The sequence below is a fragment of the Streptomyces sp. CRN 30 genome (assembly GCF_034105845.1).
This window is the reverse complement of record NZ_JAVRHI010000459.1, coordinates 1-57,035: the sequence shown is the minus strand read 5'-3', so window position 1 is coordinate 57,035 and position 57,035 is coordinate 1. Positions and strand designations below refer to the sequence as shown.

The following is a 57,035-nucleotide window of genomic DNA, read 5'->3' as shown; positions in this document are numbered from 1 at the left end:
CGCGGACCAGACGGCCGTGCTCGTAGGTGAGGTTGACGGCGAGGCCGTCGACCTTCAGCTCGCACAGGAAGTGGAACTTCTGCTCGCCCAGCTCCTTGTGGAGGCGGTCGGCCCAGGCGGTCAGCTCCTCCTCGTTGAAGGTGTTGTCGAGGGAGAGCATGCGGGAGCGGTGCTCTACGGCGGTGAACTCCGTCTCGTAGGAACCGGCGACCTTCTGGGTCGGGGACTCCGGCGTCCGCAGCGGCGGGTACTCCTCCTCCAGGGCCTCCAGGGAGCGCAGCAGCCGGTCGAAGTCCGCGTCGCTGACGACGGGCGCGTCCTTCACGTAGTACCGGAAGCGGTGCTCCTCGATCTGCTCAGCGAGCTGCGCGTGCTTCTCCCGTGCCTCGGCGGGCACGCTCGTCGTCTCCGCCTGCTTGTCGCCGGCCACCGTATGGTCCTCCCGTTACTCAGGGTTGTCCGCGAGGGATCTCGCCGCCCGGACGCAGTGGGCGAGGGCCCGCCGGGCGTACTCGGGGGACGCACCCGCGAGTCCGCACGCCGGAGTGACCGTGACCGCGTCCGCGAGAAGCCCCGGATGCAGCCCCAGCCTGCGCCACAGCGTCCTGACACCCGAAACGCTACCGGCAGGGTCTGACAACGGGCCGTCCGTGCCGGGCACGACACCGGCGAACAGCCGGGTGCCGCCCTCCACCGCTTCCCCGAGCGCCTCGTCGTCACGCTCGGTGAGGAGGGAGAAGTCGAAGGAGATCCCCGCCATGCCGGCCCGGCGCAGCAGGGCGAAGGGGACGTCGGGCGCGCAGGTGTGGGCCACCACGGGGCCGTCCGTGTGCACCCCGGCGACGTCGCGCAGCGCCGCTTCCACGACCTGCCGGTCGGGTGCGCGGTGGGTGCGGTAGCCGCTGGCCGTGCGGATCTGTCCACGCAGGACGGCGGTGAGCGAGGGTTCGTCGAGCTGGAGCACGATCGTCGCGCCGGGGACCCGGCGGGCGACCTCGGCGAGGTGCAGGCGCAGGCCCTCGGTGAGGGAAGCGGCGAGGTCACGGCAGGCCCCGGCGTCGGAAAGTACCGCTTCGCCGTTACGCAGCTCCAGGGCGGCGGCCAGCGTCCAGGGCCCGACGGCCTGGACCTTGAGGGGACCCTCGTGACCCTGGGTGAACTCCTCCAGGGCGTCGAGGTCCTCGCGGAGCCAGGAGCGGGCCCGCCGGGTGTCCCGGCCGGGCCGGTCGCCGAGTCGCCATCCACTGGGCTCCACGCGCGCGTACAGCTCGACGAGCAGTCCGGCGCTCCGCCCGATCATGTCCGCGCCGGGTCCGCGGGCGGGCAGTTCGGGCAGGTACGGGAAGTCCTCGAAGGTGCCGGTGACGGTCTTGACGGCCTCACGGGCGTCCTGTCCCGGCATGGACCCGACGCCGGTGGCGGCGCCGAACCTGGGCTGGCTGTTTTCGCTCACCCGTGCAGCCTACGGAAGGTTCCGCGGACCGCTCACCGTCCGGGGCGCACGGTGAGGTCGTTGACCTCGGCGTCGCGGGGCAGGTCCAGGGTCATCACGATGGTCGTCGCGACGGACTCGGGGTCGATCCACCGCGCCGCGTCGTACTCCTTGCCCTCCTGCTGGTGCACCTTGGCCTGCATGGGGCTGGCGGTGCGGCCGGGGTAGACGGAGGTGACCCGGACCCCGTTCCCGTGTTCCTCCTGCCGCAGGGAGTCGGCGAGCGCCTTGAGCCCGTGCTTGGAGGCGGCGTACGCGGACCACTCGGGGCCCGCGCTCAGCCCTGCCCCGGAGTTGACGAAGACGACATGTCCCTGGGCGGCGCGGAGCAGCGGCAGCGTGAGGCGGGTCAGCTCGGCGGGTGCGATCAGGTTGACGTTGAGCTGGTTGCGCCACGTCTTGGGGGTGAGGTCGCCGACGGGGCCCAGGTCCACGACGCCGGCGATGTGGAGCAGGGAGTCGACCCGGTCGGGCAGGGACTGGTGCGAGAGCGCCCAGGACAGCTTGTCGGGGTCGGCCAGGTCGCCCACCAGGGTGCGCGCGCCGGGGAACTCAGCGGCGAGTTCCTTGGCACGGCCCGCGTCGCGCGCGTGCAGGACGAGGTCGTCGCCGCGGGCGTGGAGACGGCGGGCGACCGCGGCGCCGATTCCGGAGCCTGCTCCGGTGATGATGTGTGTTGCCATGGGGGTCATGGTCGCAGGTCCAGTGCGGGTGGGCTGTGGCTGGCCGCGCGCACGTGGCGGAGCCACATGTCGACACAGTCCCGCGCCCCTTCGGGGGCGCGTTACTTCACGCCCTGGGCCTCCTCCAGGTAGGCCAGCGCGCCCACCGGCTCCTCCGCGAAGAAGACCAGTTCGCTCAGGGGACGCGGGAGGAAGCCCTCGTCCTCCATCCGGTGGAACTGTTCCCTGAGGCCGTCGTAGAAGCCGGCGGTGTTGAGCAGGACGACCGGCTTGTCGGTGTGGCCGTGCTTCTTCAGCTCCAGGATCTCGGTGGCCTCGTCCAGCGTGCCGGTGCCGCCCACCATGATCACCACGGCGTCGGCCTTCTCCAGCAGCAGCCGCTTGCGTTCGGCGAGGTCGGAGGCGACCACCATCTCCTCGACGCCAGGGCGCACCTTGGCCGCGAGGAACGTCACGGAGACGCCGCACAGCCGCCCGCCGGCCTCCTGCACGCCGTCGGCGACCACCTTCATCAGACCGACGTCCGAGCCGCCCCAGACGAGCGTGTGCCCGCCCTTGCCGAGCAGACGGGCGAACTCCTTGGCGGGGCGCGTGTAGCGCTCGTCGAGGTCGGCGGCGGAGAGGAAGACGCAGATGTTCATGGGGCAACGGTACGGTCCGGGCCCGCCGGGGAAGAAGTCGGTGTCGCGGCGCGCTGTCGCCGGGGAGACCAACACCGACCGAGGAGACGAGCATGACCACCGGACACCGCATCACCGTGGAGCCCAGTGACCGGCACGTGCGCGTGGAGCGCGAGGGGCGGGTGCTGGCGGAGAGCGACGAGGCGCTGGTCCTCAAGGAGACCGGCTGTCCCGACCGCTACTACTTCCCTCCGGTGGACGTACGGGTGGACCTGCTGACGCCGTCCCGTACGACCACCCACTGCCCGTTCAAGGGCGACGCGGTCTACTGGTCGATGCCGGACGCGGAGAACGCCGTATGGGCGTATCCGGAGCCGAAGCCCGAGGTGGCGCAGATCAAGGATCACCTGTGCTTCTACGAGGTGGAGGTGGTCTGACGACCGGTCTGACGACCGTCAGGCGGCCAGCGTGGCCGGGCCGGGTGACACCGGTCCGGCACCGCCCAGCACCAGTTCGAACCAGACGCTCTTGCCGCCGGCCCCGAACACGGATCCGTCGAGCCTGAGCCCGCCCCAGTCGTCGGCCAGCAGATCGAGGATGAGCAGCCCTCTGCCCCGCTCCGCGTCCGGTACGGACGGTGCCGGTGGCACGGGGACCAGGGGGCAGGTGTCCGTGACGCTGACCCGCAGCACGGGCATGGTCCAGCGCAGCCGCACGGTGGCGGGACCGAGGGAGTACCGCACCGCGTTGGTGGCCAGTTCGGAGGTCAGCAACTGGGCCCGGTCGGTGAACTCCCCCAGCCCGTGTGCGCGGAGTACCGCCTTGAGGGTCGTGCGGGCGACGGCCGGACCACGGGCGTCGCGGGGGAAGTGGAGTTCGTACTCCCAGGGGTCGGTGAAGGGGATGAGGATCGCGTCGAGAGCGCTCATGTGGCACCTCCGGGGTAACGGATTTCCGTCATTTGCGGCACAAGTCACAAGCTAGCGCCTCGATTTAACGCGTGCCATCCTCCTCACCTTAACGAGTTAATGCGTCTTCGGATTGGAGCGGACTGCCGGGAAACCGGCACACTGTCCGCCAGCAAGGAGGACGCATGGCATCGAGCAACACCCCCACGATCCGCCAGCGGCGGTTCGGCTTGGAGCTGCGGCGACTGCGCGAGGCAGCCGGGATGTCAGCTCCCGCCGCGGCTGCCGCGCTGGGTACAGACAGGACGAACATCTCCAACATCGAGGCCGGCCGTTACGGCATCGGCGAGGAGCGTCTCCGTCGCCTCGCGAGCATCTACGAGTGCAGCGACCAGGCTCTTGTCGACACCCTCGCCTCCATGACGGGAGGCCGGAGAACGGGATGGTGGGACGAGTACCGGGGCAAGGTCCCTCCGGGGTTGCTCGACGTCTCGGAACTCGAGCACTACGGAACCCGCCTGCGGACCGTGCAGACGTCTCACCTGCCAGGTCTGTTCCAGACCGAGGATCATGCCCGAGCCCTGTTCGAATTGACTGTGCCCAAGCTGCCGAGGCTGGAAGTGGAGCTCCGTGTCGCGCACCGCCTCGGCAGGCAACGGGTCATCTCCGGGAGCACACCGACTCCCTACGTGGGAATCATTCACGAGGCGGCGCTGCGCATGCGGTTCGGCGGTCGGGGTGTCGCGGACGCCCAGCTACGACACCTGCTGGACGAGGGCGAACGCGACAACGTCACGCTCCTGGCCATTCCGTTCGCGCACGGCGGATTCCCCATGGCCGGTGAGTCACTTCTGTACGTCGAGGCCACCAACCCTCATCTGGACACCGTCCACATGGACTCACCGGCTGGGCCACTCTTCTTCGATCTCCCCACCCAGCTCGAGAACTTCCGGTCGCGGCTGGACTTGGCCGAGCAGGCAGCGTTGACTGCCAAGCAGTCTGCGGAGTTCATCCACTCGATCCTGAAGGAGACATAAAAGGGTGTCCGTTTTGCCCAGGCAAAGGTGGCGCAAGTCTTCCTACTCGGGAGAGGGCGGGAACAACTGCGTCGAGGTCGCTGCTGCCCCGGACCGCATATCCGTACGGGACAGCAAGAATCCCGCCCGCATACTCTCCTTCAGCCGCCCGGCGTTCACCGCGCTCGTGCGCGGGGTCGCTTCTCGGTGAGGTCGGGCAGGCCCCGTGTATCGCCGGATCGGATTCCGTAGGCGGTATCGACCGGCGTGGCCGCCCGGCCCCGGACGTACTCGGCAAGGACCCGGGCCGGGCGACTGGACCGTCTACCCGCGCATCGGCTGGGTCGGCGCCGATCCTCGGCGACATCGACGCCGTCATGGGCCAGCCCTGATCAGCGGCGGCCGGTCCATGTGCTCAGCTGAGCATCGGAGTGACAGTTCGCTCGCGAGTGTTGGCGCTTCGTGGGTTCAGACCACCGCGGAGGCGCTCGCCGTGCGGGTGGTGTCGGCGATGGTGGCGGAGCCGACGACGCGCGTGCCGTCGTACAGGACGATCGCCTGGCCGGGGGCGACTCCCCGGACGGGCGCGTCGAAGACGACCTCCAGTTCGCCGGCGTCGGTCACCTCCGCGCGGACCGGCGTCTCGTCGCCGTGCGCGCGGAGCTGGGCCGTGTACGTGCCGGGGCCCGCCGGAGCCGTACCGCACCAGCGGGGCCTGATCGCGCGCAGGGCGGTGACGTCCAGAGCGGCCGCCGGGCCGACGGTCACCGTGTTGTCGACCGGGGAGATGTCGAGGACGTAGCGCGGCTTGCCGTCGGGGGCCGGGGTGCCGATGCGCAGGCCCTTGCGCTGGCCGATGGTGAAGCCGTAGGCGCCCTCGTGGGTGCCGACCCGGTTGCCCGCCTCGTCGACGATGTCGCCCTCCGCGCGGCCGAGCCGGTCCGCGAGGAACCCCTGGGTGTCGCCGTCTGCGATGAAGCAGATGTCGTGCGAGTCGGGCTTCTTGGCGACCGCCAGGCCCCGGCGCTCGGCCTCCGCGCGGATCTCGTCCTTGGTGGTGACCGTGTCGCCGAGCGGGAACATCGCGTGGGCGAGCTGGCGGTCGTCCAGGACGCCCAGCACGTACGACTGGTCCTTGGCCATGTCGGACGCGCGGTGCAGTTCGCGATTGCCGTCCGCGTCGACCAGGACCTTCGCGTAGTGGCCCGTGCAGACCGCGTCGAAGCCGAGGGCGAGGGCCTTGTCCAGGAGCGCGGCGAACTTGATCTTCTCGTTGCAGCGCAGGCAGGGATTCGGCGTGCGGCCGGCCTCGTACTCGGCGACGAAGTCCTCCACCACGTCCTCGCGGAAACGGTCGGCGAGGTCCCAGACGTAGAACGGGATGCCGATGACGTCGGCCGCGCGGCGGGCGTCGCGGGAGTCCTCGATGGTGCAGCAGCCCCGCGCGCCCGTGCGGAAGGATTGAGGGTTGGCGGAGAGCGCGAGGTGGACGCCGGTCACGTCGTGCCCGGCCTCGGCGGCGCGGGCGGCGGCGACGGCGGAGTCGACTCCGCCGGACATGGCGGCGAGGACACGGAGAGGGCGGCGGGTGCGCTGCGGGGTGTCGTCAGTCATAACCCCTCCAGGGTACGGGTGGGCCGGGAACCAGATCGCACGGATATGCGTTCTCGATCACATGGAGGAGAACGGCCGGCCCCCCGGCGCGTCCCAGGACGGCGACCGGCGTATCGGGCGGCGCGCACTGATCGTCGGTGGCGTGGTGACCGCCGCCGGCACGGCCGTGCTCGCCCGTGACGAGCTGAGCCGCCTGTGGTGGCGGGTGCCCGGGGTGGAGACACCGCGCGAGGACGGCGAGGTCGACTTCCGGGGCGCGCGGTGGGTCGCGGCGTCGGACGCGAACTGGCGGCGCGCGGACCGGCCCGACGACTACGACATCGACATGGTGATCGTCCACGTCACGCAGGGCAGCTTCGAGGGCGCGGTGCGGGCGTTCCAGGACCCGGGGCACCAGGCCGCCGCGCACTACATCGTCGGCCAGGACGGGCGGATCACGCAGATGATCCGCGAGCTGGACGTGGCCTACCACGCGGGCAACCGCGACTACAACGAACGCAGTGTCGGCATCGAGCACGAGGGTTTCGTCGACCGGCCGCAGGACTTCACGGACGCGATGTACAAGGCGTCGGCCGAGCTGACCGCGGGTATCTGCGCGCGGTACGACATACCCCTCGACCGCAAGCACATCATCGGGCACGTGGAGGTGCCGGGCACCGACCACACCGACCCGGGACCGCACTGGGACTGGGACCGGTACATGAAGCTGGTGAAGCGCGCGGCCACGGCGCTACCGACCGGGTTGCCGTCACCTTCACCCTCGGGCTCCGGCGACCCCTCCGTCTGACACCGGAGACTCCTTCAGGACAGCCCAGCCGCCCGCGCCCGCTCCACCGCCGGACCGATCGCCTTGGCGACCGCCTCCACGTCGGCCTCGGTGGAGGTGTGACCGAGGGAGAAACGCAGGGTGCCGCGGGCCAGGTCCGGGTCGGTACCGGTGGCGAGCAGCACGTGGCTGGGCTGGGCGACGCCCGCGGTGCAGGCGGAGCCGGTGGAGCACTCGATGCCCTGGGCGTCGAGCAGCAGGAGGAGGGAGTCTCCCTCGCAGCCGGGGAAGGTGAAGTGGGCGTTGGCGGGGAGCCGCCCCGCCGGGTCCGGGTCGCCGCCGAGGATCGCGTCCGGGACGGCCGAACGGACGGCGGTGACCAGGTCGTCGCGGAGCGCGCCGATCTCGCGGACGAACCACTCCCGCTGCTCGGCGGCGAGCCGGCCGGCGACGGCGAAGGAGGCGATCGCGGGGACGTCGAGGGTGCCGGAGCGGACGTGCCGCTCCTGGCCGCCGCCGTGCAGGACCGGTACGGGGGTGTACTCGCGGCCGAGGAGCAGCGCGCCGATGCCGTAGGGGCCGCCGATCTTGTGGCCGGAGACGGTCATCGCGGCGAGTCCGGAGGCGGCGAAGTCGACCGGGAGCTGGCCGACGGCCTGGACCGCGTCGGCGTGCAGCGGCACCCCGTACTCGGCGGCGACGTCGGCGAGTCCCCGGACCGGCATGACGGTGCCGATCTCGTTGTTCGCCCACATCACGGTGGCCAGGGCCACGTCGTCGGGGTTGCGGGCGATCGCCTCGCGCAGCGCCTCGGGGCGGACCCGTCCGTCGGAGTCGACCGGGAGGTACTCGACCGTCGCGCCCTCGTGCTCGCCGAGCCAGTGCACGGCGTCGAGGACCGCGTGGTGCTCGACGGGGCTGGCCAGGACCCGGGTGCGGGCGGGGTCGGCGTCGCGGCGGGACCAGTACAGGCCCTTGACGGCGAGGTTGTCGGCCTCGGTGCCGCCGGAGGTGAACACGACCTCGCTGGGCCGGGCGCCCAGCGCCTCGGCGAGGGTCTCGCGGGCCTCCTCGACGGTGCGCCGGGCGCGGCGGCCGGACGCGTGGAGGGAGGAGGCGTTGCCCGTGGCGCCGAGGTGCGCGGTGAGTGCCTCGACTGCCTCGGGAAGCATCGGGGTGGTCGCGGCGTGGTCGAGGTATGCCATGGTGACGCCGATTCTACGGTGCGTGTCCGTACGGCCTCGGAGCACGGTCCGGTCCCCGCGGCGGTTCGGGGCTCACAGGCTCCAGGACACCGTCTGGTCGGCCTGCACGAACGCCAGCAGGACGAGCAGGTCGGCGACGCCCAGGCCGAGACCGAGCAGGGCCCGGCCGCGGCGGGCGGTGCCGCGCCACAGAGCCACGGCGGCCAGCACGATGGCGACCGGTCCCAGGATCACGTTGAGCACGAGCAGGCCCAGCAGGCCGAGGACGAAGGACGCGACGGCCATGCCGTCGGTGTCGCGGACACCGGTACGGCGGGACTCGGACGCGGATTCGGGCGCGGATGCGGATGCGGCTTCGGATGCGGATGCGGTGAGCTGCATGGCGTTCCCTTTCAGTGGCGGCTGCGTCGCTCGCGGAGCGCGAAGACGCCGAGCCAGCCGGCGATGACGACCGCGGCCACGACGGAGAAGCCGAGCGGCGCGTGGGCGACGGTGCCCAGTACGAGGCCGAGCAGCAGCAGCGCGGCGACGAGGAACAGCATCGAGTCACTCCCCCCTGACGGTTTCAGTAACAGTTGTTCACTGACTGACGAGTCTAACGCGCGTCGCGGGTTTCCCATTCCGGAGAACAGTTGTTAACTGCATGGCATGAGTCACACCCTCGGCATCCGGCAGGCACAGAAGCAGCGGACCCGGCAGGCGCTGCTGGACGCGGCGCTCGTGCTGCTGGAGGAGCAGAGCCTGAGCAGTCTGGGGCTGCGCGAGGTCACCCGTGCCGTCGGCGTCGCCCCCACCGCCTTCTACCGGCACTTCGGCTCGACGGCCGACCTCGGCGTGGCGCTGGTCGAGGAGGCGCTCGGCAGCCTGCACCCGATGATCCGGACGACGGTGGCGCCGACGCGGGACAGCGACGAGCGGATCGCGGGCGCCGTCGACCTGATCGCCGGGCACGTCGCGGCGCACCCCGCGCACGTCCGCTTCGTGGCCCGGGAGCGGCACGGCGGGGTGCGGGCGGTGCGGGAGGCCATCCGGGAGCAACTGGCCCGGTTCGCCGAGGAGGTGCGGGACGAACTGGCCGGGGGCCCGGAGTCGGCGGGCTGGGACGGCGCCGACCTGCTGATGCTGGCGGGTCTCTACGTCGACCAGATCGTGAGTACGGCCTCGCTGTTCCTGGAGGCACTGGAAGCCCCGGCCGAGGAGCGCGAGCGGGTCCGGCGGCTCGCGTGCCGCCGGATGCGGCTGATCAGCATCGGCCGGGACCACTGGACGGACTGACCCCGGCCGCACTCGGCCGCACTCGGCCCTACTCAGCCCTACTCAGCCTTGCTGACCCTGCTGGCCCTGCTGCTGGGGGCCGCAGCCACCGCCCTGTCCCCCGCCGGGCCCGCCGGACGGCATCCCGGACGGCATCCCGGACGGCATTCCCGACGGCATCCCCGACGGCATGCCGGACGGTGTACCCGAGGGCGCCCCCGACGGCGCCCCGCTCGGCATCCCCGACGGACCGCCGGAAGGGACGCCGCTCGGCATGCCGCTCGGCATGCCGGACGGCGGCTGACAGCTCTGCTGCCCCGAGGAGCCGTCGCCCGAGGACGACGACTCGTCCCCCGAGCCACAGGCGGTCAGTACCGGCGCGGACAGGGCCAGCAGGGCCACCAGGGGGACGAGACGACGCGCACGCTGCATGAGAAACCGCTCCACAGTGGATGAGGAAGTCCTGAGAGCGGCACTCAACCAACCGTGCTGTGGAACGGCGTGGGCCCCGCCTGTCACCCGCCTGTGCGGATGACCAAGCGCACGCAAAGATCAGCCGAGCTGCACCCGGGCCAGTTGCCGGGACTGGGCCACCAGCCGGCCGGCGCTGTCCCAGACCTCGGCGTCCTCCTCCAGGAAGCCGCCGGCGAGGTTGCGGGTGGTGACCGAGACCCGCAGCGGGCCCGGCGCCGGGCGGCACCGCACGTGCGCGGTCAGCTCGATGGTGGGCACCCAGCCCTTCATACCCAGTTCGAAGGCGGTCGGCGGCAGCGCGTCGACCGCGAGGAGCAGGGCGAGGGGGTCCGCGTCACGGCCGTCGGCCAGCCCGAACCAGGCCCGCATCTCTCCCTTGCCCGAGGGCTGTCCGAGCGCCCAGCCCAGGGTGGCCGGGTCCAGCTTGAGCAGCAGCCGCTCGGCGATGGCCGATCCGCCGGAGACCGGCGACGGGCCGTCCTCGGCGCCGAAGCACTGCTCGACCGGCGGCATCGCGGGCGGTTCGGCGGAGGTGCGGACGTCGTCCGGGAGGGCGTCGAGGTCGCCGTAGGAGGCGAGGACGCGGATGCGTTCGACCTCGTTGCCCTCCTCGTCGTACTGGAAGAGCGACGCCTGACCGGTGGAGAGGGTGCGGCCGGTGCGCACCGCCTCGGTGCGGACCACGGCAGGGCCGGGGCGGGACGCCGTCAGGTAGTGCGCGGAGACGGTGAACGGGTCGGAGTGCGGCAGGGCGTCGGCAAGCGCGCGGCCGAGGACCGCCAGCAGGAAGCCGCCGTTGACGGCGCCGAAGATGGTCCAGCCGGCGGAGAGGTCGATGGCGTAGACGCCGGGTTCGCGTCGGGTGACCGCGGTGTCGCGATCGAACTCGCTGTCGCCGATGGTGGCCCGCGTGGCCGCTGCGGAGGCTGCTTCTGGCATGGCTGCACGCTACAACAGGCGACTACTAAGCGGTAGCTTTCGCTGGGGCGGGCGTACTCGTGGGACGGCTCACTCCGCCTCCAGCACCGTCGACCGCCGGTTCCACGCGCGCGGCGCCCGCCAGTGGTAGCGCATCGCGCACAGTCGCAGCACGAACGCGGTGACCACCGCGAGGGCGCTGGTCAGCGGGGACAGCGCGTCGAAGCGGATGCACAGGGCGACCATCGCCGCCCCGACGATCGCGGGTACGGCGTACAGGTCGCGGTCCCAGCGCAGCAGCGAGGGCACCTCGTTGGCGAGCACGTCCCGCAGCACGCCGCCGCCGACGGCCGTGGCGAGGCCGAGGCAGGCGGAGGAGGTCAGGCCCAGCCCGTAGTCGTACGCCTTGGTCGTGCCGGCGACGCAGAAGAGGCCGAGGCCCGCCGCGTCGAAGACGTTGACGCCCGCCTGGAGGCGTTCGACGTGCGGGTGGAGGAAGAAGACCAGCAGCGTGGCGAGGAGCGGGGTGAGGAAGTAGCCGAGGTCGGTGAAGGCGGCCGGCGGTACGGCGCCGATGACCAGGTCCCTGAAGAGTCCGCCGCCGAGCGCGGTGACCTCGGCGAGGACGGCGATGCCGAACACGTCGAAGTTCTTGCGCACGGCCAGCAGCGCGCCGGAGATCGCGAAGACGAAGATGCCGATCAGATCGAGCGTGTGCTGGACGGACGGACTGAACAATTCCTGGTACACACGATCATTCTCGCTCGCACACACGAGCCCCCGCCTCGTGAGCGAGGCGGGGGCTCGGGCGTACGGGCCGTCTACTTCTCGTCGGACGCGCCCTTGGGGGTGTCCGAACCGGCGTCCGAACCGGTGTCCGAACCCGTCTCGGCGGTTTCCGACGTCTCCGCCACCTCCGCCGCCACCGCCGCCGACGTCTCCGCCGAAGCCGCGAGCGCGTCCTCGGAGACCAGCTCCGCGGCCTCGCGCGCGTCGGTCAGCAGGACGACGTCCTGCGGGGCCTGGTCCGCGAAGTTCTCCGGGTGGTGGCAGGCGACCTGCTGACCGGGCCGCAGCTCCTTCAGCGGCGGCTCCTGCGTCTTGCAGATCTCCGTCGCCTTCCAGCACCGGGTGTGGAACCGGCAGCCGCTCGGCGGCGAGATCGGCGAGGGCACGTCGCCCTTGAGCAGGATGCGCTCGCTCTTGGCACCGCGGCGCGCGGGGTCGGGGATCGGCACCGCCGACATCAGCGCCTTGGTGTACGGGTGCATCGGCGTCTTGTAGAGCAGGTCGCGGTCGGCCAGCTCCACGATCTTGCCGAGGTACATCACCGCGATCCGGTCCGAGACGTGCCGGACCACGGAGAGGTCGTGCGCGATGATCACGTACGTCAGGCCCAGCTCCTGCTGGAGGTCGTCGAGCAGGTTGACGACCTGGGCCTGGATGGAGACGTCCAGCGCGGAGACCGGCTCGTCGGCCACGACCAGCTTCGGGTTGAGCGCGAGCGCGCGGGCGATACCGATGCGCTGGCGCTGGCCGCCGGAGAACTCGTGCGGGTAGCGGTTGTAGTGCTCGGGGTTGAGCCCGACCACCGACAGCAGCCGCTGGACCTCTTTCCTGACCCCGCCCTCGGGCTCGACGCCCTGGAGCTTGAAGGGGGCGCTGATGATCGTGCCGATGGTGTGGCGCGGGTTCAGCGAGGAGTACGGGTCCTGGAAGATCATCTGCACGTCGCGGCGGAGCGGGCGCATCCCGCCGACGCCGAGGTGCGTGATGTCCTTGCCCTCGAACTCGACCGTTCCGTCGGTCGGTTCCAGCAGCCGGGTGATCAGCCGGCCCATGGTCGACTTGCCGCAGCCGGACTCGCCGACGACGCCGAGGGTCTCGCCGGCCTTGACCTCGAAGTCGAGGCCGTCGACCGCGCGGACCGCGCCGACCTGGCGCTGGAGCAGGCCCTTCTTGATCGGGAAGTGCTTCTTGAGCCCGGACACCTTCAGCAGGCTCTCGCCGGGGGCGGCGTCACCCTTGGTGATCACGGTGCCTTCGCTCTGCGCGGGAATGCTCACTGCAGTGCCCTCGGCGTTCTCGGATTTGTCACTCACAGCTTCGGCGCAATCTCTTCGGTCCAGATCCGCTCCCGCTGCTCCTGCGTCATGTGGCAGGCGGCCCAGTGCCGGCCCCCGACCTCGGTCAGCTCCGGGCGGACCGTGCGGGTGACGTTGTCCTTGGGCACGTCGGCGTACGGGCAGCGCGGGTTGAAGGCGCAGCCGGACGGCAGGTTGATGAGGGAGGGCGGGGAGCCCTTGACCGGGATCAGCCGTTCCTGCTGGTCGCGGTCGAGCCGCGGCATCGAGCCGAGCAGGCCCCAGGTGTAGGGGTGGCGGGGCTCGTAGAACACCTTCTCGGCCGGGCCGCGTTCGACGCACCGGCCGCCGTACATCACCAGCAGGTCGTCGGCGAGTTCGGCGACGACACCGAGGTCGTGGGTGATGACGATGACCGCGGAGCCGAACTCCTTCTGCAGGTCCCGGATGAGGTCCAGGATCTGCGCCTGGACGGTGACGTCCAGGGCGGTGGTCGGCTCGTCGGCGATGAGCAGCTCGGGGTTGTTGACCAGCGACATCGCGATCATCGCGCGCTGGCGCATACCGCCGGAGAACTCGTGCGGGTAGTTGTCCACCCGCTTGTCCGGCTGCGGGATGCCGACCCGGTCGAGCATCTCCACCGCGCGGCGCTTGGCGGTCTTCTTGTCCACGTCGTGGTGGATGCGGTACGCCTCCACGATCTGCTGGCCGATCGTGTAGTACGGGTGCAGCGCGGAGAGCGGGTCCTGGAAGATCATCGCCATCTCGCGGCCCCGCAGCTTGCGCACGTGGTCGGGGTCGGCGGAGAGCAGCTCGGTGCCGTCCAGCCAGATCTCGCCGGAGATCTCGGCCTTGCGCTTGCCGTACTGGCCGGCGGTGTGCAGACCCATGATGCCGAGCGAGGTCACGGACTTGCCGGAGCCGGACTCGCCGACGATGCCGAGGGTCTTGCCCTTCTCCAGCGTGAAGCTGAGGCCGTCGACGGACTTGACCAGGCCGTCGTCGGTCGGGAAGTGCACCTTGAGGTCGCGTACTTCCAGGAAGGCGGTGGGTGCGGGAGTGGTGCCGGTGGGCTCGCCCACCGCGGCTCCGCTCTTGCTCAGGTCGGTCATGCGAGCCTCACTCGGGGGTCGATCACGGCGTACAGGACGTCCACCACGAGGTTGGCGAGAAGCACCGCGAGGGAAGTGATCAGGGTGACACCGAGGATGACGGGCAGGTCCTGGGTCTTGATCGCCTGGAGTACGGCCTGGCCGAGGCCGGGCAGGTTGAACGTGGACTCGGTCAGGATCGCGCCGCCGATGAGGGCGCCGAGGTCCATGCCGAGCATGGTCAGGATGGGGGTCATCGTCGAGCGCATGGCGTGCTTGGAGATGACCTTCCGCTCGTGCAGCCCCTTGGCGCGGGCGGTGCGGATGTAGTCCTCACCGAGGATCTCCAGCATGGTGGCGCGGGTGATCCGGGCGTACATGGCGGCGTAGAGGAAGGCCAGGGTGATCCACGGCAGGATCAGGCCGCCGAACCAGCCGGTGAAGCTGTCCGCCAGCGGCACGTACTGCGCGTCGATCCAGTCGAGCCCGTAGGCGAAGATCGCCAGGCTCAGCATGCCGGTGAAGTAGACGGGGAGGGAGACGCCCGCCAGGGCGACGACCATCGCGCCGCGGTCCCACAGGCTGCCCCGCTTGAGGGCGGAGAGCACGCCGGCGGAGATGCCGAGGAGGAGCCACAGGACGGCCGCGCCGAGCGCCAGCGACAGGGTGACCGGGAAACGGTCGGTGAGCACCGGCCAGATGGCCTGCTCGCTGCGGAAGGAGTAGCCGAAGCACGGCGCGGAGCAGTGGACGGTGTCGCCCCCGCCCGAGTAGGTGCGGCCGGTGAAGATGCCCTTGAAGAACTCCCAGACCTGGGAGTAGATCGGGTCGCTCAGGCCCAGCTTCTGCCGTACCGCCTCGACGGCGGCCGGGTCGGCCTGCTTGCCCACGAAGCTCGAGGCGATGTCGACGCCCGCCCACTTGGGGACGAGGAAGAAGATGCCGAAGACCACCATGATGATGACCACGAGCATCACTGCGGCGGCGAACAGCCGCCTGATGAGGTAAGCGAGCACAGCGTGCGGCCCGCTGCGGGACCGCGGGCCCTGGAGGTCTTCCGAGGGCCCGCGGTCTCGCCGCGCCGGCCTTCACCTGCCTTTCGTGCCGTACGGCGGGTGTTTACCGGTTACTTCGCGGACTTCAGGCCGATGTTGACGAAGTCGTACATACCGCTGTAGCCGTCCGAGGTGTAGACGTTCGCCAGGCGGCTGGAGCGCCAGTTGACGAACTTCTCGAAGACGAAGGGCAGGTAGTACGCGCCGTCCATGACCTTGTGGTTGATGTCCGTGGCGATCTGCGCCTTGCCGGCGTCGTCCAGCGTGTCGACGTACTTGTCGAACAGGCCGTCGATCTCCTTGTCCTCGATGAGCGCGTAGTTGTTGTTACCGCTCTCCAGGATGTAGTCGCTGTCCCACAGCGGCAGACCGTAGCCCTGGACGGACGGGAAGTCCGGGCCCCAGCCCATGATGATGATGCCGTAGTTCTTCTTCTTGACGTTCGAAGGCGAACCGATGATGCCGGCGGTCTGCGAGCCGTCGTACTGGTCGATCTCGGCGGTGATGCCGATCTTCTTCAGCGAGGCCTGCAGGGACTGGGCGGTGGCCACCTCGACCGGCTTGTTGTTGCGGACCGCGATGGTGGTCTTGAAGCCGTTGGGCTGGCCGCAGGCCTTCAGGGCGGCCTTGGCCTCGGCCTCGTTGCCCTTCTTGTTGTCCGTGGCGAGCTTGTACGGGTCGTACTTCTGGCCCTCGGAGCCCGGGACGGACGGCGGGAGCATGTTGGTGCCGATGTCACCGCCGGCGACCGGGCCGCCGCGCGCGGTCTGCAGCGAGACGTGGTCGGCGCCGAGGATGACGGCCTTGCGGCACTCGATCTTGTCGAACGGCGCCACGCTCTGCGGGAAGACCGCGTAGCGGATGTAGCCGGAGACCGGGTTGTCCAGGTTGGCCTTGTGCTCCTTCAGGGCGGTGGTGCGGCCCTGCGGCGACATGCCGGTCTGGTTGATGTCCAGGTCGATGTCACCGCTGATCAGACGCTGGTCGAGCTGGTTGGCGTCCGAGAAGAACTGAACGGTGATCTTGTCCGGGTACGCCTTGCGGACCGGGTCCGACTTCTGGTCCCACTCGGTGTTGCGGACCAGGGTGAGGTCCTTGCCCGGGTTGTAGGACTCGAACTTGTACGGGCCGGAGGAGAACGGGTGCAGACCGTACTTGGACTTGGTGTCCTTGTCCTGGCGGACCGGCGAGGCCGAGGTCAGCGCCAGCATCTCCTCGAAGTCCGAGTTGGCCTTCGGGAGCTTGAAGACGATGGTCTTGTCGTCGGGCGTCTCGATGGCCTTCAGACCGAGCTTGTCCTTGGAGTCGTCCTTGTAGGGACCCTTGTACTCGTCCTTCGGGTCGAGCACCTCCTTGAGGTACGTCGGACCGCCGGCCAGCACGTCCTGCGCCCAGACGCGCTCGATGCCGTACTTGACGTCCTTGGACGTGATCGGCTTGCCGTCCTCCCACGTCACGCCGTCACGCAGCGTGTACGTGTAGGTCTTGCCGTCGTCGGAGACCTTGGCGGTGGCGGTGGCGAGGTCGGGGGTGACACCCGCGCCGGCCTCGCCGGCCTCGGTCGCGTTCGTGACGAGCTGGCGGGAGTAGTAGCGCGAGAAGTTCCACATGAAGCCGTAGTAGCCGCGCGTGGTGTCCCACGAGTCGGCGTCCTGGGCGCCACCGAACTTCAGCGTGCCGCCCTTCTTGGCCAGATCGGCCTGGGCGACCTTGTTGTTGGCGGCGTCGAAGCCGGCAGCGCCGTTCTTCGAGCCCCCCTCGTCGTCGCTGTCACCGCCGCCGCACGCAGCCGTGGTCAGCAGCGCGGCGACCACGGCGGCAGCGGCCATGGCCTGCTTACGCCGCCCTGAGGCGCGTTGGGTAGTCACGATCTCGGATCCTCCGGATTCAGATGAGAGACCCCGTGCCGGGAGCCACGGGACGCTTGTTGTACAGCGGTTCAGCGGGTGTGCGGTTCAGCGGTCTGGCGGTCTGGCGGGTCAGCGAGATGCCTTCGGGTCCAGCGCGTCGCGCACCCCGTCGCCGAAGAGGTTGAAGGCGAGCACCGTGATGAAGATCGCGACGCCGGGGACCACCATGTACATCGGGTCCGACTCGTAGTACTCGATGGCGCTCGACAGCATCTGCCCCCAGGAGGCGGTGGGCGGCTTGACGCCGACGCCCAGGAAGCTGAGGGCCGCCTCGGTGAGGATGTTGGTCGGGATCATCATCGTCGTGTACACGATGATCGGTGCGACCAGGTTGGGCAGCAGTTCCTTGAACAGGATGTAGATCCGCCCCGCACCCAGCGAGCGGGCCGCCTCGACGTACTCGCGCTCACGCATCGAGAGGGTCTGGCCGCGTACGACACGGCCGATGTAGGGCCAGCCGAAGAAGCCGATGACCAGGATCATCACGAAGACGCGGACGCCCGTGCCGTGCAGGCCCAGCAGGTCGTTCGGCATGACGGAGACCAGCGCGATGATGAACAGCAGCTGCGGGAAGGCCAGCAGACCGTCCATGACGCGGCTGATGACGGAGTCGACCCAGCCGCCGAAGAAGCCCGCCAGGATGCCGAGGACGGTGCCGAGCACCACGGCGACGATGGCGGACAGGAAGCCGACCAGCAGGGAGATCTGGGCGCCGTAGAGGATGCGGGCGAGGATGTCGCGGCCGTTGACCGGTTCGACGCCCAGCAGGTGCTCGCCGCTCATGCCGCCGAAGGAGCCGGTGGGCGTACCGAACAGCGGGTCGATCAGTTCCTCGTGGTACGCGTTCGGGTCCTGCCCCAGAAGCTTGGTGATCAGCGGGGCGAGCAGGGCGACCAGGACCAGAAGGACCACGACGGTGCCGCCCGCGAGGGCGAGCTTGTCCCGCTTCAGACGCTCCCAGGCGATGCGGCCCAGGGAACGGCCCTGTACCGACTTCGACTCGGCGCCGGCGACCGCCGCTTCCTCGGCAGCGCTCGGCACCGCTTCGGCGGTCGGTTCGTGCAATGGTGCCGTCATCTGGCAGGGACCCCTCTCAACCGGCGGTAGCCGGCCCGCACTTGCCGCTGTGGCGGCGTGATCAGTCCGTGGAACTCGGTGGTACTCCGAGGCGAAAGCCTCCTGGTGCGGGAGTCTTCAACGCATTGGCGATCTGTTGCCAGACTTGGCGGGGAAAGGATGCGTAACCGTGATGCTGTCTGAGGGTTTCCGTTATCCGGACGCCGGGTAACACGGAGCGGACGCGGACGACTTGGGACACGAGGGACAGAAGTGGACCATCCCTCGCGCTCTACGCGCGGAGATCACCCCTCACCGCAGCGGAAGCGGGTGCTCCGCTCTCAGTAGCGGCCGCCCGCCGGAGGGTATCCGTACCCGGAGGCGGGAGCCTGCGCGGGGGCCGCGTGCGCCTCGCGGTCGTAGAACGGACGGGCGTTGGAACGGAGCCACAGGGCGACCGGGTCGAGCCCGTCGGACATCGCGACGGTCGACACCGACAGCCCGTCCGGGACCGCTCCCACCGACTGCCGCATCATCGTGCGGACCGCGTCCACGGCCGGCGGCGAGGCGTCGTACACGTCGAGGCCGATGGCTAGGTACGGGGCGCCCAGCGCCGGCTGCACCCAGGCGCGGCGCAGCGAGCGGACGGCCGGGGTGCGGTGGGCGTTCTGCGTGAGCAGGGCGTAGAACTGCGGGATCTCGATGGCCGGTTCGGAGAGCCGGAGCGGCCCGGCGGGCTGCCGGTCCAGGCCGGTGGCGATGCGGCGCAGGTCGAGCCAGGGGATGCCGACGCCGCCGCCCGGGGCGTGCGGGTTCAGCCAGAGTCCGTAGCGGTCGGGGAAGAGGGCGCGGGCGACCTCCAGGCCGTCGACGACCTCGTAGGACCGGTTCCAGCCGCTGGCGGACAGCTCCTGGGCGGAGGTGACGCAGGGCGCGTAGCCGTGGCCCTCGACCTCCATGTGTCCGTACTGGGCGTCCGGCGAGCCGGCCTGGCCGTGCCACAGCAGCATCCAGACCTGGCCCGAGGAGGGGGCCGCGAGGGCGCGCAGCAGTGCCTCGTAGGCGTCGTAGCGCCCGGGTGTGACCTGGCGCAGCGTGTGCTCCACGTGTCCGGCTGCGGCGGTACCAGCGCTCACTTCGTATCGCCCCTTCGCGCAACGCCTTGACAGTGGGTCTAGCTTACGGCCCGCCTGACGGGGTGGGATGCGGGACCTTTCGCGGGTGAAGGTCGTCCGTGGCCGGTCGCGCCCACGCGGCGGAGCCGCCCATCGATACAGCCCCGCGCCCCTTCTTCAGGGACGCTCCTCCCGGGCGGCGTTCAGAAGTTCCCTTGGTAGAAGGGGCGTACCTGGTTCCGCATCCAGTCGCAGACCGGGTCCTGGGCCGCTTCCAGGAGGACCAGGTTGACGGGCCATCCGGTGGGGACGCGGCCGAGGGCGCGGCCCAGGGCCTCCAGCGGGAGGGCCCGCGCGTCGCCCTCCCAGTGGGAGAGTTCGACGCCGACGAACATCACCGGGTCGGCCGTCTCGATGGCGGCCAGGCAGCGGCGGGCGGTGCGGACGACACCGGTCGCGGCGAACTCCTCCGAGGCCGCCGCGAGGAAGTCCACCGGGTCGTCCTGCCAGTCGGGTTCGTAGAGGCGGACCCGGCCGCCGGCCGCGGGGCCGTCCAGCGGGGTGCGGCCGGCCCGGCAGAGCGCGGCCACGGCCGGCGGCGGCAGCGGGATGCCGACGACCCCGTCCGGGTTGACGGCGATACCGACGTGCGGCGGCAGCCCGCGGGCGAACTCCACGGCCGGGGCGACGGTGAACGACATGTGGGCGCCGACGACCCGGCGGAACTGCTCCTCGGAGCTGAACACCGGTACGTACGCCTGGCCCTCGATCTCCAGGGTCGGCAGGTCCAGGGGGCCGCTGCGCGGGCCGCCGCCGGCCGGCAGGGGCACCCAGACGAAGCTGCGGCCGAGCACCTCGACGATCCGGCCGCCGGCGCCCGGCACGTTCAGGGAGGCCGACAGCACCTCCTCCAGTTCGTTGCCGGGCCATCCGCCGTGCGGATGGGGCTGCGCCTGCGCCGGGAAGTCAGCGGAGAAGCCCGCCGGGAAGTCCATCTGCCTACCGCCTGTGTGGAACCGCTGGTGTGGCTGAAAAGGCTAACCCCTGCGCCGCCGGTAAGCGCCGCCGGGAAGCGACGGACGGAAAGCAGCGGGCGAAAGGCTGCGGGCGGAAGACTGCGACCGGAAGACTGCGACCGGAAGGCTGCGGCCGGAAGACTGCTGGCGGAAGGCTGCTGGCGGAAGCAGCGGGCGGGCGTCAGCCGGTGAAGCCGATCCGGCGCAGGGTGTCGGCCGCCGCCCGGTCCAGCAGGACGGCGGAGGCGCAGCCGGGCGGCAGATCGCCCTTCGCCGCCGAGCGCAGCAGCCGGGTGGTGGCGGAGCGGTGGCGCAGGAACGCGTACCGGGAGACGCCTCGGCCGCGCTCGCGCTGGCCTTCGAGGGCCTGCTCGGCGGTGACGTCGAGGAGCAGCAGGTGCAGGGTACCGCCGCGGCGCCGGGCCTCGCGGGCCAGCCAGCGGCGGACCCAGGTCTGGGTGCCGCAGTCGTGGACGACGACGCCCTCGCCGGAGCGCAGGGCGCGGCGCAGCCCGGCGTAGTGGGCGAGGCGCACCAGGGGACGGTAGACCGCGTACGGCAGGGAGCGGGGCATACGCCGCTCCCAGCGGTCCCTGGTGTCCTGGGAGTCGACGCGCGTGCCGCGCACGGTCCGCCGCATCAGCGTGGACTTGCCGCTGCCGGGCAGTCCGGTGACCGCGACGAGGTCCGCCGGGCCGAAGAGCAGCGCGTGCGGGCTGCGGCCGGCCCGGTCCCGCAGATCGCGGACGACGGGTGCGGGCCGCGCGGCACACGCCTGTCGGGCCGGGGCCGCGGACTGCTCGGGCAGAGCGAGTCCGGAGGCCGCCGAGGTCATGGCGTACGCCCTGGTCCTGTTCACCGTGATCGTCCTCCCCTGGGGCGGTCCACGAGGTGCCCTCCCCGTCGAGTGTAAAGAGAAGGTAATGCGGCGGTCTCGCGATTTCGTTCACTTCGTGCCACAAGCCGGTCACAAGACGGACCCCGGGCGGGTGGCGGGGGCGGTGCTAGTGTGGCGGCGCCAACTGCATACCGGCCGTTTGAATCCGCGCGGGAGAGTCCCCGGCCGTCGCCGGGGCGCCGAAGGAGCAAGTTCCTCCCTTGAATCTCTCAGGCCCCGTCACCGCGCGGGCGAGGCACATCTGAAAAGCGGGCCGTCCCCGGACGGCCCCACCCAAGGTGCAAGTCCTGACCACGTCCGGTTTCCGCGCGCGGTCTCGGCGAACCTCTCAGGTACCGATGACAGATGGGGAGGGACTTCCCTCGCCCGTGCCGTCCTGTTCCTGGGAGACGACCGATGAGCAGTTCCCCCGCCAGTTCCCCCGCCGGTCCCGGCCGCCGTACCGCGCTCGACGCCGTGCACCGCGCGCTGGGCGCGACGATGACCGACTTCGCCGGCTGGGACATGCCCCTGCGCTACGGCTCCGAGCGCGACGAGCACCTCGCCGTACGCACCCGGGCCGGGCTCTTCGACCTCTCCCACATGGGCGAGATCACGGTCACCGGTCCGGAGGCCGCCGCCCTGCTGGACTTCGCGCTGGTCGGCAACATCGGCACCGTGAAGCCGGGCCGCGCCCGCTACACCATGATCTGCCGCGCGGACGGCGGCATCCTGGACGACCTGATCGTCTACCGGCTGGCCGAGGAGACGTACCTGGTCGTCGCCAACGCCTCCAACGCGCAGGTCGTGCTGGACGCGCTCACCGAGCGGGCGGACGGCTTCGACGCCGAGGTCCGCGACGACCGGGACGCCTACGCGCTCCTCGCCGTGCAGGGCCCCGAGTCCCCGGGCATCCTGGCGGGCCTCACCGACGCCGACCTGGACGGCCTGAAGTACTACGCGGGTCTGCCCGGCACCGTCGCCGGGGTCCCCGCGCTGATCGCGCGCACCGGGTACACCGGCGAGGACGGCTTCGAGCTGTTCGTCGACCCGGCCGACGCGGAGAAGCTGTGGCAGGCGCTGACCGAGGCGGGCGCGTCCGCCGGCCTGGTGCCGTGCGGCCTGTCCTGCCGGGACACGCTCCGCCTTGAGGCGGGCATGCCGCTGTACGGTCACGAGCTGACGACCGCGCTCACGCCGTTCGACGCCGGGCTCGGCCGGGTGGTGAAGTTCGAGAAGGACGGCGACTTCGTGGGCCGGGCGGCGCTGTCCGAGGCCGCCTCGCGCGCCGCGGAGAACCCGCCGCGCGTCCTGGTCGGCCTGCTCGCCGAGGGCCGCCGGGTCCCGCGCGCCGGGTACGCGGTCGTCGCCGGCGGCCAGGTGATCGGCGAGGTCACCTCCGGTGCCCCCTCCCCCACACTGGGCCGGCCGGTCGCGATGGCGTACGTCGACGCGGCGCACGCGGCCCCGGGCACCGCCGGCGTCGGCGTGGACATCCGGGGCAGCCACGAGCCGTACGAGGTTGTGGCGCTGCCGTTCTACAAGCGCCAGAAGTAGCCCTTACTCCCCCATTAGCCGCTGTCCCACCGCATACAGGAGAATCCAGCCATGACCAACCCCCAGCAGCTCCGCTACAGCAAGGAGCACGAGTGGCTGTCGGCCGCCGAGGACGGCGTCTCGACGGTCGGCATCACCGAGCACGCCGCGAACGCCCTCGGCGACGTCGTCTTCGTCCAGCTCCCCGAGGTCGGCGCCACCGTCGCCGCGGGCGAGACCTGTGGCGAACTGGAGTCCACCAAGTCCGTCTCCGACCTGTACTCCCCCGTCTCCGGTGAGGTCACCGAGATCAACGACACCGTCGTCGACGACCCCTCGCTGGTGAACTCGGAGCCCTTCGAGGGCGGCTGGCTGTTCAAGGTACGCGTCGCCGAAGAGCCCGCCGACCTGCTCGGCGCCGACGAGTACACCGCGTACGCGGCCGGCTGAGGGTCCCCCGATGACCCTCCTGAACACCCCCCTGCACCAGCTGGACCCCGAGGTCGCCGCCGCCGTCGACGCCGAGCTGCACCGCCAGCAGTCCACGCTGGAGATGATCGCCTCCGAGAACTTCGCGCCGGTCGCGGTCATGGAGGCGCAGGGTTCGGTCCTCACCAACAAGTACGCCGAGGGCTACCCGGGCCGCCGCTACTACGGCGGCTGCGAGCACGTCGACGTCGTCGAGCGGCTCGCGGTCGAGCGGGTGAAGGCGCTGTTCGGCGCCGAGCACGCCAATGTGCAGCCGCACTCCGGCGCGCAGGCCAACGCGGCGGCGATGGCCGCGCTGCTCAAGCCCGGCGACACCATCATGGGTCTGGACCTCGCCCACGGCGGCCATCTGACCCACGGCATGAAGATCAACTTCTCCGGCCGGCTCTACGACGTGGTCGCCTACCACGTCGGCGAGGACGGCCGGGTCGACATGGCCGAGGTCGAACGGCTGGCCAAGGAGCGCCGCCCGAAGCTGATCGTGGCCGGCTGGTCCGCCTACCCGCGGCAGCTGGACTTCGCCGCGTTCCGCCGGGTCGCGGACGAGGTCGGCGCGTACCTGATGGTCGACATGGCGCACTTCGCCGGTCTGGTCGCGGCGGGGCTGCACCCCAGCCCCGTCCCGCACGCGCACGTCGTGACGACCACCACGCACAAGACGCTGGGCGGCCCCCGCGGCGGTGTGATCCTCTCCACGGCCGACCTGGCCAAGAAGATCAACTCTGCTGTCTTCCCAGGTCAGCAGGGTGGACCGCTGGAGCACGTGATCGCCGCCAAGGCCGTCGCCTTCAAGGTCGCGGCGAGCGAGGAGTTCGCCGAGCGCCAGCGTCGTACCCTGGACGGTGCCCGGCTCCTGGCCGAGCGCCTGGTCCGGGAGGACACCGCGGCGGCGGGCGTCTCCGTCCTCACCGGCGGCACCGACGTCCACCTGGTCCTGGTCGACCTGCGCGACTCGGAACTGGACGGCCAGCAGGCCGAGGACCGCCTCCACGAGGTCGGCATCACGGTCAACCGCAACGCCGTCCCCGACGACCCGCGGCCGCCGATGGTGACCTCCGGTCTGCGCATCGGCACGCCGGCCCTGGCGACCCGCGGCTTCACGGCCGAGGACTTCACCGAGGTCGCGGACGTGATCGCCGAGGCGCTGAAGCCGTCGTACGACGCGGAGGCGCTCAGGGCGAGGGTCGCGGCCCTGGCCGGCCGGCACCCGCTGTACCCGGGGCCGGCGCAGTAACGCCCCACCGGATCTCCTGACCCCACCGGAGCGCCGGGCCCGTCCGTGCAAGCGGACGGGCCCGGCGACCGGACCCGCACCGCCCTCCCTTTTTTCCTGAGGAGTCCCCGTGGCCATCTCGGTCTTCGACCTGTTCTCGATCGGCATCGGCCCGTCGAGCTCGCACACGGTCGGCCCGATGCGCGCGGCCCGCATCTTCGCGCGCCGCCTGCGCAACGAGGAACTGCTGGACTCCGTCGCCTCGGTCCGGGCCGAGCTGTACGGCTCGCTCGGCGCGACCGGCCACGGCCACGGCACCCCCAAGGCGGTCCTGCTGGGCCTGGAGGGCGACTCGCCCCGCACGGTGGACGTGGAGACGGCCGACGAGCGGGTGGCGGCGATCCGGTCCGAGGGCCGCCTGCGCCTCCTCGGCGACCACGAGATCCCCTTCGACTTCGACGCCGACCTGGTCCTGCACCGCCGCAAGGCCCTTCCGTACCACGCCAACGGCATGACCCTGTGGGCCTACGACGCCGCCGGGAACGAGCTGCTGACCAAGACGTACTACTCGGTGGGCGGCGGCTTCGTGGTCGACGAGGACGCGGTGGGCGCCGACCGCGTCGTCCCGGACGACACGGTCCTGAAGTACCCCTTCCGCACCGGCGACGAGCTGCTCCGCCGCACCCGCGAGACCGGCCTGTCGATCTCCGCGCTGATGCTGGAGAACGAGCGGGCCTGGCGCACCGAGGACGAGATCCGCGAGGGCCTGCTGGAGATCTGGCGCGTCATGCGGGCCTGCGTCGACCGCGGTCTGAGCCGCGAGGGCATCCTGCCGGGCGGCCTGAAGGTCCGCCGCCGCGCCGCACACATCGCCCGCAAGCTGCGCTCGGAGGGCGACCCGCAGGCCCTCGCCATGGAGTGGATCACCCTCTACGCGATGGCGGTCAACGAGGAGAACGCGGCCGGCGGCCGGGTCGTCACGGCCCCCACCAACGGCGCGGCCGGCATCATCCCCGCCGTTCTGCACTACTACCTCAACTTCGTCCCCGGCGCCGACGAGGAGGGTGTCCTGCGCTTCCTCCTCGCCGCGGGGGCGATCGGCATGCTCTTCAAGGAGAACGCCTCCATCTCCGGCGCCGAGGTCGGCTGCCAGGGCGAGGTGGGCTCCGCCTGCTCGATGGCGGCGGGCGCGCTCGCCGAGGTGCTCGGCGGCTCCCCCGAGCAGGTCGAGAACGCCGCCGAGATCGGCATGGAGCACAACCTCGGCCTCACCTGCGACCCCGTCGGCGGCCTCGTCCAGATCCCGTGCATCGAGCGCAACGGCATGGCCGCGGTGAAGGCGGTCACCGCCGCGCGGATGGCGATGCGCGGCGACGGCAGCCACAAGGTCTCCCTCGACAAGGTCATCAAGACCATGAAGGAGACCGGCGCGGACATGTCGGTGAAGTACAAGGAGACGGCCCGGGGCGGGCTGGCGGTCAACATCATTGAGTGTTAGCGAGACGGGCGCCTCACCAGGACACCGATAGGCACCGCCGACCAATGTATTCATTGGTATTCTCACGTCATGGCTGACACCACTATCAAGATCGCCGAAGGCATAAGGGATCGTCTCCGCACCCTGGCCGAGGAGCGCGGACTCAGTACCCGCGCATACGTGGAAAGCGTCGTCGCGGCGACTCCCACCGAGGCCGAACGGGCCGAGCGGACGGCTCGGGCGATCGCGTACGTCCGCGCGAACCTGCAACCGGAGCTGACCGATGAGGACGTACGCGAGGCTCAGGCCTGGCGCGCGGAGATCGCCGGGGGCCGCCTTGGAGAGCGCCGGTGATCATCCTGGACCACACCGCGGTGGTCGCCCTGTGCCGGGGACACCGTCTGCTGTCCGGCCTGGCCGTGGTCGAGGTCGATGATCCGCTTCAACGCGCACACGTCCCCGCGTTGTGCCTGTTCGCGGCAGGCATGGAGCTTCCTGGCGCGGTGGCGCACACGGGGGCGCTTCCCGGCCTGGAGTTCCTGCCTCTCGACTTCGCCGGGGCCGCCGCCGTGGAACAGGCGACCGCCGCGGGCGTCGACTGGCGGCACGCGCACGCGGTCTACGCGTCGGCCGCCGGCCAGGGCGAAGGCCAGGTACTGACCGCGATCCCGGAGGCGTACGACGGGACGGGAGTGTGGGCTGTGGACATCGGCAAGCCGTGAGCCCGGCCGTCGGCGCCGGGCTCACAGTCCGCCCGGCTCGACACCGGCGCCTGCGGGCCCCGGCTTCCGCCGGGTGTTCCAGAACCGGGCTGTTCACGCGCCAGGACTTTCGTCGCCGCCGGCAGCACGCCAGGAAGAGCGGTACCTCTGCGATGAGCGCAGGTGGCGCGACACAGACGCTGGATCCCAGACTCGCCGAACTCGCCCGCACCTCAGGCAACTTCGGTTTCCTGTACGACCATGTGCCGATGCTCGTCGCCTACGGTTCGAGTGCCGAGGCCAACGTCTTCACCGACCCGAACACTTCGCTGATCAAGTCCCGGCAGTTCGGTGAGGCTCTCGCCTCCGACCTGGTACCCCGGGGCCGCGTCCAGTTCACCGGAAGCAAGCAGGTCGCACGTCTGGCCGCGCTGGACAGAGAGGGCTATCTGCACGGCGACGTGGGGCCCGCCTTCCACGAGGTTCGCGTCCTGGGCAACAAGGCCAACCACGAGGGTTACAACGACCCGGACGACGCCTTCCGTGCCCTGCGAACCTGTCATCGGCTCGGCGTCTGGTACCACCGCCTGATCAGCGGCTCGCGCGAACAGCGAACCTTCGTCCCGCCGGGGCCGGCACGCACGCCGGCCGCACAGAACACCGCCCTGCGCGCGCAGGTGAAGGAGACCCGGCGCGCTCTGAAGGAGGCCCGCCTCACCTACGAGGGCCAGGCGTCCCAAGCGCAGGCGGAGCAGACTGCCCGCATCACGGCGGAGCGGGAGCTTGCCGAAGCCGCGGCGGAGCGTGAAGACCTGGCCCGCCAGGTCGCCGCCATGCATGATCAGCTCGCGGCGCTCCAGCAGGCCCAGTCCGCGGCCGACGCCCGACTGCTGCGCGAGCAGGTCACCAGCCCCGCCACCGCATCCGAGGCCGTCGCCGAGCGCGCCCGCCTCCTGGAGAACGCCGAGCAGGCAGCCCGCGAGCCTCTCACCGAGGCGCAGGTCCGCACCCTGGCCCGCTGGATCCGCCAGGCCGACCAAGACCCTCAGGCCCTCTCCTACCGGGCCCGGCTGCGTCTGCGCATGCCCGAGCTGGATGAACGCCCGCTACGCCCCGCCCACATCACGGCGGTGCGCGAGGTGGAGAAGTCCGTCGCCCGGAGCAAGGGCCAGCAGGGCACGGGCCAGTCCCCCTCGCTCGTGCAGATGGCGACCGGCGCCGGCAAGACGTACACGGTGGTCACCTTCTCGTACCGAATGCTCAGGTTCGCGCAGGCCGAGCGAATTCTGTTCCTGGTGGACCGCGACAACCTGGGCGCCCAGGCGCAGAACGAGTTCGAGAACGTCACCACGCCCGACACCAACCGCACCGTCGCCGGCCTGTTCAACGTGCAGCGCCTCGGTGCCGGCGGCATGAACCCCTCCGCGAAGGTCGTCGTCTGCACCGTGCAGCGCCTGTACATGGAGCTGACGGGCGCGACCGTCCCTGCCACGAGGGGCGAGGACGAGTATTCCTATGACGCGCCGGGGGACATCTCCGTCGGCTACAACGCCGGTATCCCGCCCGAGTCCTTCGACCTGATCGTCGTCGACGAGTACCACCGCTCCATCTACGGCAAGTGGCGTTCCGTCCCGGGGTACTTCGACGCGCCCGTCGTCGGCCTCACCGCGCCACCCGTCGCCCAGACATTCGGCTACTTCAACGGCAACCTGGTCAGCGAGTGCACCTATCCAGCGGCGGTCACCGACGGCGTCAACGTCCGGCTTGTCTGGTGCCGGAACTGGGTGACTTCGGCTCCCCCAAGGAGATCGTCTCCGAGGTGGCGGACCGCCTCGACGAGGCCGCTGCCCACTTCCGCCAGGTCGCGGAGTCGCTGCCGGGATAGTGACTGCGGCATGGAGGCCGGCTGGCGGACCTGAACGAGGGCATGGGCACGCAACAGCAGCGTGCCCAGGTTGCTCGGTACCGGGCCCTTGAGACACGCTGCGGTCAGCGGCCCGGTGGCGTCCCGTACAGGCCCAGTCCGTCCGTGCGTAGATCTCCACCGAGATCGGCGGGCAACGGCACCTCTTCGCCGTACTTGCCGTGCACGACGCTCCGGTACTCGCCCTCCCCGGGTCGGCCGAACAGCGACCACGTGCCCGTCCGGGGGTCGACCTGCAGAAGACACGCGATGCCTGCGGCGGCGTACCACGCGGTCTTCTCATTGATGCCCTTGAGACGCTCGGTCGGGGAGATGACCTCCACGTCCAGTTCGACCGCGTCGGCGTCCGGAAGCCAGCCGTCGTCGTCCTTGAACGCACGAGGGCCGACGGTCAGGTCCGGAGTGGTGTAGTCGTCCGGATCGCCGGGCATCGGGGTGGACACGTTTTCGAACACCTCGTACGCGACCGAGAGCCCCGGGCGGATGGGCGTCGCGCAGGTCGATGATGATTCCGGCGTGCCTGCCGCTCGGGCATAGGGACATCACGAGGGCGCCTCCGATGATCTCGATAGTCATCCCTGTGGCCTGCTCGATACTCCGGCGCACCCCGGCGCCCCCCGCCATAGACGCCCGCCCGTCCCGCCTCCGCCTCGGGTGGGCACCAGAACGACACCGGCAGCGGGCGCTGAGCGGAACCGGAACCGGGGATGCCGAGCGAACGGAACGTTGCGCAGGTGTCCGCCGGATGAACAGCCGTCGGCGACTTCCCGCAGCGCTGGCACCACCCCGTCCCCACTCGCCACCCTGGGCTCCCTGTCACTGTGCGCATGGCCGGGTAATCGGGGGTGCCTGCGATGAACGAACAGGTGGAGCAGTGGATCGCGATCCTCAGTGTCGCCTTCCCGGTGGGGGCGTTCCTGTGGGAGTTCGCCGTCGTGGGCCGCAAGCGGCTCGGGTACCGGGTGCAGATGGACACCCTCGCCGCCGACGTGGCCGGCAAGCCGTACGCCGATGTGCTCGGGGACATGCAGCACGACGGCAAGGAGCTGAAGGACCCCTCGTTCGTCCTGCTGCGGATCGAGAACGCCGGGTCGGCCAAGATCATCTCCGATGACTATCTGGCCGACCCCGCCGACCCCTACGGCATCAAGGTCACCTTCCGGAACCGCCGGGTGGCGGCCGTGGTCCTCACCGACCCGAGCCAGCAGGAGATACCCGACTTCTTCTTCGTCCAGGAGCGGCACGACGAGAACACCGTCCGCACCGTCGCCAAGCCCGGCTTCCGCCGCGACAACAACGAGGCGGAGCGCACCGGAGTCGTCCGGCTGCCGAAGGTGGTGCTGCCCCGGGGCTCCGAGTACAAGGTGCTCGTCGTGCTGGAGCGCTGGTCCACCGATCTCACCTCCGACAAGTTCCCGACGCCCGAGGTCACCGGCGCCGACGGCGAGGGCCGCTGGTACGACGCCCTGCAACGGTTCTTCCGGCTGAAGGCGACCCGGACCGAGAGCCACGTCTTCGCCTCCCGGCCCGCGTGGTGGCTGGTCTGGATACTGATAGCGGGCGTCACCCTGCAGGCCTGCTTCACGCTGTTCGGGTCCGATGACCGGCGGCCCCCGCTGGACTGCGTGGGCGGCACCCTGAACCTCCACGGGTCGACCGCGTTCGCGCCCGCCGTGCGGGCCGCCGCCGAGGACTACCTGGACCGCTGCGCGGGCGCGGAGCTGAGCATCCCGCTCTCGGACAACCCCTTCGAGGGCAGCACCGACGGGGTCGCCGATCTCGACCGGGCCGGTGAGAAGGCCGGCGTCGAGGTGGGCGAGGGCCTCGGCGACCACATCGCCTTCACCGACGGGCTCGCCTCCGACGGCCACCCGCGGCTGGTCCCGAAGCCGGTCGCCTTCTCGGTGTTCACCCTCGTCGTCAACAAGGGGGCGGGCGTCGAGAACCTGACGCTGGCGCAGATCCGCGACGTCTTCGACGGCCGGGTGACGAACTGGAGCGACGTCGGCGGCAACGACACACCCGTCCACCTGATCAACCGGGACCCGGGCTCGGGCACCCGCGGCACCCTCGTCGCCAAGGTCCTCAAGGGCGAGGAGCCGCCCCAGTTCACCGTGACCGACTGCGCCTCCCTGAAGGCGGACCGGTACGCCCGCTGCGAGGTCGCCGACACGGACGCCATGCTGGACACGGCCGCGGCCGAGGCCGGCGGCATCGGGTACAGCGAGGCGGAGGGCGTCGACGGGCACAAGGGCGCCGACCGCCTGGTCAAGCTGAAGATCGACGGCAAGGTGCCGACGGCGGAGGGCGTCGAGGACACCGGCTACCCGTACTGGCAGACCGAGTACGCCTACACCTACGGCGACGCGCCCGCCGGTTCGCCGGCGGCGGCCTTCCTGAACTTCCTCACCCAGCAGAGCGGCCGGGACATCCTCCACGAGCACGGGCACGGGCTGTGCTCCGAGGCGCAGAACACGGGTGAGTGCGAGCCGGTCTGAATCCGCGCAGGTCCGGGGCGCGGCGTCTCACACTCTGACATACGCTTTCCATAAAATAAGACGCCTGAGAGGGTGGGTGTCCAGAACTTTTCGCACGTGAAAGACCGAGCCATGCCCGCACCAGCCACCCCCGGCTCAGCCCAGACCCCCGTCAACCCGCGCTCGCGTGTTCTCATCGCCAGCCTCATCGGCACGACGATCGAGTTCTACGACTTCTACATCTACGCGACCGCCGCGGTCCTGGTCTTCCCCAAGCTCTTCTTCCCGAGCAGCGACGCGACCACGGCGCTCCTCTCGTCCTTCGCGGTGTTCGGCGCCGCGATGGTCGCCCGGCCGATCGGCGCCGTCGTCTTCGGCCACCTCGGGGACCGGCTCGGCCGCAAGAAGACGCTGGTGGTCTCGCTGCTCACCATGGGCATCGCCACGTTCCTCATCGGTGTCCTGCCGACCTACGCGCAGGTCGGCTGGGTCGCCACCGCGCTGCTCGTGCTGATGCGGCTCGCGCAGGGCTTCGCGCTCGGCGGCGAGTGGAGCGGCGCGGCGCTGGTCGCCACGGAGAACGCGCCCAAGGGCAAGCGCGCCCTGTACGGCACGTTCCCGCAGCTCGGCGCCCCGCTCGGGTTCATCATCGGCAACGGTCTCTTCCTGATCATCGGCGCGGTGCTGCCGTCCACGGCCGGCGCCGACCCCACCCAGCCCTCCGACGCCTTCGCGAGCTGGGGCTGGCGCATCCCGTTCCTGTTCTCCGCGGTGATGGTCGCGATCGGCCTGTGGGTGCGGTCGCGGCTGGTGGAGTCGGCGGTGTTCGCCAAGACCCAGGAGACCGGCAAGGTCCGCAAGCTGCCGCTGGCCACGGTCGTCCAGGGCCACTGGAAGCAGCTGATCCTCGGCACCTTCATCATGCTGGCGACGTACGTGCTGTTCTACCTGATGACCACGTTCTCGCTGAGCTACGGCCGTACGGCGAAGGACGCCGACGTGCCGGGCCTCGGCTACAGCTACACCACCTTCGTGCTGATGATGATCTTCGGCGTGCTGTTCTTCGCCGTGTTCACCCTGGTCTCCGGCCCGCTCGCCGACAAGTACGGCCGCCGGACCACCCTGATCTGCATCACCGCCGCGATCGTCGTCTTCGGCCTGGTCTGGGTGCCGCTGATCGGCCTGGGCACCCTCGGCGTCGTCCTGTGGCTGGTCCTCGGCTTCACGCTGATGGGCATGACGTTCGGCCCGATGGGCGCGCTGCTGCCGGAACTGTTCCCGACCAGCGTGCGCTACACCGGGTCCGGCATCTCGTACAACGTCAGCTCGATCCTCGGCGCGGCCGTCGCGCCGTTCATCGCGGTGGCGCTGTGGGAGGCCGGGGACGGCTCACCGTGGCTGGTCGGCGTCTACCTGTCCTCGATGGCCGTCCTGACCCTGATCGCGCTGCTCCTCGGCAAGGAGACCAAGAACGTCTCCCTGGACGAGGGTGAGGCCCCGGCAGAGGCCCCCGCCCCCGCCACCCCCCTCACCTCCTCCGCCTCCTGAGTCGGACCGGCGCTCACCACCGGCGTTCACCACCACCGGAGGCCGCGCTTCCGCGCGCCCGGCGTACAGCCGCCCGGACGGGGCATAACAACTACTCCCGTCCTCAAGGAACTTGAGCCACCAGGCACCCGAGGGAGTTCCCATGCTGCGCGGCATCGACGTGAGCGCGTACCAGTCAGACTCGTACGACACGGACGGCCTCTCCTTCGTCTTCATAAAGGCGACGGAGGGCCGCTCGTACACCAACCCCAAGCTGTCGGCCCAGACCAAGCGGGCCCGCGACGCCGGCCTGGTCGTCGGCTTCTACCACTTCCTGTGGCCGGGCAACCTGACCGCCCAGGCCGAGTACTTCGCCAAGAAGGCCCCGGAGAGAGCCGGCGACATCCTCGCCGTCGACTGGGAGACGACGGGCGACGGCACCCACGCGAGCAATGCGGAGAAGGACCGCTTCATCAAGAAACTGAAGGAGCTGCGGCCGAACAACCGGGTGATCCTCTATTGCAACCGCAACTTCTGGTTGAACGTGGACACGACATCCTATGCCGGTGACGGCCTCTGGATCGCCGACTATGTCACCAAGGGCGAGCCCCGCATCCAGGCCAAGTGGCGTTTCCACCAGTACACGTCCGACCCGATCGACAAGAACGTGGCCGACTTCGAGAGCAAGGCGGCGCTGAAGAAGTGGGCCGCCAAGGACTAAGGACTGAGGCGGCACGGCCGGGTCAGCCCTTGAAGTCCTCAGGCCGTTCCGCTGACGCCTCCGCCAATGCCTTCGTCACGGTCTCCGTTCCGCCGCGGAGGCCGTAGACCGGGGTGCCGGGCTGCTGGCGCCAGGAGTCGGCGATCGTGCCGGTGTCGACCGTGTCGAAGCCGAGTTCGCCGATCAGGGAACGGACCTTCGCCTTGGCCGCCTCGTCGTCTCCGGAGACCGGCAGGGCCATGCGGTCGGGGTCGCCGGCGGGGCGGTGGCGGTCCAGGATGTCCTGGGCGTAGGTGCCGTTGAACGCCTTGATCACCGGGTGGCCGAGGTGCTGCTCGATCCAGCGGCTCTCGGTGATCCCCTCGTCCTCGATGGCGGCGATGCGGCCGTCGCGCTGGCGGGGGTAGTAGTTGTTGGTGTCGATGACCGCGACGTCCCGGGCGGCGCCCTCGAACAGGCCGGAGGGGAGGTCCGGGATCGCCTTCAGCGGGACGGTGACGATCACGATCTCCGCGTCGCGGGCCGCCTCGGCGGCCAGGACCGGCCGCGCGCCGGTCTCCTCCGCGAGGGCCGTGAGGGTCTGCGGGCCGCGGGAGTTGGCGACGGAGACGTCGTGGCCAAGCGCCGTGAGCCGCCGGGTGAGGTTGCCGCCGATGTTGCCCGCGCCGATGATGCCGATCTTCATGATGCCGACTCGCCTGACCTTCCGGGTCGTGGGAACGGAGACGGAGCGAAGAATGCCGTCGGGGATCGGTAACCGGCCCGGCGGGTGCCCTATTCCTCCGTACGCCCGAACGGGTCCTCCGGCTCCGCGCGCGGGATCTCCGCCGCGGCGGGCGCGTGGGGCCGCGCTGACGGTGGGCGGGGCGCCGGCGGACGGGGTGTGTCCGCCGGGTCTCCCGGCGGACACACCCGGCGCGTCACTTGTTCAGGAACGCCCAGAACTCGTCGAACGACAGCAGCTTGTCGCCGTCGAGGTCGCGGCTGTTGATGATGGCCTCCGCGACGGACTCGGTGACGTTCCAGTCGCCGCCCTGGGCCAGCGCGGTCCTGAACTCGGCCGGCGTGATGCGGCCGTCGCCGTCCGCGTCGATCCGGTCGAACTGCTTGCGTGCTTCCTCGATGTCCGCCACCGATCCGCCCCTCATCTCGTGCTCCGGCCACGCCGTGCTCGTCGTACTGACGCAGGTCAGATTAGCGTTCCGACGACGGAGCGACCGGTGCGGGAGGGCGGACATGGTGGCAGGGTCCCTGCGGGAGGTGCTGGACGCGGCGGCGCGCGGGGTGTTCCCGCCGGCCGACGGCGGTACGACGGTGGTGCCGCAGCCGGGTCCCCGGGACGCCGGGGTGGTCGCGTTCACGGCGCACTCGGTGGTGTTCACCGACGAGGATCCGCGGTGGGTGCGGGAGGCGCTGGCGGCGACGGAGTGCGACGCGCTCGCCGCGACGATGCACGCGGGTTTCCTGGCGGCCTTCATGGCGCGGACGGGGCGCACGACCGACACCGTCGACGTGCTGCTGGCCGGGTCGCCGCTGCGGGGCGCGCCGCCGGTGGATCTGGAGCCGGTGGCGGACGGGGACCATCCGCGGGTGCGGGCCGCGCGGCGGCGCCGCGACGAGGTGCGGGTGTTCGCGGCGGACGGCGGGCTGCTGGTGCTGGGCCGCGGCGTGGCCGGCCGGCTGGAGACGGCGGTGGAGGTGGACGAGGGGTGCCGCGACCGAGGGCTGGGGCGGCGGCTGGTGACGGCGGCGCGGCACCTGTCCGGGGGCGAGCCGGTATGGGCGCAGGTGTCGGCGGGGAACGCCCGCAGTCTGCGGGCGTTCCAGGCGGCCGGTTACCGACCGGTGGGGTCGGAGGCGCTGCTCAGTGTCCGAGGAGACCCGGGGGTCAGTGCCACGGCTCGTAGTACGGGTTGTTCCGGCACTCGTCCATGATCTCGGTCTTGGTCTTCCTGTCGACCGGGCAGACACCGACGACGTACCTGCGGTCGATGCCGCCCGGGAAGGCCACCTCGGCCTGCTCGGCCCAGCGGTGGGTGTCGCCGATGGTGCGGTTGACGTCGATGCCGCCGGGGGCGTCGATGTAGTAGTTCCAGCCGGACTTGTACCAGGTCTTGTAGAGGTCGTGGTCGTAGGAGGTCGACACGTACGGGGAGGGCTGGTTGACGTCGACGTACTTGGCGATGTCGTACTGGCCGTTCACGACGTCCTTCGGCTGGAAGCCCTGCTCGAAGACGGTGTCGGGGCCGCGGCCGTCGCTGCGGTAGAGGGTGCCGCAGGTGGTGCGCCAGACGGGTTCGGGGGTGATGCGGTCGAGGTCGACGCGGGGGTCGGCGGCGGCCTTGAGCTTGTCGTCGTAGACCGGGCAGGCCGGTGCGGCGGCGCGGGCGACGGGCGCGGCCGCGACCGGGGCACTCTCGGGGAGGGTGGCGGCCGACGTGGCGAGGACGGCGGCGGCGGAGAGGACGGCGGCGGCGACCCGGCGCAGCGGGCGAGTGATGATCATGGCGAGCAGGATCGCGGCCCCCGGCGGGAGCGGTGCGCAATGTCACCCGTGAGTGGCGTGTCCCGCGAACTGCCCACCTACGGAGCCCAGATGACGCTAGCAGTCCACCACGCGCATCGAGAACGACGCTAGCGGTCCACCACGCGCATCTCGAACCACGTGGTCTTGCCGCGCGGCAGCAGGTCCACGCCCCAGCGGTCGGCGAGCTTGTCCACGAGGAAGAGGCCGCGGCCGCTGAGGTCGAGCGGCTGGACCGGCATGAGGCAGGGCAGTCCCCGCGAGGGGTCGCGGACCTCGACGCGGACCCAGCCGGGGCGGCGCCGCATCCGCAGTCCGAAGACGCGGGCGCCGGTGTGCCGCACGGCGTTGCCGACGAGTTCGGAGACGAGCAGGACGGCGTCCTCGGCGAGTCTGGGACCGAGCTGCCACTGGCGCAGGACGACGACCTGGGCGAGCCGGCGCGCGGTGGCCGCGGACTCCGGGCGGGACGGCAGCGGAACCTCGCCTTCCGTGGGGTTCCCGAGGAGTTCCACGGCCTTCAGCCCGTACTCGTCCTCGACCGCCGGCGACCAGCGCGCAGCGGTCGCACGTCCGGCTCCCCGCGGCTGCCCCGTATGCTCCAGCCCCGCCATGCCCCCATCATGGCCGCCCGCGGCGCGCTCCGGGGCCGTTCCGGACGAATACGCCCCCGTGCGCCCCTGTGCGCGCGGGTGGCGTTCGGCATATGCCAGTGGCAGTGGAACACTCCCGTCACCGGCGGTGACCTGCATGGACGCCTCCCCCGTCGGCGATCGGCGGTGGCGGTCGAGAAGGCAGCCCCGAGGTTGCCCCGAGCCCCGCCGAATCCGCTCCAACGAGGTACCCCGCAACGGACACCGCGTCAACAGGACGCCCCTCGGGAGGACTTCGCCTGCCTGGGTCGCCCCTCAGAGGAACTTGGCCCGCCCGGGACCCTCCTCCACGAAGCTGCGCATACCGCGCTCGCGGTCCTCCGTGGCGAACAGGCCCGCGAACCAGTTGCGTTCCACGGCGAGGCCGGTGTCGAGGTCCGTCTCCAGGCCGGTGTCGACGGCCTCCTTCGCCGCGCGGAGCGCGAGCGCGGGCCCCTGGGCCAGCCGGGCCGCCCAGGCGTGGGCCTGCTCGTACACCTCGGCGGCGGGCACCACCCGGTCGACGAGTCCGAGTGCGAGTGCCTCGTCGGCCCGCACCTGACGGCCGGTGAAGATCAGGTCCTTGGCCTTGGACGGGCCGATCAGCCGGGAGAGCCGCTGGGTGCCGCCGGCCCCCGGGATGAGACCGAGCAGGATCTCCGGCTGGCCCAGCTTGGCGTTGTCGCCCGCGATCCGGAAGTCGGCGCAGAGCGCCAGTTCGCAGCCGCCGCCCAGCGCGTACCCGGTGACCGCGGCCACCACCGGCTTGGGCACGCGGGCGACGGCGGTGAAGGAGTCCTGCAGCGCGCGGGCCCGCAGCACCATCGCCGCGTGGTCCATCGCCCGCATCTCCTTGATGTCCGCGCCCGCGGCGAACACCTTCTCGCCGCCGTAGAGGACCACGGCGCGCACGTCGTCGCGGCGCGTGGCCTCCTCGGCGAGTTCCTTCAGCCGGTCCTGGGTGGCGATGTCCAGGGCGTTCATCGGCGGGCGGTCGAGCCGCAGGGTGCCGACGCCGTCAGTGACTTCGAGGGTTACCGTCATGCCCAGCAGGTTAACGGTGACTAACGGCGCCGGCCGAGGGGCGGATGTCACATCGCGCTCAGGCCGTCCACTCCGCCCAGGACATGTTCCAGCCGTTGAACCCGTTGTCCGGGGCCACGGTGTCGTCGTCGGAGTTCTTCACGACCACGACGTCGCCGATCATCGAGTTCTCGAAGAACCAGGCGCCCGGGGCGTCCTCGTCCCAGCCGCCCTGGGTGTCGCGCAGGCCGACGCAGCCGTGGCTGGCGTTGCGGTTGCCGAAGGCGTCGCCGCCCCAGTAGTTGCCGTGGATGAAGGTGCCGGAGGTGGTCAGCCGCATGGCGTGCGGGACGTCCTTGATGTCGTACTCGCCGCCGTAGCCGACGGTCTCGCCGTTCATGCGGGTCACCGAGAGCTTCTCGCTGATGACCATCTGGCCGTTCCAGGTCTCGTAGCCGGGAGCGCCGGTGGTGACGGGGACGGTCTTGACGGTCCTGCCGTCGCGCTGCACCTTCATGGTGAGTTTCTTGGCGTCGACGACGGAGACCTGGCTGCGGCCGATGGTGAAGGAGACCTTCTTGGTCTGCTCGCCGTAGACGCCGTCGCGGCCCTCGACGCCGTCGAGGTCGAGATCGACGGTGACCTCGGTGCCGGGCTTCCAGTACTTCTCGGGGCGGAAGTCGATGCGGTCGTTGCCGAACCAGTGCGGCTCGACGTCGACGGCGGGTTCGGTCTTGACGGTGATGGCCTTCTCCACGTCCTCGGGGTTGGTGATGCCCCGGGTGAAGTGGATGGAGAACGGCATCCCGACGCCGACCTTCGAGCCGTCCTCGGGGGTGAAGTTGCCGATGAAGGTGTTCTTCGGCGTCAGGGTGGTGAAGCGGGAGTCCTCGGCGGCCGTGCGGCCCTCGGAGTCCTCGGCGACCGCGTGCACCGTGTACGCGGTGGCGGCGGCCAGGTGGGTGGACGGCGTCCAGGTGGCGCCGTCGCCGGTTATCTTCCCGTCGATCTCCTTGCCGTCGCCGTCCTTGACCACGACCTCGGTGAGCCTGCCCTCGGTGGCGCCGACCTTCAGTGCGCCGCTGGTGTCCACCGACTCGGCGCCGTTCTTCGGGGCGATGGTGACGACGGCCTCGGACTGCTTGCTCTCGGCCTTGCCCGCGTCCCCCTTGCCCCCGCCGCCGGACCCGGAGTCCGAGCCGCCCCCGCCGCACGCGGTCACCGCCAGCAGCAGTACCCCGACGGCGAGCGCGGAGAGCCTCCGGCCGCCGTTCCCCCGTGTGCCTGCCGATGCCCCCGATATCGGACGCGCGTTCAAGTTGTTCTCCCCTCGCCGGGCCCGGTCCGGCCCGCACCCCGTGTGCGCATACACACTTCGGCGCATGGTAACCGCAGGCCAGGAGCGGTTTGGAGGGGTCGATTGTCACTGTTCCGTACCGAGTTGTGGACGGGACGTGGATCATCGCACCGCGCTTCCCTCCCGCCACGACCGCCAGCTCATGTTCCAGCCGCCGAGCCCGTTGTCGGGGGCGACGGTGCGGTCGTCGCTGTGCACCACCTCGACGACGTCTCCGACGAGACTGCGGTCGAAGAACCACCCCGCCGGAGTCTCCGCGCCGCCGCCCTTCACGTCCCGCAGGCCGACGCAGCCGTGGCTGACGTTGGTCCGGCCGAAGACGTGGCGCGGCGCCCAGTAGTTGCCGTGCAGGAAGGTGCCGGAGGCGGTCAGGCGCAGGGCGTGCGGGACGTCGGGGATGTCGTACTCGCCGCCGAAGCCGACCGTGCGGCTGTTCATGCGGGTGACGTCGAGCATCTCGGTCACCACCATCTTGCCGTTGTACGTGGTGGTCTTCGCGGCGCCCGCGGTGACGGGCACGGTGGCCAGCAGCTCGCCGTCGCGGCGGACCTTCATCGTGCGGCGGGCGGCGTCGACCACCGAGACCTGGCTGCGGCCGACGGTGAAGGTGACCGTCTTGTGCTGGAGCCCGTACACCCCGGGCGCGCCCTCGACGTCACGGAGGCGCAGGTCGACGGTGACCTCGGTGCCGGGTTCCCAGTACTCCTCGGGGCGGAAGTCGAGACGGTCCCGGCCGAACCAGTGCGGCCGGATGTCGACGGCCGGCTCGGCGCTCACCCGGACGGCCCGCTCCACGGCCGCGCGGTCGGTGATCTCCCGGCTGAACTCCAGGGAGACGATCATCCCGGTGCCGACGGTGGACCGGTTCTCGGGGGCGACGTAGCCGATGAACCGCTCCTCGGGGACGTACGTCGTGAAGGTCGCGTGGCGGGCGGAGCGGCGGCCGTCGTCGTCCACGGCGACGGCGTCGACGGTGTACTTCGCGGCGAGCGCGAGCCGTCCGTCGACCGGCTCCCAGCGCCGCCCGTCGGCGGAGATCCGGCCGGGCACCTCGCTCTGGCGGGCGTCCTGGGAGGTGACGGCCCGCACCGACTCCAGCCGCCCCCGGACCGCCTCGACGAGCAGCTTCCGGCCGGGCCGCACGCCCTTGTCGCCGTCGTCCGGGGTGATGCGGACGGTCTCGCCGGGGGCGCGGGGCTTGCCGAACACCCCGCCGAACCCGCCCTCCGCGGTGCAGCCGGCGGCTCCGGCCAGCAGTCCTGCCCATGTCAGTACGGCGGCCAGCCCGGCTGCCGCGCGCCGTGCGCGCCCGTGTACGTGCCTCACATCCACCCGTAACGACCGGTCCGCCCTGGGGAAACGTGAGTGCGAGCCATGCTCTGGGCAGAACAGAGGGGAGGACGACGCGACGGGGAGCCGCGGCCGGGACGCCGTACGCCCTTTTTCCCGTCTCCGCCCGTCGTCCCGTGAGCCGTGGGAGGCCGACAGGTGTCCAGCGCAGCCGAGCAGGAGGCGAAGGCCGGAAAGCGGGCCGCCGGGACGGGGCGGGCAGCCGCCGCGAGCGGTGTGCGGCGGGCCGCGCCGCCGCCCGCCGCGTCCGCGTGGCCGGGTACGCCGGTGCCGCTCGGCGCCCGGTTCAGGACCGGTCCCGACGGGGTGGCGGGCACCAACTTCGCGCTGTGGGCGAGCGGCGCGGAGGCGGTCGAGCTGTGTCTGTTCGACGAGCGCGGCGGCGGGGAGCGCCGGGTGCGGCTGACCGAGCTGACCCACGAGATCTGGCACGGTTTCGTGCCGGAGGTCCGGCCGGGCCGGCGCTACGGCTACCGGGTGCACGGCCGCTGGGACCCGTGGACCGGCGCCCGCTGGAACCCGGCGAAGCTGCTCCTGGACCCCTACGCCCGCGCGGTCGACGGTGATTTCACCCTTCCGCCGGAGGTGTACGGCCATGTGCGGGACTGGCCGGAGCAGCACGTCGCCGACACCGTCCGCGACGACCGCGACTCGGCGCCGTACGTCCCGAAGGGCGTCGTCGTCCATGACGACGACGACTGGGCGGACGACCACCGGCCGAAGACCCCGTGGGCCGACACCGTCCTGTACGAGCTGCACGTGCGCGGCTTCACCATGCGCCACCCCGGCGTCCCCGAGGAGCTGCGCGGCACCTACGCCGGACTCGCCCACCCTGCGGCGGTGCGGCACCTGGTGGAGCTGGGCGTGACGGCGGCGGAGCTGCTGCCGGTGCACCAGTTCGCGCACGAGAGCCACCTGCTGGAGCGCGGCCTGAGGAACTACTGGGGGTACAACTCCGTCGGCTACTTCGCCCCGCACGCCGCGTACGCCGCCTCCGGCACCCGCGGCGAGCAGGTCGGCGAGTTCAAGCGGATGGTGCGCGCGCTGCACGCGGCCGGCATCGAGGTGATCCTGGACGTCGTCTACAACCACACCGCGGAGGCCGGCGAGCTGGGCCCGATGCTCTCCCTGAAGGGCATCGACAACCGCGGCTACTACCGGCTGGCGGGCGACCCGCGCCGGTACGCCGACTACACCGGCTGCGGCAACACCCTGCACGTCGTCCAGCCGCACGTGCTGCGCCTGATCACGGACTCCCTGCGCTACTGGGTGACGGAGATGGGAGTGGACGGCTTCCGCTTCGACCTGGCGGCGGCGCTGGCGCGCTCGATGCACGACGTCGACATGCTCTCCCCGTTCCTCGCGGTCATCGCGCAGGACCCGGTGCTGCGCCGGGTGAAGCTGATCGCCGAGCCGTGGGACGTCGGCTCCGGCGGCTACCAGGTGGGCGCGTTCCCGCCGCTGTGGACGGAGTGGAACGACCGCTACCGCGACGCCGTACGGGACTTCTGGCGGCACGCGCTGCCCGACGTGCGGGAGATGGGCTACCGGCTGTCGGGCTCCAGCGACCTGTACGCGTGGGGCGGGCGGCGCCCGTACGCGTCGGTCAACTTCATCACCGCGCACGACGGCTTCACCCTGCGCGACCTGGTCTCCTACGAGCGCAAGCACAACGAGGCCAACGGCGAGGGCAACCGGGACGGCACGGACGACAACCGGGCGTGGAACCACGGCGCGGAGGGCGAGACCGACGACGAGGCGGTCCGGGCGCTCCGCCGCCGCCAGCTGCGCAACCTGCTGACGACGCTGCTGCTCTCCACGGGCGTGCCGATGCTGGTCGCCGGTGACGAGCTGGGCCGCACCCAGGGCGGCAACAACAACGCCTACTGCCAGGACAACGAGATCAGCTGGGTGGACTGGAGCCTCCTTGACGACCCCGGCTGGCGGGCGCTGTCCGAGCTGACCGCGCGGCTGATCCGGCTGCGGCACACCCATCCGGTGCTGCGCCGCCGCGCGTTCTTCTCGGGCCGTCCGCAGACCGCGGACGGCCTGCGCGACCTGGCGTGGTTCACCACGCGGGGCACCGAGATGACGGAAGGGGACTGGTACGCGCCGGCCGCCACCCTCGGGATGTACCTGTCCGGGCGGGACATCCCGGGCCGCGACGAGCGCGGCACGCCGATCGTCGACGACAGCTTCCTGGCCGTGCTGCACGCCGGGGAGGGGCCGGTGGAGTTCGTGCTGCCGGCCGAGCCCTGGGCGCGGCGGTACGAGGTGGTGGTGGACACCGGCCGGGAGGACCAGGCGGCCGAGCCGGAGGAGACCCACCCGGCCGGTACGGAGCTGACCGTGCCGGGACGGACCGTACTGCTGCTGCGGGTGCTGGACTGACCGTTCGGGCGGCCGGACCGTTCTTTTCGACCTTGTGAACGCGTCGGCGATTTCGTTGACCGCCGGCCGACGCGACTGGAAACGTGCTGGTCACACCCCCCTTCACGCTTCCCTCCATCGCTTGGGGTTCCCGCATGCCCGAAATATCCCGTCGTGTTTTCGGCGGTCTGGTCGGCGGCGGCGCGGTGACGGCCGTCGCCGGCGCGTCCGCGCCGTCCGCCGGGGCCGCCACGCCCACCGCTCCCGCCGCTCCCGCCGAGCGTCCGTTCCGGGCCCGTACCTCCGGCCGCTCCCGCAGACGCCCGAACATCCTGTTCATCCTGGGCGACGACCTCGGCTGGGCGGACCTGTCCTCGTACGGCTCGCCGCACATCGACACCCCGAACCTGGACCGGCTCGCGGCCCAGGGCGTGCGGTTCACCAACGCCTACTCCGGTTCGGCGACCTGCTCCCCCACCCGTTTCAGCCTCTACACCGGCCGCTACCCGGGCCGTACGCCGGGCGGCCTCGCCGAGCCCATCGGCAGCCGCACCCAGGGCCTCTCCCCGGACCACCCGACCCTCGCCTCACTGCTGAAGAAGGCCGGTTACTCCACCGCCCTGATCGGCAAGTGGCACTGCGGCTGGCTGCCGGACTACTCCCCGACCAAGTCCGGCTGGGACGAGTTCTTCGGCAACTTCGGCGGGGCCCTGGAGTACTTCTCCAAGCTGGGCCAGCTCGGCGACTACGACCTGTACGAGGGCGACGCCGAGTACAAGGACCTGCGCTACTACACCACCGTGCTGACCGAGCGGGCCGTGGAGTACGTCTCCCGCGACCACGACGACCCCTGGCTGCTCAACCTCAACTTCACGACCCCGCACTGGCCCTGGCTGACCGAGGACGACGCGGAGACGGCCGCCGGGATCGAGGAGAAGATCCGCGGCGGGAACGTCCTGGGCGCGCTGCTCCACAACGACGGCGGCTCGGTGGAGAAGTACAAGGAGATGGTCGAGAACCTCGACGCCTCCATCGGCGAGGTGCTCACCGCGCTGCGCCGCTCCGGCCAGGAGGACGACACGATCGTCGTCTTCGCCAGCGACAACGGCGGCGAGCGCTTCTCCTACCAGTGGCCGCTCAGCGGCGGCAAGTCGGAGCTGCTGGAGGGCGGCATCCGGGTGCCGACCATCCTGCGCTGGCCGGCCGCCGTGGACGGCCGCCAGGTCAGCCACGAGCCGGTCTTCTCGCCGGACTGGACGGCGACCCTGCTGGAGATCGCCGGCGCCCGCGCCGACAAGGCGTACCCGCTGGACGGGCAGAGCCTCGCCGGGTACCTGCTGCGCGGCGCGGACGTCCCCGAGCGTGACCTGTTCTGGCGGGTGCGGGGCAACCGGGCGCTGCGTCGCGGCGACTTCAAGTACTACCGGGACGCCGACGGCGCGGACCACCTGTACGACCTCTCCGCCGACGCCCGCGAACAGGCCGACCTCGCCGCCGTCCGCCCGGAGCTGCTCGCCGAGCTGAAGGCGGCCTGGGAGAAGGTGGACGGCACGCTGCTGCCGTACCCGGCGTCCTGAGCGGAAACTCGATGGGCAGTGTCAGTGGTGAACCGTAGGCTCACTGCTGATGACCACCACACCCGCACCCCCCGAGGACCGGTCCGCCGTGCGGACGCTGCTGCGCCTGTGGCCGTTCGTGCGGCCCGTACGCGTACGGCTGTTCACCGCCGCGTTCATAGCGGTCCTGGCCTCCTGTGTGGCGCTGGTGATCCCGCTCGTCCTGAAGTGGATGGTGGACGGCCCGGTCGCCGGCCGCGATCCGGCCGGGGTCTGGCTCGGCGCGCTCTACCTGCTGCTCCTCGGGGTCGCGGAGGCGCTGCTGTTCGGGCTGCGGCGGTGGCTGGTGGCGCGCCCGCTGTCGCACGTCGAGGCGGAGATGCGGGCCGCGCTGTACCGGCGGCTGCAACGGCTGCCGGTCGCCTTCCACGACCGGTGGCCGTCGGGCCAGTTGCTGTCGCGCGGCACCACCGATCTCATGCTGCTGCGCATGTTCCTGGCGTTCCCGCTGACGTTCCTGCTGGTCAACGGGGTGACGATCCTCGTCGGCGTGATCATCATGCTGGTGCAGGACTGGACGCTGGGCCTGGTGATCCTGGGTCCGGCGATACCGGTCGTCATCACCTGCTCGGTCTTCGAGAAGAAGTACGCCGACATCGCGCGGCGCGCGCAGGACCAGGTCGGGGACCTGACCACGGTCGTCGAGGAGAGCGTCCTCGGCATCCGGATCATCAAGGGGTTCGGCCGGCACCGCAGCCAGGCGCGGGCCTTCCGCGACCTGGCGCGGACGCTGCGCGGGACGGAGCTGCGCAAGGCGCGGCTGCTCGCCGCGATCTGGGCCGTCATCGTCACCCTGCCCGAAGTGGCCATCGGCGCGGCGGTGGTGGTCGGGGCGGTGCAGGTCGCCGACGGGCAGCTGTCGGCGGGGACGCTGGTGGCGTTCCTGTCCACGGCGCTGGCGCTGCGGTGGCCCGTGGAGTCGATCGGCTTCCTGCTGGCGATGAGCCAGGAGGCCGCGACGGCGACGGAGCGGTACTTCGAGGTCATGGACCAGGACCAGGAGCCGGAGCCGGAATCGGCCGGGACGGCTCCTCGCGGCGCCGGGCGGCCCGCCTCCACCGGCCTCCGGTTCGAGAACGTCCGCTTCCGGTACCCCGACGCCCCGCCCGACTCCCCGCCCACCCTCGCCGGAGTCGACCTCCACATCCGCTCCGGTGAGTCGATGGCCCTCGTGGGCGCCACCGGCAGCGGCAAGACGACGCTCACCGCGCTCGTCCCCCGCCTGCACGAGGTCACCGAGGGCACGATCACACTCGACGGCACGGACATCACGGCGCTTCCCCGTGCGGAGGTGCGCGCCATGGTCGCCGTCGCCTTCGAGGAACCCACCCTCTTCTCCGCGAGCGTCGGCGAGAACGTCCTGATGGGAGCCGGCGGCGACGCCGACGGCCCCGCGCTGCGCCGCGCCCTCGACATCGCCCAGGCGGAGTTCGCGCACGCGCTCCCCGAGGGCACCGACACCCAGGTCGGCGAGCAGGGCCTGAGCCTCTCCGGCGGCCAGCGCCAACGCCTCGCGCTGGCCCGCGCGGTGGTCGGCCGGCCCCGCTTCCTGGTCCTGGACGACCCGCTCTCCGCGCTCGACGTGCACACGGAGGCCGCCGTCGAGGCCGCCCTGCGCCGGGTGCTCGCCGACACCACCGCGCTGATCGTGGCCCACCGGCCCTCCACGGTGCTGCTCGCCGACCGGGTGGCGCTGCTCTCCGGCGGCCGGATCACCGCCGTCGGCACCCACCACGAACTGCTGCGCACCAACGCCGAGTACGCCCACCTGATGGCGGGAGAGCAGGAGGACGACGACCGATGACGGCGCCCACCACCACCGCCCCGGCCGAGGACGAGCCCGACGGCCGGTCACCCGCGTCCGGCGGCGACCCCTTCGACCACGACTCCCTGCCCACCCCGCCCGGTGCCACCGGCGCCCTGCTGCGCTCGCTGCTGGCGCCGATGCGGGCCCGCGTCGCCGTCACCACCCTCCTGCTGCTGGTGCAGCAGGCGGCCGTGCAGGTGGGCCCGCTGCTGGTGGCGTACGCCATCGACCACGCCGTGCCGGCGCTCCGCGCGGACGACCGGGGGCCGCTGATCGCGGTCGCCGCGGGCTACCTGCTCTGCGCGCTGACGGCGGGCGGCCTCCAGTACGCCTTCATCGCCGCGTCGGCCCGCGTCAACCAGGACGTGCTGCTGGACCTGCGCGGCCGGATCTTCCGGCACGCGCAGGCGCTGAGCGTGGACTTCCACGAGCGGTACACCTCGGGCCGGCTGATCTCCCGTTCCACCACGGACGTGGAGTCGCTGCGCGAGCTGCTCAGCGAGGGGTTGCAGGAGCTGGTCACGGTCATCCTGTCGTTCGTCTACATCTCGGTGCTGCTGCTCTGGCTGGACCTGCGGCTCGGGGCCGTCGCGGTGGCGTCGCTGGTGCCGCTGTACGTGCTGGTGCGCGGGTACCGGCGGCGCGCGGGCCGGGCGTACCGGGAGCGGTCCACGGCCGTCGCGGCGGTGATCGTGAAGTTCGTCGAGACGATGAACGGCATCCGGCCGGTACGCGCCTTCCGCCGCGAGGCGGCCAACGACGCCGGCTTCGCGGTGCTGAACCACCGGCACGAGCGGAGCAACGGCGACGCCCTGCTGGAGATGGCCCGTTACGTCACCTCCTCGCGGCTGGTCGCCAACACGGCGGTCGCGGGCATCGTGCTGTGGGGCGCCTACCGGGTCGCGGACGGCACCCTGGCGCTCGGTGTGCTGGCCGCGGCGGTGCTGTACCTGCGGCGGCTGTACGACCCGATCGACCGGCTCGGCATGTTCCTGAACTCCTACCAGTCGGCGGCGGCCTCGCTGGAGAAGATCGCCGGTCTGCTCGCGCAGGTGCCGTCCGTGCCCGAGCCGTCGCAGCCGCGTGAACTGCCGCCCCCGGCGGCCGACATCCCCGGCCGGGAGGTCGTCTTCGACGGGGTGAGCTTCGGCTACCGCACGGGCGGCGAGGTGCTCCCCCGCTTCGACCTGACCCTCCCCGCCGGGCAGACGGTCGCCGTCGTCGGGTCGACCGGCGCCGGCAAGTCGACCCTGGCCAAGCTGCTCGCCCGGTTCTACGACCCGTCCGCCGGACAGGTCCTGCTGGACGGCACCGACCTGCGCGACCTGGCCGTGCCGGAGCTGCGGCGCGGGGTGGTGATGGTGACGCAGGAGGCGTTCCTGTTCTCCGGCACGGTCGCCGAGAACATCGCCATCGGCCGTCCCGAGGCCACGCGCGAGGAGATCGAGCGGGCCGCGAAGGCGATCGGCGCGCACGACTTCGTCAGCGCCCTGCCCGACGGCTACGACACCGACGTCCGCAAGCGCGGCGGCCGGATCTCCGCCGGGCAGCGCCAGCTCGTCGCGTTCGCGCGGGCGCTGCTCGCGGACCCGGCGGTGCTGATCCTGGACGAGGCGACCAGTTCCCTGGACATCCCCGGCGAGCGGGCGGTGCAGCAGGCGATGGGGACGGTGCTGAGGGGCCGTACGGCGGTGGTGATCGCGCACCGGCTGTCGACGGTGGAGATCGCCGACCGGGTGCTGGTGATGGAGCACGGCCGGATCGTGGAGGACGGCTCCCCGGCGGAGCTGATCGCGGGCACGGGCCGCTTCGCGGACCTGCACCGGGCGTGGCGGGACAGCCTCGCGTGACGCCGGGGCCGCGGGGGGAGAAGACGGTGATCGACCCGTACGAGGAGCCCGGCACGCCCGACCTCCGGGGCGGCCGGCGGTATCTGCTGTGGGTGGTCGCGCGGCAGCGGGGCCGGGCGCTCACGGCGGCGCTGCTGTCCAGCGTCTGGATGGTGCTGCTGGCGGCGACGCCGTACCTGATGTCCCGGGCCGTCGACCACGGTCTGGAGCCGGGCGACCTGGGCGCGCTGACGGGATGGACGGCCGCGCTGGCCGGCGTGGGCACGGTCAACGCGGGGCTGAGCGTCCTGCGGCACCGCACGATGACCCGTATCCGGATGGACGCCAACTTCCGTACGGTCAAGCTGGTCGTCGACCACGCGGCGCGGCTCGGCGCCCGGCTGCGCGGGCAGGTGGACGCCGGGGAGGTCGTCACCATCGGCGTCGGTGACGTGCAGACCATCAGCCAGGCGATGGTCGCCGTGGGGCCCGGCCTCGGTGCGGTGGTGGCCTACGCGGTGGTCGGCGCTCTGATGGTGTCGGTGTCGCCGTGGCTGGCCCTGGTGGTGCTGGTCGGGGTGCCGCTGCTCGGTGTGGTGCTGGGTCCGCTGATGGGCCGGCTCCAGGGGCGGGAGGCGGAGTACCGGGAGCGGCAGTCGGTGCTGACGGCGCGGATCGGCGACCTCGCGGGCGGACTGCGGGTGCTGAACGGCCTGGGCGGCAAGGGCCTCGTCGGGGACGCCTTCCGCCGGGACTCGGCGCTGCTGCGCGAGCAGGGCTACCGGGTCGGCGCGGTCACCAGCTGGATCCAGGCGCTCGGGGTGGGCCTGCCGGTGCTGTTCCTGGCGCTGGTGACCTGGCTGGGGGCGCGGCTGGCGGCGCGCGGCGAGATCACCGTGGGCGAACTGGTCGCGGTGTACGGCTATGTGGTGGCGCTGGGCTGGCCGGTGGCGTTCCTCATCGAGATGGGGTACCAGCTCGCCCGGGGAGTGGTGGCGGCCCGGCGGATCGTGGCGTTCCTGCGTCTTGAGGCCGAGCCGGACGGCGGTACCCGGGACGCGCCCGCCGGGCCGTCGGTCCTTCACGACCCGGTCTCCGGGGTCCGGGTGGTGCCGGGCCGGCTGACCGCGCTGACCGGGGCCCGGCCGGCCGATCTCGCCGCCGTGGTGGACCGTCTCGGCCGGTACGGTCCGACCGAGGTGACGTGGGGCGGGACACGGCTGGACGAGGTTCCGCTGCCGCTGGTGCGCGAGCGTGTCCTGGTCGCGGAGCACGAGGCCGACCTGTTCGCGGGTCCGCTGCGGGAGATGGTCGCCGGTCCCCGGGCCGCCCCGGACGCCGCACTGGCGCGGGCCACGCACGCGGCCGTCGCCGACGACATCGTGCGCTCCCTGCCCGACGGGCTCGACTCGGCGGTCGACGCGCAGGGCCGCAGCCTCTCCGGCGGGCAGCGGCAGCGGGTGCGGCTGGCGCGGGCGCTGCTGGCCGACCCGGAGGTGCTGCTGGCCGTGGAGCCGACGTCGGCACTGGACGCGCACACCGAGGCGCTGGTCGCGGACCGGCTGCGGACGGTCCGCGCGGGCCGTACGACGGTGGTGGCGTGCACCTCGCCGCTGCTCCTGGCCCGGATGGACACCGTGCACCACCTGGTCGACGGGAAGGTCGCGGCCACCGGCACCCACCGTGAACTGCTCGACGCCGAGCCGGACTACCGGGCGCTGGTCTCGCGGGACGCGGAGGAGGACGGGGAACAGGTGGAAGAGGAGGCTGTGCGATGACCTCGCCGCAGGCCGGGCACCTGCCCGTGGCCGAGCGGGCCGACGTGCGGCGGGCGGCGGCCGGACTGGTCCGCTCCGACGTCCGGTCCGTCGTCCTCGTCCTGGTCCTGAACGCGCTGGCGGCGCTGGCCGGTCTCGCCGGTCCGTGGCTGCTGGGCCGGATCGTCGACGACGTACGCGCCGGGGCGGGCGTCGGCGCCGTGGACCGGACGGCCCTCGCCATCGTGCTCTGTTCGCTGGCGCAGCTCCTGCTGGCCCGCTGGGCCCGGTACGCCGGACACCGCTTCGGCGAGCGGACGCTGGCCCGGGTGCGGGAGCGGTTCGTGGTCCGGGCGCTGGCGCTGCCCGCGGCGGTGGTGGAGCGGGCCGGTACGGGCGACCTGACGACGCGTGGCACGGCCGATGTGACCACCGTCGGCACGACGCTGCGGGACGCCGGACCGCATCTGCTGGTCAACGGGGTGCAGTCACTGTTCCTGATCGTCGCGGTGCTCGTCCTCGACCCGCTGCTCGGCGCGATCGGCACACTGGCCCTGCTGCCGATCTGGTGCGCGCTGCGCTGGTATCTGCGGCGGGCGCGGGACGCCTATCTCGCCGAGGGCGCCGCCACCTCGGAGGTCGCCGAGGTCCTCGCCACGACGGTCGCCGGGGCCCGCACGGTGGAGGCGTTCGGGCTGGCGGGGGCGCGGACCGCCGCGAGCCGGGAGGCGCTGGAGGTGTCCCGGCGGACCCGGTTCCGCACGCTGTTCCTGCGGTCGGTGTTCTTCCCGGCGGTGGAGATCTCCTATGTGCTGCCGGTGGCGGGTGTGCTGCTGATCGGCGGGGTCCTGCACGCGCGCGGCGCGACGAGTGTCGGCACGGTGGTGGCCTGCGCGGTCTGTCTCCAGCAACTGGCCGGGCCGCTGGACGAGGTGCTGATGCGGATCGAGCAGCTCCAGGCCGGTGGCGCGTCCTTCGCCCGGGTGGAGGGACTGGCGAGCGCCCCGCGCGCCGTCGCGGAGGGCTCCCGCGCCCCGGCGGACGACCGGATCGACGTGACCGGCGCGCGGTACGCCTACGGCCGCGGCGACGAGGTGCTGCGCGGCGTGGACCTGACGGTGCGGCCCGGTGAGCGGCTGGCGGTCGTCGGGCCGTCCGGCGCGGGCAAGACGACGCTGAGCCGGCTCCTCGCGGGCGTCGACGCGCCGACCGCCGGATCGGTCACGGTCGGCGGGGTGCCGGTCTCCTCGCTCGCCCCGGAGCGGCTGCGCCGCCAGGTGGTCCTGGTCACCCAGGAGCACCACGTCTTCCTCGGCACGGTCCGCGACAACCTGCTCATCGCCGAACCGGCCGCCACCGACGAGGACCTCATGGCCGCCCTCGCCGCGGTCGGCGCCGCCGGGTGGGTGCGCGACCTGCCGGAGGGTCTCGACAGCGAGCCGGGCGGGGCCCCCGGTGCCCGTTCCGACGGCTCGAAGGCCCAGCAGCTCGCCCTGGCCCGGGTGGTGCTGGCCGACCCGCACACGCTGATCCTGGACGAGGCGACCGCCCTGCTCGACCCGACGACGGCCCGGCACACCGAACGCGCCCTGGCCGCCGTACTCGAAGGGCGGACGGTCATCGCCATCGCGCACCGGCTGCACACCGCGCACGACGCCGACCGGGTGGCCGTGATGGAGGACGGGCTGCTGACCGAAGTGGGCACGCACGACGAGCTGGTGGCGGCCGGCGGGGCGTACGCGGCACTGTGGGGGTCGTGGCACGGCGACGGCTGACGGGCCCGCGCCGACCGGCACGGCGGCGCACCCCGTACCCGGACCCGCCCCGATCCGTCCTAGGCTTGCGTCCCATGTCCTTCACGTACGACGCCGTCGGCGCGACCCGCGAGCAGGGCCACTGCCCGCCGGGTTTCCACTCCCTGCACGTGCGCACCCGCCTGGGAGAGGGGGAACGGGTCTTCCACCGGGCCGCCGAGGCGCTTCTGACCTGGGAGTTGCACCGGGCGGTGGGTGTCGGTCTCGACACGGGCGCGGACCGGGCCGCGCCCGGCGTGGACGTCACCGTGACCCTCGCCGGGATGATCAAGGCGCCCTGCCGGGTGGTGTGGACGGTGGAGGAGCACCGCCGCGCCGGGTGGGCGTACGGCACGCTGCCCGGTCATCCGGAGTCCGGTGAGGAGGCGTTCGTCGTGGACCGTACCGGTGACGGCACGGTCTGGCTGACGGTGACCGCGTTCAGCCGCCCGGCCAAGTGGTACACCAAGGCGGGCGGTCCGGCGGCCCGCGGTTTCCAGCACGCCTACGCGCGCCGGTGCGGCAAGGTGCTGCGGGACCTGTGCGGGCCGGTCTCCGAGGAGTGAGGGCCCGCACAGGCCCGGTGGGTCACCGCGTGCCGCGGATCACCGCATGAGCAGGCCCGCCGCCTCCATCTGGTCCTCCGACGGCACGGCGACGAGGCCGAGATCCGCGGCGGAGGCCAGCAGCGGGTGGGCGGGCAGGATACGGACCGTGTAGCCGAAGGGTCCGGTCCGGTCCAGGGCGAGCGGACCCTCGTAGGCCCAGCGCCCCTCCAGGTCGGGGCCGCCCACCGGCTTCAGCGGGACGGCCGTCGCGCCGGTGATGCGGTCCTCGGTGTCCACCCGCCCGGAGACCGCCTGCACCTCCACGTCGTCCGGGGCGAGGTCGCCGAGGTCGACCCGGACCCGCAGGCCGAGGGTGGAGCCGAGTTCGGCGGTGGCCGCGGCCGCGGTGGTCTCGACGTGGTCGACGCTCACCCCGTGCCAGGCGGCGCGGACGCGGGTCTTCCAGTCGGCGAGGCGGCGCGCGGCCTCCGGGTCCATCGCGCGGTGGGCCGCGGCGGCCGGGGCGTAGAGCCGGTCGACGTACTCGCGGACCATGCGCCCGGCCAGCACCTTCGGGCCGAGGTGGCTGAGGGTCTCGCGGACCATCTCGATCCAGCGGTCGGGCAGGCCGTCGCCTCCGCGCTCGTAGAAGCGCGGCGTGATCCGCTGTTCCAGCAGGTCGTAGAGGGCGGCGGCCTCTATGGCGTCACGCCGGTCGGGGTCCGTGCCCGCGCCGTCGGCGGTGGGGATCGCCCAGCCGAAGTCGGGCCGGAACCACTCGTCCCACCAGCCGTCCAGCACGGAGAGGTTGAGGCAGCCGTTGAGCGCGGCCTTCATGCCGCTGGTCCCGCACGCCTCCAGCGGCCGCAGCGGATTGTTCAGCCAGATGTCGCAGCCCGGGTAGAGCTTCTGCGCCATGGCCATGCCGTAGTCGGGCAGGAAGACGACGCGGTGGCGGACCCGCGGGTCGTCGGCGAACCGCACCAGTTCCTGCACCAGCCGCTTGCCGCCGTCGTCCGCCGGGTGCGCCTTGCCTGCGACGACGATCTGGATCGGCCGCTCTGGGTGGAGCAGCAGCTCCATCAGCCGGTCCCGGTCGCGGAGCATCAGCGTCAGCCGCTTGTACGAGGGGACGCGCCGGGCGAAGCCGATGGTGAGGACGTCGGGGTCGAGGACGCCGTCGATCCAGCCCAGTTCGGCGGTGCCGGCGCCGCGCTGCCGCCAGGAGTCCCGCAGCCGTACCCGGACCTCCTCCACGAGCTGTTCGCGCAGGGTGCGGCGGAGCTCCCAGATGTCCTGGTCGGGGATGTCGGCGACGGCGTCCCAGCGGTCGCTGCCGCCGACGGTCAGGGCGTCCTCGGTGCGCTGCGCGCCGATCTGCCGGGCGCCGAGCCGGAACACCTCGGGGGCGACCCAGGTGGGGGCGTGCACGCCGTTGGTGACGGAGGTGATCGGGACCTCGTCGGCGTCGAAGCCGGGCCAGAGTCCGTTGAACATGGCGCGGCTGACCCCGCCGTGCAGGGTGGAGACGCCGTTGGCGCGCTGGGCCAGGCGCAGGCCCATCACCGCCATGTTGAAGAGGTTGGGTTCGCCGCCGGGGTAGGTCTCCATGCCGAGCCGGAGGATGCGTTCGACGTCGATGCGGGGGAGTTCGGCGCCGGGGCCGAAGTGGCGGGCGACCAGTTCGCGGTCGAAGCGGTCGATGCCGGCCGGGACGGGGGTGTGGGTGGTGAAGACGGTTCCGGCGCGGACCGCTTCGAGCGCCGGGTCGAACTCGGCGCCGTCGTCGCACAGCTCCGCGATGCGCTCCAGGCCGAGGAAGCCGGCGTGTCCCTCGTTGGTGTGAAACACCTCGGGTCCGGCGTGTCCGGTGAGCCGGCAGTACGTCCGTACCGCCCTGACCCCTCCTATACCCAGCAGCATCTCCTGGAGCAGCCGGTGCTCGCTGCCGCCGCCGTAGAGCCGGTCGGTGACGCCGCGCTCGCCGAGGTCGTTCTCCTCGACGTCGGAGTCGAGCAGCAGCAGCGGGACGCGGCCGACCTGGGCCAGCCAGATCCGGGCGCGCAGCTCCTTCCCGCCGGGCAGGGCGAGGGCGACCTGGGCGGGGGTGTCGTCGGCCTCCTTGAGCAGGGCCAGCGGCAGCTCGTTGGGGTCGAGGACCGGGTAGTGCTCCTGCTGCCAGCCGTCCCGGCTGAGGGACTGGCGGAAGTAGCCGTGGCGGTAGAGCAGGCCGACGCCGATCAGCGGGACGCCGAGGTCGCTGGCGGCCTTGAGGTGGTCGCCGGCGAGGATGCCGAGGCCGCCGGAGTACTGGGGCAGCGCGGCGGTGATGCCGAACTCGGGTGAGAAGTAGGCGACGGCGGCGGGCAGCCGGGCGGTCTGCGCCTGGTACCAGCGGTCGCCGGTCATGTAGAAGTCGAGGTCGTCGGCGGCCGCGGTGAGGCGGCGCAGGAAGCGGCGGTCCTCGGCGAGGGCCGTGAGCCGCGCGGGAGCGACGGTGCCGAGCAGCCGCACCGGGTCGCGGCCCGACGCGGTCCAGCACTCGGGGTCGACGGACTGGAAGAGGTCCCGGGTCTCGGCATGCCAGGACCAGCGCAGATTGCGGGCCAGGTCGCTGAGCGGCCTGAGCGGGTCGGGGAGGACGGGACGGACGGTCAGTCGGCGGATCGCCTTCACATTCCACCTCAACGCGATGGCTGGAGTGACGCGGTGTGTACCGCGCCGTCCCTTCAGACGGTACCGGCGTCCCGGCGGGCACAGCGGGCCTTCGCCGCGCGGTCCGCCCGATCGGCGTGCCCCGGCGACGGCCCGCACCTCCGGACGGACCATCGCACCGCCCGTGTCGGATATGGCTGATTCCGCCCCGCTGGGCCACCTTGTGACGCTTCGCGGCACACGAGAGGCTTCCCCCAGGCGGCGCGGGCCCCTGGGGCCTGTCTGACACTTCCCAAGGCCCGCGGACCGCATCGAGGAGGGGAACTCACACGATGGCTCGGACGCGCGCACCGCGTCTGCGCCCGGCGGGGGGCCTGGTCGCGGTGAGCTGTGCCGCGGCGCTTTCGGCCATGACCCTGCCCGCGCAGGCCGTACCGGAGGGTCGCATACTCGGCGCCGGGGCACCCGGCACCGTGAGCGGGAGTTACCTGGTGACACTGAAGGGGGACACGGAGGCCGCGTCGTCGGCCGGAAAGAGCCTCGTCGGGAGATACGGGGCGAGAATCAGCCACACCTACGGCGCCGTCCTCAACGGGTACGCCGTCACCGCGGACGCGAGACAGGCGCGGCGGCTCGCCGCCGACAGCCGGGTCGCCTCCGTCGCGCAGGACACGCGGGTGCTGGTGGAGGGGACGCAGAAGAACCCGCCGTCCTGGGGGCTCGACCGTATCGACCAGCGGAGTCTGCCGCTGGACCGCCGCTACACCTCGCCCGGTTCGGGGGGCAAGGGTGTGACGGTGTACGTGATCGACACCGGGGTGCGGACGACGCACAAGGACTTCGGCGGGCGGGCGAGCAGCGGCTGGGACTTCGTGGGCCGGGACCGCACCGCCCAGGACGGCAACGGGCACGGCACGCACGTCGCGGCCACGGTGGCCGGATCGGCGTACGGCGTGGCCAAGAAGGCCCGGGTGGTCGCCGTACGCGTGCTGGACGCCGAGGGCGCGGGCACCACGGCCCGGGTGATCGCCGGCATCGACTGGGTCACGAAGCACGCCCGCAAGCCGGCGGTGGCCAACCTCAGTCTGGGCGGGGCGCGCAACGCGCAGCTCGACGCGGCCGTGCGCGCCTCGATCGCGTCGGGCGTCACGTACACGGTCGCGGCCGGCAACTCCGGCCGCCCGGCGTCCCTGTACTCCCCGGCCGGTGTCCCGCAGGCGATCACGGTCGGCGCCACCGACCGCACCGACACACGGGCCGCCTTCTCGAACTACGGGGCCGCCGTCGACCTGTTCGCCCCGGGCGTGTCCGTCACGTCGGCGTCCCGGGTGAGCGACACCGCGCGGATCACCTGGTCCGGTACGTCGATGGCGGCGCCGCACGCGGCGGGCGCGGCGGCGCTGTACCTGTCGGCGCACCCGCGGGCGAAACCGGCCCAGGTGGCGGGGTCCCTGGTCGCGGGCGCCGCCACCGGCAAGGTGAACGGCCGCGGCACCGGCTCACCGAACCGGCTCCTGCGCGTGCCGCACGGCTGACGCACGGCCTCTCGCGGACCGGCCCCGCCCCGTGTTTCCGGGCGGGGTCGGCCTTGTGCCCGGGGGTACGCGTGAGTAGGTAACAAAGTGCCGGATTGCCGCCCCGAAGAGTAGGGGAAGGCTCTCGCGGTACACGCCTCAGGTAGGACCCCCGCACGACCCACCTCCCCACAGCCATCCGCCCACCCTCGTTGTCGCGGACAGGAGCGGTCATGCCCGCCACGCACCACATGTCAGTACCCACCGCACCGCACGGCGCCGACGTCCCCGCGCGCCCGGCCGCCGCCGGTCCGCCCCCCGCGGGGCCACCTCCCTCCGGCGGCGCGCCCGTCGTCGGCCGTATCCCCGTGCTCGACGTACGGCCGGTCGTCCGGCGCGGTCTGCGGCCCGCCAAGGCCGTCACCGGCGAGACGTTCGAGGTGTCGGCCACCGTGTTCCGGGAGGGACACGACGCGGTCGCCGCCAATGTCGTCCTGACCGATCCCCAGGGGCAGCCCGGCCCTTGGACACCCATGCGGGAGCTGGCCCCCGGCACCGACCGCTGGGGCGCCGACGTCACCGCCGGTGAGCCCGGCCTGTGGACGTACACCGTCGAGGCGTGGGGCGACCCGGTCACCACCTGGCGCCACCACGCGCAGATCAAGATCCCGGCCGGGATCGACACCGCGCTCGTCCTGGAGGAGGGCGCCCGGCTGTACGAACGGGCCGCGGAGCGGGTCCCCGAGGACCGGGGCCGGCGGGAGGTGCTCGCCGCCGCCGAGGCGCTGCGCGACGAGGACCGCCCGGCCGCGTCCCGGCTGGCGGCGGCGCTGACACCCCGGGTGGACGGGGTGCTCTCGCGGTACCCGCTGCGTGAACTGGTCACTTCCTCCGAGCCGTTGCCGCTCCTCGTGGAGCGGGAGCGGGCGCTGTACGGCGCCTGGTACGAGTTCTTCCCGCGCTCGGAGGGGACGCCGGAGCGGCCGCACGGCACGTTCCGCACCGCCGCCCGCCGCCTCCCGGCGATCGCGGCGATGGGCT

The 57,035-nt window shown here is 71.8% G+C and carries 53 protein-coding genes and 1 riboswitch (1 of these 54 running past the window's edge); of the genes, 25 read left to right on the top strand and 28 right to left on the bottom strand.

Annotated elements, in window-relative coordinates:
• The 4 genes from ligA to UW392_RS52210 all read right to left on the bottom strand — a co-directional run.
• Positions 1–430, bottom strand: the start of a protein-coding gene (ligA, locus tag UW392_RS52225) for an NAD-dependent DNA ligase LigA (protein WP_320782485.1). The gene continues 1,766 nt to the left of window position 1, outside the view; 430 of the gene's 2,196 nt are visible here — the first part of the coding sequence; the start codon lies at positions 428–430; the stop codon falls past the left edge of the window.
• A gap of 15 nt (positions 431–445) precedes the next feature.
• Complete coding sequence (locus UW392_RS52220) at positions 446–1,453, bottom strand: methionine synthase (protein ID WP_320782484.1); 1,008 nt, start codon at positions 1,451–1,453, stop codon at positions 446–448.
• A 32-nt stretch (positions 1,454–1,485) separates the two neighbouring features.
• On the bottom strand, positions 1,486–2,175 hold the full coding sequence (locus UW392_RS52215; protein ID WP_320782483.1) for an SDR family oxidoreductase: 690 nt from the start codon (positions 2,173–2,175) through the stop codon (positions 1,486–1,488).
• 101 nt (positions 2,176–2,276) lie between these two features.
• Complete coding sequence (locus UW392_RS52210; RefSeq protein WP_320782482.1) at positions 2,277–2,816, bottom strand: TIGR00730 family Rossman fold protein; 540 nt, start codon at positions 2,814–2,816, stop codon at positions 2,277–2,279.
• Between the two features lie 92 nt (positions 2,817–2,908).
• Here UW392_RS52210 and UW392_RS52205 point away from each other — a divergent pair, with 92 nt between their 5' ends.
• Complete coding sequence (locus UW392_RS52205) at positions 2,909–3,232, top strand: DUF427 domain-containing protein (RefSeq protein ID WP_320782481.1); 324 nt, start codon at positions 2,909–2,911, stop codon at positions 3,230–3,232.
• An 18-nt stretch (positions 3,233–3,250) separates the two neighbouring features.
• Here the strand turns inward: UW392_RS52205 and UW392_RS52200 are convergent, their stop codons facing one another.
• Positions 3,251–3,724, bottom strand: coding sequence for an ATP-binding protein (locus UW392_RS52200; protein ID WP_320782480.1), 474 nt, complete (start codon positions 3,722–3,724; stop codon positions 3,251–3,253).
• 164 nt (positions 3,725–3,888) lie between these two features.
• On the opposite strand from UW392_RS52200, the gene UW392_RS52195 reads away from it, so the two are divergent.
• Both UW392_RS52195 and UW392_RS52190 read left to right on the top strand, forming a co-directional pair.
• On the top strand, positions 3,889–4,740 hold the full coding sequence (locus tag UW392_RS52195; RefSeq protein ID WP_320782479.1) for a Scr1 family TA system antitoxin-like transcriptional regulator: 852 nt from the start codon (positions 3,889–3,891) through the stop codon (positions 4,738–4,740).
• Between the two features lie 4 nt (positions 4,741–4,744).
• A complete protein-coding gene (locus tag UW392_RS52190; protein ID WP_414497552.1) occupies positions 4,745–4,930 on the top strand; it encodes a DUF397 domain-containing protein in 186 nt (61 codons plus the stop codon).
• A gap of 257 nt (positions 4,931–5,187) precedes the next feature.
• Here UW392_RS52190 and mnmA read toward each other — a convergent pair whose 3' ends face one another.
• Positions 5,188–6,333: a tRNA 2-thiouridine(34) synthase MnmA gene (gene mnmA, locus UW392_RS52185; RefSeq protein WP_320782477.1), complete on the bottom strand. Its 1,146-nt coding sequence runs from the start codon at positions 6,331–6,333 to the stop codon at positions 5,188–5,190.
• Between the two features lie 61 nt (positions 6,334–6,394).
• On the opposite strand from mnmA, the gene UW392_RS52180 reads away from it, so the two are divergent.
• Positions 6,395–7,120 carry an N-acetylmuramoyl-L-alanine amidase gene (locus tag UW392_RS52180; RefSeq protein ID WP_320782476.1) on the top strand — a complete coding sequence of 242 codons (726 nt, stop codon included), beginning with the start codon at positions 6,395–6,397 and terminating at the stop codon, positions 7,118–7,120.
• A 14-nt stretch (positions 7,121–7,134) separates the two neighbouring features.
• On the opposite strand, the gene UW392_RS52175 is transcribed toward UW392_RS52180, so the two are convergent.
• The 3 genes from UW392_RS52175 to UW392_RS52165 all read right to left on the bottom strand — a co-directional run bounded on the left by UW392_RS52175 (position 7,135) and on the right by UW392_RS52165 (position 8,846).
• Positions 7,135–8,304 (bottom strand): cysteine desulfurase family protein, encoded by a 1,170-nt coding sequence (locus tag UW392_RS52175; RefSeq protein WP_320782475.1) that lies wholly within the window; start codon positions 8,302–8,304, stop codon positions 7,135–7,137.
• A gap of 72 nt (positions 8,305–8,376) precedes the next feature.
• Positions 8,377–8,685 (bottom strand): DUF4190 domain-containing protein, encoded by a 309-nt coding sequence (locus UW392_RS52170; protein WP_414497551.1) that lies wholly within the window; start codon positions 8,683–8,685, stop codon positions 8,377–8,379.
• Positions 8,686–8,696: 11 nt separating this feature from the next.
• Positions 8,697–8,846: a hypothetical protein gene (locus tag UW392_RS52165; RefSeq protein WP_320782474.1), complete on the bottom strand. Its 150-nt coding sequence runs from the start codon at positions 8,844–8,846 to the stop codon at positions 8,697–8,699.
• A gap of 106 nt (positions 8,847–8,952) precedes the next feature.
• On the opposite strand from UW392_RS52165, the gene UW392_RS52160 reads away from it, so the two are divergent.
• A complete protein-coding gene (locus tag UW392_RS52160) occupies positions 8,953–9,579 on the top strand; it encodes a TetR family transcriptional regulator (protein ID WP_320782473.1) in 627 nt (208 codons plus the stop codon).
• Positions 9,580–10,110: 531 nt separating this feature from the next.
• On the opposite strand, the gene UW392_RS52155 is transcribed toward UW392_RS52160, so the two are convergent.
• The 10 genes from UW392_RS52155 to UW392_RS52110 all read right to left on the bottom strand — a co-directional run bounded on the left by UW392_RS52155 (position 10,111) and on the right by UW392_RS52110 (position 21,136).
• Positions 10,111–10,971 (bottom strand): thioesterase family protein, encoded by an 861-nt coding sequence (locus UW392_RS52155; RefSeq protein ID WP_320782472.1) that lies wholly within the window; start codon positions 10,969–10,971, stop codon positions 10,111–10,113.
• A gap of 69 nt (positions 10,972–11,040) precedes the next feature.
• Positions 11,041–11,700, bottom strand: coding sequence for a trimeric intracellular cation channel family protein (locus tag UW392_RS52150; RefSeq protein ID WP_320782471.1), 660 nt, complete (start codon positions 11,698–11,700; stop codon positions 11,041–11,043).
• Between the two features lie 71 nt (positions 11,701–11,771).
• A complete protein-coding gene (locus UW392_RS52145; RefSeq protein WP_320782470.1) occupies positions 11,772–13,016 on the bottom strand; it encodes a dipeptide ABC transporter ATP-binding protein in 1,245 nt (414 codons plus the stop codon).
• A 32-nt stretch (positions 13,017–13,048) separates the two neighbouring features.
• Positions 13,049–14,146, bottom strand: coding sequence for an ABC transporter ATP-binding protein (locus UW392_RS52140; protein WP_320782469.1), 1,098 nt, complete (start codon positions 14,144–14,146; stop codon positions 13,049–13,051).
• Positions 14,143–15,141, bottom strand: coding sequence for an ABC transporter permease (locus UW392_RS52135; protein ID WP_320782468.1), 999 nt, complete (start codon positions 15,139–15,141; stop codon positions 14,143–14,145). Before UW392_RS52135 ends, UW392_RS52140 begins: the two co-directional genes overlap by 4 nt.
• Before the next feature lie 110 nt (positions 15,142–15,251).
• Positions 15,252–17,048, bottom strand: a complete 1,797-nt coding sequence (locus UW392_RS52130) for an ABC transporter substrate-binding protein (RefSeq protein WP_320782467.1) — start codon at positions 17,046–17,048, stop codon at positions 15,252–15,254.
• A gap of 111 nt (positions 17,049–17,159) precedes the next feature.
• Positions 17,160–18,167, bottom strand: coding sequence for an ABC transporter permease (locus tag UW392_RS52125; RefSeq protein WP_320782466.1), 1,008 nt, complete (start codon positions 18,165–18,167; stop codon positions 17,160–17,162).
• A gap of 320 nt (positions 18,168–18,487) precedes the next feature.
• A complete protein-coding gene (locus UW392_RS52120) occupies positions 18,488–19,282 on the bottom strand; it encodes an enhanced serine sensitivity protein SseB C-terminal domain-containing protein (RefSeq protein ID WP_320782465.1) in 795 nt (264 codons plus the stop codon).
• A gap of 182 nt (positions 19,283–19,464) precedes the next feature.
• Positions 19,465–20,256, bottom strand: a complete 792-nt coding sequence (locus tag UW392_RS52115; RefSeq protein WP_320782464.1) for an enhanced serine sensitivity protein SseB — start codon at positions 20,254–20,256, stop codon at positions 19,465–19,467.
• Positions 20,257–20,458: 202 nt separating this feature from the next.
• Entirely contained in the window at positions 20,459–21,136 is a 678-nt protein-coding gene (locus UW392_RS52110) for an AAA family ATPase (RefSeq protein WP_320782463.1), read from the bottom strand.
• A gap of 179 nt (positions 21,137–21,315) precedes the next feature.
• A riboswitch (glycine riboswitch) is annotated at positions 21,316–21,410 on the top strand.
• 161 nt (positions 21,411–21,571) lie between these two features.
• Between UW392_RS52110 and gcvT the strand changes: the two genes are divergently transcribed.
• The 7 genes from gcvT (at position 21,572) to UW392_RS52075 (ending at position 28,489) form a co-directional block, all read left to right on the top strand.
• On the top strand, positions 21,572–22,711 hold the full coding sequence (gene gcvT, locus UW392_RS52105) for a glycine cleavage system aminomethyltransferase GcvT (RefSeq protein ID WP_320782462.1): 1,140 nt from the start codon (positions 21,572–21,574) through the stop codon (positions 22,709–22,711).
• A 51-nt stretch (positions 22,712–22,762) separates the two neighbouring features.
• Positions 22,763–23,140, top strand: a complete 378-nt coding sequence (gcvH, locus tag UW392_RS52100; RefSeq protein WP_320782461.1) for a glycine cleavage system protein GcvH — start codon at positions 22,763–22,765, stop codon at positions 23,138–23,140.
• A gap of 10 nt (positions 23,141–23,150) precedes the next feature.
• Positions 23,151–24,413, top strand: coding sequence for a serine hydroxymethyltransferase (gene glyA, locus UW392_RS52095; protein WP_320782460.1), 1,263 nt, complete (start codon positions 23,151–23,153; stop codon positions 24,411–24,413).
• A gap of 109 nt (positions 24,414–24,522) precedes the next feature.
• Complete coding sequence (locus UW392_RS52090; RefSeq protein ID WP_320782459.1) at positions 24,523–25,890, top strand: L-serine ammonia-lyase; 1,368 nt, start codon at positions 24,523–24,525, stop codon at positions 25,888–25,890.
• Positions 25,891–25,959: 69 nt separating this feature from the next.
• Positions 25,960–26,223 (top strand): hypothetical protein, encoded by a 264-nt coding sequence (locus UW392_RS52085; protein WP_320782458.1) that lies wholly within the window; start codon positions 25,960–25,962, stop codon positions 26,221–26,223.
• A complete protein-coding gene (locus UW392_RS52080; protein WP_320782457.1) occupies positions 26,220–26,591 on the top strand; it encodes a hypothetical protein in 372 nt (123 codons plus the stop codon). The genes UW392_RS52085 and UW392_RS52080 overlap by 4 nt, the downstream gene beginning before the upstream one ends.
• Before the next feature lie 152 nt (positions 26,592–26,743).
• Positions 26,744–28,489 carry a DEAD/DEAH box helicase family protein gene (locus UW392_RS52075; protein ID WP_320782456.1) on the top strand — a complete coding sequence of 582 codons (1,746 nt, stop codon included), beginning with the start codon at positions 26,744–26,746 and terminating at the stop codon, positions 28,487–28,489.
• A 70-nt stretch (positions 28,490–28,559) separates the two neighbouring features.
• Here the strand turns inward: UW392_RS52075 and UW392_RS52070 are convergent, their stop codons facing one another.
• The gene (locus tag UW392_RS52070; protein WP_320782455.1) at positions 28,560–28,937 is read right to left on the bottom strand and encodes a Uma2 family endonuclease; all 378 of its coding nucleotides are present in this window, start codon (positions 28,935–28,937) and stop codon (positions 28,560–28,562) included.
• Between the two features lie 411 nt (positions 28,938–29,348).
• Between UW392_RS52070 and UW392_RS52065 the strand changes: the two genes are divergently transcribed.
• The 3 genes from UW392_RS52065 to UW392_RS52055 all read left to right on the top strand — a co-directional run bounded on the left by UW392_RS52065 (position 29,349) and on the right by UW392_RS52055 (position 33,219).
• Complete coding sequence (locus UW392_RS52065) at positions 29,349–30,992, top strand: substrate-binding domain-containing protein (RefSeq protein ID WP_320782454.1); 1,644 nt, start codon at positions 29,349–29,351, stop codon at positions 30,990–30,992.
• 111 nt (positions 30,993–31,103) lie between these two features.
• Positions 31,104–32,519 carry an MFS transporter gene (locus UW392_RS52060; protein ID WP_320782453.1) on the top strand — a complete coding sequence of 472 codons (1,416 nt, stop codon included), beginning with the start codon at positions 31,104–31,106 and terminating at the stop codon, positions 32,517–32,519.
• A gap of 142 nt (positions 32,520–32,661) precedes the next feature.
• Entirely contained in the window at positions 32,662–33,219 is a 558-nt protein-coding gene (locus UW392_RS52055) for a glycoside hydrolase family 25 protein (RefSeq protein WP_320782452.1), read from the top strand.
• A 22-nt stretch (positions 33,220–33,241) separates the two neighbouring features.
• Here UW392_RS52055 and UW392_RS52050 read toward each other — a convergent pair whose 3' ends face one another.
• Both UW392_RS52050 and UW392_RS52045 read right to left on the bottom strand, forming a co-directional pair.
• A complete protein-coding gene (locus UW392_RS52050; RefSeq protein WP_320782504.1) occupies positions 33,242–33,958 on the bottom strand; it encodes an NADPH-dependent F420 reductase in 717 nt (238 codons plus the stop codon).
• A 181-nt stretch (positions 33,959–34,139) separates the two neighbouring features.
• On the bottom strand, positions 34,140–34,352 hold the full coding sequence (locus tag UW392_RS52045) for an EF-hand domain-containing protein (protein ID WP_320782503.1): 213 nt from the start codon (positions 34,350–34,352) through the stop codon (positions 34,140–34,142).
• A gap of 103 nt (positions 34,353–34,455) precedes the next feature.
• On the opposite strand from UW392_RS52045, the gene UW392_RS52040 reads away from it, so the two are divergent.
• The gene (locus UW392_RS52040) at positions 34,456–35,154 is read left to right on the top strand and encodes a GNAT family N-acetyltransferase (protein WP_320782451.1); all 699 of its coding nucleotides are present in this window, start codon (positions 34,456–34,458) and stop codon (positions 35,152–35,154) included.
• On the opposite strand, the gene UW392_RS52035 is transcribed toward UW392_RS52040, so the two are convergent.
• The 5 genes from UW392_RS52035 to UW392_RS52015 all read right to left on the bottom strand — a co-directional run bounded on the left by UW392_RS52035 (position 35,108) and on the right by UW392_RS52015 (position 40,081).
• Positions 35,108–35,725: an ADP-ribosyltransferase gene (locus UW392_RS52035; protein ID WP_320782450.1), complete on the bottom strand. Its 618-nt coding sequence runs from the start codon at positions 35,723–35,725 to the stop codon at positions 35,108–35,110. The two genes, UW392_RS52040 and UW392_RS52035, sit on opposite strands and share 47 nt — an antisense overlap.
• Positions 35,726–35,853: 128 nt before the next feature.
• Complete coding sequence (locus tag UW392_RS52030) at positions 35,854–36,357, bottom strand: ATP-binding protein (RefSeq protein ID WP_320782449.1); 504 nt, start codon at positions 36,355–36,357, stop codon at positions 35,854–35,856.
• A 294-nt stretch (positions 36,358–36,651) separates the two neighbouring features.
• Positions 36,652–37,419 carry an enoyl-CoA hydratase/isomerase family protein gene (locus tag UW392_RS52025; protein WP_320782448.1) on the bottom strand — a complete coding sequence of 256 codons (768 nt, stop codon included), beginning with the start codon at positions 37,417–37,419 and terminating at the stop codon, positions 36,652–36,654.
• A gap of 58 nt (positions 37,420–37,477) precedes the next feature.
• Positions 37,478–38,716 (bottom strand): L,D-transpeptidase, encoded by a 1,239-nt coding sequence (locus UW392_RS52020; RefSeq protein WP_320782447.1) that lies wholly within the window; start codon positions 38,714–38,716, stop codon positions 37,478–37,480.
• Between the two features lie 141 nt (positions 38,717–38,857).
• Entirely contained in the window at positions 38,858–40,081 is a 1,224-nt protein-coding gene (locus tag UW392_RS52015; protein WP_320782446.1) for a L,D-transpeptidase, read from the bottom strand.
• A 162-nt stretch (positions 40,082–40,243) separates the two neighbouring features.
• Between UW392_RS52015 and glgX the strand changes: the two genes are divergently transcribed.
• The 7 genes from glgX (at position 40,244) to UW392_RS51980 (ending at position 51,843) form a co-directional block, all read left to right on the top strand.
• Entirely contained in the window at positions 40,244–42,496 is a 2,253-nt protein-coding gene (gene glgX / locus UW392_RS52010; RefSeq protein WP_320782445.1) for a glycogen debranching protein GlgX, read from the top strand.
• A 134-nt stretch (positions 42,497–42,630) separates the two neighbouring features.
• The gene (locus UW392_RS52005; protein WP_320782444.1) at positions 42,631–44,052 is read left to right on the top strand and encodes a sulfatase; all 1,422 of its coding nucleotides are present in this window, start codon (positions 42,631–42,633) and stop codon (positions 44,050–44,052) included.
• Positions 44,053–44,101: 49 nt separating this feature from the next.
• A complete protein-coding gene (locus UW392_RS52000) occupies positions 44,102–45,895 on the top strand; it encodes an ABC transporter ATP-binding protein (protein ID WP_320782443.1) in 1,794 nt (597 codons plus the stop codon).
• On the top strand, positions 45,892–47,748 hold the full coding sequence (locus UW392_RS51995) for an ABC transporter ATP-binding protein (protein WP_320782442.1): 1,857 nt from the start codon (positions 45,892–45,894) through the stop codon (positions 47,746–47,748). Before UW392_RS52000 ends, UW392_RS51995 begins: the two co-directional genes overlap by 4 nt.
• Before the next feature lie 26 nt (positions 47,749–47,774).
• Positions 47,775–49,505, top strand: coding sequence for an ABC transporter ATP-binding protein (locus UW392_RS51990; RefSeq protein WP_320782441.1), 1,731 nt, complete (start codon positions 47,775–47,777; stop codon positions 49,503–49,505).
• Positions 49,502–51,259 (top strand): ABC transporter ATP-binding protein, encoded by a 1,758-nt coding sequence (locus UW392_RS51985; RefSeq protein ID WP_320782440.1) that lies wholly within the window; start codon positions 49,502–49,504, stop codon positions 51,257–51,259. Before UW392_RS51990 ends, UW392_RS51985 begins: the two co-directional genes overlap by 4 nt.
• Positions 51,260–51,333: 74 nt before the next feature.
• Positions 51,334–51,843, top strand: coding sequence for a DUF1990 domain-containing protein (locus tag UW392_RS51980; protein WP_320782439.1), 510 nt, complete (start codon positions 51,334–51,336; stop codon positions 51,841–51,843).
• Between the two features lie 39 nt (positions 51,844–51,882).
• On the opposite strand, the gene UW392_RS51975 is transcribed toward UW392_RS51980, so the two are convergent.
• Entirely contained in the window at positions 51,883–54,501 is a 2,619-nt protein-coding gene (locus UW392_RS51975; protein ID WP_320782438.1) for a glycosyltransferase family 1 protein, read from the bottom strand.
• 311 nt (positions 54,502–54,812) lie between these two features.
• Here UW392_RS51975 and UW392_RS51970 point away from each other — a divergent pair, with 311 nt between their 5' ends.
• Positions 54,813–56,015, top strand: a complete 1,203-nt coding sequence (locus tag UW392_RS51970) for a S8 family peptidase (RefSeq protein WP_320782437.1) — start codon at positions 54,813–54,815, stop codon at positions 56,013–56,015.
• A gap of 212 nt (positions 56,016–56,227) precedes the next feature.
• The coding region (locus tag UW392_RS51965; RefSeq protein WP_320782436.1) for a maltotransferase domain-containing protein at positions 56,228–57,035 on the top strand (808 nt) is incomplete at its 3' end.

Excerpts from the sequence above, each read along its gene's own strand:
- UW392_RS52000 (WP_320782443.1), top strand. The coding sequence starts at position 44,102 with ATGACCACCACACCCGCACCCCCCGAGGACCGGTCCGCCGTGCGGACG.
- UW392_RS51985 (WP_320782440.1), top strand. The coding sequence starts at position 49,502 with ATGACCTCGCCGCAGGCCGGGCACCTGCCCGTGGCCGAGCGGGCCGAC.
- UW392_RS52155 (WP_320782472.1), bottom strand. The coding sequence starts at position 10,971 with ATGCCAGAAGCAGCCTCCGCAGCGGCCACGCGGGCCACCATCGGCGAC.
- UW392_RS52125 (WP_320782466.1), bottom strand. The coding sequence starts at position 18,167 with ATGACGGCACCATTGCACGAACCGACCGCCGAAGCGGTGCCGAGCGCT.
- UW392_RS52115 (WP_320782464.1), bottom strand. The coding sequence starts at position 20,256 with ATGGACTTCCCGGCGGGCTTCTCCGCTGACTTCCCGGCGCAGGCGCAG.
- UW392_RS52060 (WP_320782453.1), top strand. The coding sequence starts at position 31,104 with ATGCCCGCACCAGCCACCCCCGGCTCAGCCCAGACCCCCGTCAACCCG.
- UW392_RS52210 (WP_320782482.1), bottom strand. The coding sequence starts at position 2,816 with ATGAACATCTGCGTCTTCCTCTCCGCCGCCGACCTCGACGAGCGCTAC.
- UW392_RS52040 (WP_320782451.1), top strand. The coding sequence starts at position 34,456 with ATGGTGGCAGGGTCCCTGCGGGAGGTGCTGGACGCGGCGGCGCGCGGG.
- UW392_RS52025 (WP_320782448.1), bottom strand. The coding sequence starts at position 37,419 with ATGACGGTAACCCTCGAAGTCACTGACGGCGTCGGCACCCTGCGGCTC.
- UW392_RS52195 (WP_320782479.1), top strand. The coding sequence starts at position 3,889 with ATGGCATCGAGCAACACCCCCACGATCCGCCAGCGGCGGTTCGGCTTG.
- UW392_RS52030 (WP_320782449.1), bottom strand. The coding sequence starts at position 36,357 with ATGGCGGGGCTGGAGCATACGGGGCAGCCGCGGGGAGCCGGACGTGCG.
- UW392_RS52215 (WP_320782483.1), bottom strand. The coding sequence starts at position 2,175 with ATGGCAACACACATCATCACCGGAGCAGGCTCCGGAATCGGCGCCGCG.
- UW392_RS52085 (WP_320782458.1), top strand. The coding sequence starts at position 25,960 with ATGGCTGACACCACTATCAAGATCGCCGAAGGCATAAGGGATCGTCTC.
- UW392_RS52180 (WP_320782476.1), top strand. The coding sequence starts at position 6,395 with ATGGAGGAGAACGGCCGGCCCCCCGGCGCGTCCCAGGACGGCGACCGG.
- UW392_RS52055 (WP_320782452.1), top strand. The coding sequence starts at position 32,662 with ATGCTGCGCGGCATCGACGTGAGCGCGTACCAGTCAGACTCGTACGAC.
- UW392_RS52175 (WP_320782475.1), bottom strand. The coding sequence starts at position 8,304 with ATGGCATACCTCGACCACGCCGCGACCACCCCGATGCTTCCCGAGGCA.
- gcvH (WP_320782461.1), top strand. The coding sequence starts at position 22,763 with ATGACCAACCCCCAGCAGCTCCGCTACAGCAAGGAGCACGAGTGGCTG.
- UW392_RS52035 (WP_320782450.1), bottom strand. The coding sequence starts at position 35,725 with ATGATCATCACTCGCCCGCTGCGCCGGGTCGCCGCCGCCGTCCTCTCC.
- UW392_RS52165 (WP_320782474.1), bottom strand. The coding sequence starts at position 8,846 with ATGCTGTTCCTCGTCGCCGCGCTGCTGCTGCTCGGCCTCGTACTGGGC.
- gcvT (WP_320782462.1), top strand. The coding sequence starts at position 21,572 with ATGAGCAGTTCCCCCGCCAGTTCCCCCGCCGGTCCCGGCCGCCGTACC.
- UW392_RS52170 (WP_414497551.1), bottom strand. The coding sequence starts at position 8,685 with ATGCAGCTCACCGCATCCGCATCCGAAGCCGCATCCGCATCCGCGCCC.
- UW392_RS52005 (WP_320782444.1), top strand. The coding sequence starts at position 42,631 with ATGCCCGAAATATCCCGTCGTGTTTTCGGCGGTCTGGTCGGCGGCGGC.
- UW392_RS52160 (WP_320782473.1), top strand. The coding sequence starts at position 8,953 with ATGAGTCACACCCTCGGCATCCGGCAGGCACAGAAGCAGCGGACCCGG.
- UW392_RS52140 (WP_320782469.1), bottom strand. The coding sequence starts at position 14,146 with ATGACCGACCTGAGCAAGAGCGGAGCCGCGGTGGGCGAGCCCACCGGC.
- mnmA (WP_320782477.1), bottom strand. The coding sequence starts at position 6,333 with ATGACTGACGACACCCCGCAGCGCACCCGCCGCCCTCTCCGTGTCCTC.
- UW392_RS52205 (WP_320782481.1), top strand. The coding sequence starts at position 2,909 with ATGACCACCGGACACCGCATCACCGTGGAGCCCAGTGACCGGCACGTG.
- UW392_RS51980 (WP_320782439.1), top strand. The coding sequence starts at position 51,334 with ATGTCCTTCACGTACGACGCCGTCGGCGCGACCCGCGAGCAGGGCCAC.
- glyA (WP_320782460.1), top strand. The coding sequence starts at position 23,151 with ATGACCCTCCTGAACACCCCCCTGCACCAGCTGGACCCCGAGGTCGCC.
- UW392_RS52065 (WP_320782454.1), top strand. The coding sequence starts at position 29,349 with ATGAACGAACAGGTGGAGCAGTGGATCGCGATCCTCAGTGTCGCCTTC.
- UW392_RS51970 (WP_320782437.1), top strand. The coding sequence starts at position 54,813 with ATGGCTCGGACGCGCGCACCGCGTCTGCGCCCGGCGGGGGGCCTGGTC.
- UW392_RS51995 (WP_320782442.1), top strand. The coding sequence starts at position 45,892 with ATGACGGCGCCCACCACCACCGCCCCGGCCGAGGACGAGCCCGACGGC.
- UW392_RS52075 (WP_320782456.1), top strand. The coding sequence starts at position 26,744 with ATGAGCGCAGGTGGCGCGACACAGACGCTGGATCCCAGACTCGCCGAA.
- UW392_RS52200 (WP_320782480.1), bottom strand. The coding sequence starts at position 3,724 with ATGAGCGCTCTCGACGCGATCCTCATCCCCTTCACCGACCCCTGGGAG.